64 protein-coding genes, 1 tRNA gene and 1 pseudogene (2 of these 66 cut by a window edge) are annotated in these 53,123 nt (G+C 72.3%); 31 read left to right on the top strand and 35 right to left on the bottom strand.

The window, feature by feature from the left end; all coding sequences use genetic code 11:
* Together ACH54P_RS38440 and ACH54P_RS38435 are read left to right on the top strand one after the other, a co-directional pair.
* Window positions 1-1,671 carry the 3' portion of an LCP family protein gene (locus ACH54P_RS38440; RefSeq protein ID WP_489908188.1) on the top strand. It extends 6 nt beyond the left edge of the window, so the window shows 1,671 of its 1,677 coding nt (coding positions 7-1,677); its start codon lies beyond the left edge, outside the window; it ends in the stop codon at window positions 1,669-1,671.
* 180 nt (window positions 1,672-1,851) lie between these two features.
* On the top strand, window positions 1,852-2,322 hold the full coding sequence (locus ACH54P_RS38435) for a helix-turn-helix domain-containing protein (protein ID WP_489908187.1): 471 nt from the start codon (window positions 1,852-1,854) through the stop codon (window positions 2,320-2,322).
* A 45-nt stretch (window positions 2,323-2,367) separates the two neighbouring features.
* Here the strand turns inward: ACH54P_RS38435 and ACH54P_RS38430 are convergent, their stop codons facing one another.
* Window positions 2,368-3,825 (bottom strand): flavin-containing monooxygenase, encoded by a 1,458-nt coding sequence (locus ACH54P_RS38430; protein ID WP_489908186.1) that lies wholly within the window; start codon window positions 3,823-3,825, stop codon window positions 2,368-2,370.
* A gap of 114 nt (window positions 3,826-3,939) precedes the next feature.
* Between ACH54P_RS38430 and ACH54P_RS38425 the strand changes: the two genes are divergently transcribed.
* Both ACH54P_RS38425 and ACH54P_RS38420 read left to right on the top strand, forming a co-directional pair.
* Window positions 3,940-4,497 (top strand): TetR/AcrR family transcriptional regulator, encoded by a 558-nt coding sequence (locus ACH54P_RS38425; protein ID WP_489916883.1) that lies wholly within the window; start codon window positions 3,940-3,942, stop codon window positions 4,495-4,497.
* 217 nt (window positions 4,498-4,714) lie between these two features.
* Window positions 4,715-5,143 (top strand): hypothetical protein, encoded by a 429-nt coding sequence (locus ACH54P_RS38420; RefSeq protein ID WP_489916881.1) that lies wholly within the window; start codon window positions 4,715-4,717, stop codon window positions 5,141-5,143.
* Between the two features lie 3 nt (window positions 5,144-5,146).
* On the opposite strand, the gene ACH54P_RS38415 is transcribed toward ACH54P_RS38420, so the two are convergent.
* Window positions 5,147-5,368, bottom strand: a complete 222-nt coding sequence (locus tag ACH54P_RS38415; protein WP_004559246.1) for a DUF3618 domain-containing protein — start codon at window positions 5,366-5,368, stop codon at window positions 5,147-5,149.
* A gap of 120 nt (window positions 5,369-5,488) precedes the next feature.
* On the opposite strand from ACH54P_RS38415, the gene ACH54P_RS38410 reads away from it, so the two are divergent.
* Window positions 5,489-5,562 (top strand) — tRNA-Leu (locus tag ACH54P_RS38410).
* A 177-nt stretch (window positions 5,563-5,739) separates the two neighbouring features.
* Here the strand turns inward: ACH54P_RS38410 and ACH54P_RS38405 are convergent.
* Window positions 5,740-6,351 carry a TetR/AcrR family transcriptional regulator gene (locus ACH54P_RS38405; RefSeq protein WP_489908185.1) on the bottom strand — a complete coding sequence of 204 codons (612 nt, stop codon included), beginning with the start codon at window positions 6,349-6,351 and terminating at the stop codon, window positions 5,740-5,742.
* A 113-nt stretch (window positions 6,352-6,464) separates the two neighbouring features.
* Here ACH54P_RS38405 and ACH54P_RS38400 point away from each other — a divergent pair, with 113 nt between their 5' ends.
* Window positions 6,465-7,454, top strand: coding sequence for a zinc-binding dehydrogenase (locus tag ACH54P_RS38400; protein WP_489916879.1), 990 nt, complete (start codon window positions 6,465-6,467; stop codon window positions 7,452-7,454).
* Here ACH54P_RS38400 and ACH54P_RS38395 read toward each other — a convergent pair.
* On the bottom strand, window positions 7,451-8,290 hold the full coding sequence (locus ACH54P_RS38395) for an NAD(P)H-binding protein (RefSeq protein ID WP_489908184.1): 840 nt from the start codon (window positions 8,288-8,290) through the stop codon (window positions 7,451-7,453). The two genes, ACH54P_RS38400 and ACH54P_RS38395, sit on opposite strands and share 4 nt — an antisense overlap.
* Window positions 8,291-8,388: 98 nt before the next feature.
* On the opposite strand from ACH54P_RS38395, the gene ACH54P_RS38390 reads away from it, so the two are divergent.
* Window positions 8,389-9,327: an AraC family transcriptional regulator gene (locus ACH54P_RS38390; RefSeq protein ID WP_489908183.1), complete on the top strand. Its 939-nt coding sequence runs from the start codon at window positions 8,389-8,391 to the stop codon at window positions 9,325-9,327.
* On the opposite strand, the gene ACH54P_RS38385 is transcribed toward ACH54P_RS38390, so the two are convergent.
* Entirely contained in the window at window positions 9,314-10,264 is a 951-nt protein-coding gene (locus ACH54P_RS38385; protein ID WP_489916877.1) for a saccharopine dehydrogenase NADP-binding domain-containing protein, read from the bottom strand. The genes ACH54P_RS38390 and ACH54P_RS38385 overlap by 14 nt on opposite strands.
* Window positions 10,265-10,334: 70 nt before the next feature.
* Here ACH54P_RS38385 and ACH54P_RS38380 point away from each other — a divergent pair, with 70 nt between their 5' ends.
* Both ACH54P_RS38380 and ACH54P_RS38375 read left to right on the top strand, forming a co-directional pair.
* The gene (locus tag ACH54P_RS38380) at window positions 10,335-11,252 is read left to right on the top strand and encodes a helix-turn-helix domain-containing protein (RefSeq protein WP_489908182.1); all 918 of its coding nucleotides are present in this window, start codon (window positions 10,335-10,337) and stop codon (window positions 11,250-11,252) included.
* Between the two features lie 8 nt (window positions 11,253-11,260).
* Window positions 11,261-12,031, top strand: coding sequence for an NAD(P)-binding domain-containing protein (locus ACH54P_RS38375; protein WP_489908181.1), 771 nt, complete (start codon window positions 11,261-11,263; stop codon window positions 12,029-12,031).
* On the opposite strand, the gene ACH54P_RS38370 is transcribed toward ACH54P_RS38375, so the two are convergent.
* Window positions 12,025-13,107 (bottom strand): aldo/keto reductase, encoded by a 1,083-nt coding sequence (locus tag ACH54P_RS38370; RefSeq protein WP_489908180.1) that lies wholly within the window; start codon window positions 13,105-13,107, stop codon window positions 12,025-12,027. The two genes, ACH54P_RS38375 and ACH54P_RS38370, sit on opposite strands and share 7 nt — an antisense overlap.
* A gap of 130 nt (window positions 13,108-13,237) precedes the next feature.
* On the opposite strand from ACH54P_RS38370, the gene ACH54P_RS38365 reads away from it, so the two are divergent.
* The 5 genes from ACH54P_RS38365 (at window position 13,238) to bcp (ending at window position 16,630) form a co-directional block, all read left to right on the top strand.
* Window positions 13,238-14,137, top strand: coding sequence for an AraC family transcriptional regulator (locus tag ACH54P_RS38365; RefSeq protein WP_489908179.1), 900 nt, complete (start codon window positions 13,238-13,240; stop codon window positions 14,135-14,137).
* 49 nt (window positions 14,138-14,186) lie between these two features.
* A complete protein-coding gene (locus ACH54P_RS38360) occupies window positions 14,187-15,074 on the top strand; it encodes a hypothetical protein (protein ID WP_489908178.1) in 888 nt (295 codons plus the stop codon).
* Between the two features lie 134 nt (window positions 15,075-15,208).
* Complete coding sequence (locus ACH54P_RS38355) at window positions 15,209-15,391, top strand: hypothetical protein (RefSeq protein ID WP_489908177.1); 183 nt, start codon at window positions 15,209-15,211, stop codon at window positions 15,389-15,391.
* 194 nt (window positions 15,392-15,585) lie between these two features.
* A complete protein-coding gene (locus tag ACH54P_RS38350; protein WP_489908176.1) occupies window positions 15,586-16,131 on the top strand; it encodes a hypothetical protein in 546 nt (181 codons plus the stop codon).
* Between the two features lie 25 nt (window positions 16,132-16,156).
* Window positions 16,157-16,630 (top strand): thioredoxin-dependent thiol peroxidase, encoded by a 474-nt coding sequence (bcp, locus tag ACH54P_RS38345; protein WP_489908175.1) that lies wholly within the window; start codon window positions 16,157-16,159, stop codon window positions 16,628-16,630.
* Between the two features lie 8 nt (window positions 16,631-16,638).
* On the opposite strand, the gene rdgB is transcribed toward bcp, so the two are convergent.
* Complete coding sequence (rdgB, locus tag ACH54P_RS38340; RefSeq protein ID WP_489908174.1) at window positions 16,639-17,247, bottom strand: RdgB/HAM1 family non-canonical purine NTP pyrophosphatase; 609 nt, start codon at window positions 17,245-17,247, stop codon at window positions 16,639-16,641.
* Window positions 17,244-18,020 carry a ribonuclease PH gene (gene rph / locus ACH54P_RS38335; RefSeq protein ID WP_093948149.1) on the bottom strand — a complete coding sequence of 259 codons (777 nt, stop codon included), beginning with the start codon at window positions 18,018-18,020 and terminating at the stop codon, window positions 17,244-17,246. Before rph ends, rdgB begins: the two co-directional genes overlap by 4 nt.
* Before the next feature lie 109 nt (window positions 18,021-18,129).
* On the opposite strand from rph, the pseudogene ACH54P_RS38330 reads away from it, so the two are divergent.
* Window positions 18,130-19,005: pseudogene (locus tag ACH54P_RS38330) on the top strand (lysylphosphatidylglycerol synthase transmembrane domain-containing protein); the annotation flags it as partial.
* Window positions 19,006-19,044: 39 nt separating this feature from the next.
* Here ACH54P_RS38330 and ACH54P_RS38325 read toward each other — a convergent pair.
* From ACH54P_RS38325 to ACH54P_RS38315, 3 genes are read right to left on the bottom strand one after another with little or no spacing between them, the layout of a single operon-like run.
* Window positions 19,045-19,812, bottom strand: coding sequence for an MBL fold metallo-hydrolase (locus ACH54P_RS38325; RefSeq protein ID WP_489916875.1), 768 nt, complete (start codon window positions 19,810-19,812; stop codon window positions 19,045-19,047).
* A 29-nt stretch (window positions 19,813-19,841) separates the two neighbouring features.
* Window positions 19,842-20,648: a glutamate racemase gene (murI, locus tag ACH54P_RS38320; RefSeq protein ID WP_489908173.1), complete on the bottom strand. Its 807-nt coding sequence runs from the start codon at window positions 20,646-20,648 to the stop codon at window positions 19,842-19,844.
* The gene (locus ACH54P_RS38315; protein WP_489908172.1) at window positions 20,645-21,307 is read right to left on the bottom strand and encodes a rhomboid family intramembrane serine protease; all 663 of its coding nucleotides are present in this window, start codon (window positions 21,305-21,307) and stop codon (window positions 20,645-20,647) included. The genes murI and ACH54P_RS38315 overlap by 4 nt, the downstream gene beginning before the upstream one ends.
* A 93-nt stretch (window positions 21,308-21,400) precedes the next feature.
* On the opposite strand from ACH54P_RS38315, the gene ACH54P_RS38310 reads away from it, so the two are divergent.
* Complete coding sequence (locus ACH54P_RS38310; RefSeq protein WP_489908171.1) at window positions 21,401-22,276, top strand: arylamine N-acetyltransferase family protein; 876 nt, start codon at window positions 21,401-21,403, stop codon at window positions 22,274-22,276.
* Here the strand turns inward: ACH54P_RS38310 and ACH54P_RS38305 are convergent.
* The gene (locus ACH54P_RS38305; protein ID WP_489908170.1) at window positions 22,234-22,950 is read right to left on the bottom strand and encodes an aspartate/glutamate racemase family protein; all 717 of its coding nucleotides are present in this window, start codon (window positions 22,948-22,950) and stop codon (window positions 22,234-22,236) included. The two genes, ACH54P_RS38310 and ACH54P_RS38305, sit on opposite strands and share 43 nt — an antisense overlap.
* Here ACH54P_RS38305 and ACH54P_RS38300 point away from each other — a divergent pair.
* On the top strand, window positions 22,940-23,788 hold the full coding sequence (locus ACH54P_RS38300; protein ID WP_489908169.1) for an MBL fold metallo-hydrolase: 849 nt from the start codon (window positions 22,940-22,942) through the stop codon (window positions 23,786-23,788). The two genes, ACH54P_RS38305 and ACH54P_RS38300, sit on opposite strands and share 11 nt — an antisense overlap.
* A gap of 1 nt (window position 23,789) precedes the next feature.
* Here ACH54P_RS38300 and ACH54P_RS38295 read toward each other — a convergent pair whose 3' ends face one another.
* From ACH54P_RS38295 to ACH54P_RS38285, 3 genes are all read right to left on the bottom strand, one after another.
* Complete coding sequence (locus tag ACH54P_RS38295; RefSeq protein WP_489908168.1) at window positions 23,790-24,740, bottom strand: PLP-dependent cysteine synthase family protein; 951 nt, start codon at window positions 24,738-24,740, stop codon at window positions 23,790-23,792.
* 3 nt (window positions 24,741-24,743) lie between these two features.
* Window positions 24,744-25,016: a MoaD/ThiS family protein gene (locus tag ACH54P_RS38290; protein ID WP_086679767.1), complete on the bottom strand. Its 273-nt coding sequence runs from the start codon at window positions 25,014-25,016 to the stop codon at window positions 24,744-24,746.
* Between the two features lie 67 nt (window positions 25,017-25,083).
* Window positions 25,084-25,491 carry a M67 family metallopeptidase gene (locus ACH54P_RS38285; RefSeq protein ID WP_489908167.1) on the bottom strand — a complete coding sequence of 136 codons (408 nt, stop codon included), beginning with the start codon at window positions 25,489-25,491 and terminating at the stop codon, window positions 25,084-25,086.
* A gap of 71 nt (window positions 25,492-25,562) precedes the next feature.
* Between ACH54P_RS38285 and ACH54P_RS38280 the strand changes: the two genes are divergently transcribed.
* A complete protein-coding gene (locus ACH54P_RS38280) occupies window positions 25,563-25,940 on the top strand; it encodes a hypothetical protein (RefSeq protein ID WP_489908166.1) in 378 nt (125 codons plus the stop codon).
* A gap of 1 nt (window position 25,941) precedes the next feature.
* On the opposite strand, the gene ACH54P_RS38275 is transcribed toward ACH54P_RS38280, so the two are convergent.
* Genes ACH54P_RS38275 through clpS form a run of 3 tightly spaced genes read right to left on the bottom strand, consistent with a single transcriptional unit; the run spans window position 25,942 to window position 27,775 of the window.
* Window positions 25,942-26,925 (bottom strand): P1 family peptidase, encoded by a 984-nt coding sequence (locus ACH54P_RS38275; protein ID WP_489908165.1) that lies wholly within the window; start codon window positions 26,923-26,925, stop codon window positions 25,942-25,944.
* Window positions 26,922-27,479: a DUF2017 domain-containing protein gene (locus ACH54P_RS38270; protein WP_489908164.1), complete on the bottom strand. Its 558-nt coding sequence runs from the start codon at window positions 27,477-27,479 to the stop codon at window positions 26,922-26,924. Before ACH54P_RS38270 ends, ACH54P_RS38275 begins: the two co-directional genes overlap by 4 nt.
* Complete coding sequence (clpS, locus tag ACH54P_RS38265; protein ID WP_043776748.1) at window positions 27,476-27,775, bottom strand: ATP-dependent Clp protease adapter ClpS; 300 nt, start codon at window positions 27,773-27,775, stop codon at window positions 27,476-27,478. Before clpS ends, ACH54P_RS38270 begins: the two co-directional genes overlap by 4 nt.
* 74 nt (window positions 27,776-27,849) lie before the next feature.
* Between clpS and ACH54P_RS38260 the strand changes: the two genes are divergently transcribed.
* From ACH54P_RS38260 to ACH54P_RS38250, 3 genes are read left to right on the top strand one after another with little or no spacing between them, the layout of a single operon-like run.
* Window positions 27,850-29,151: a nicotinate phosphoribosyltransferase gene (locus ACH54P_RS38260; RefSeq protein ID WP_489908163.1), complete on the top strand. Its 1,302-nt coding sequence runs from the start codon at window positions 27,850-27,852 to the stop codon at window positions 29,149-29,151.
* Window positions 29,152-29,164: 13 nt separating this feature from the next.
* Window positions 29,165-29,743, top strand: a complete 579-nt coding sequence (locus tag ACH54P_RS38255) for an isochorismatase family protein (RefSeq protein ID WP_489908162.1) — start codon at window positions 29,165-29,167, stop codon at window positions 29,741-29,743.
* Window positions 29,740-30,384, top strand: a complete 645-nt coding sequence (locus ACH54P_RS38250; protein WP_489908161.1) for a bifunctional 4-hydroxy-2-oxoglutarate aldolase/2-dehydro-3-deoxy-phosphogluconate aldolase — start codon at window positions 29,740-29,742, stop codon at window positions 30,382-30,384. Before ACH54P_RS38255 ends, ACH54P_RS38250 begins: the two co-directional genes overlap by 4 nt.
* Here the strand turns inward: ACH54P_RS38250 and ACH54P_RS38245 are convergent, their stop codons facing one another.
* The gene (locus ACH54P_RS38245; protein ID WP_489916873.1) at window positions 30,385-31,002 is read right to left on the bottom strand and encodes a choice-of-anchor P family protein; all 618 of its coding nucleotides are present in this window, start codon (window positions 31,000-31,002) and stop codon (window positions 30,385-30,387) included.
* Between the two features lie 212 nt (window positions 31,003-31,214).
* Here ACH54P_RS38245 and ACH54P_RS38240 point away from each other — a divergent pair, with 212 nt between their 5' ends.
* From ACH54P_RS38240 to ACH54P_RS38230, 3 genes are all read left to right on the top strand, one after another.
* Window positions 31,215-31,805 carry a biotin transporter BioY gene (locus tag ACH54P_RS38240; protein WP_489908160.1) on the top strand — a complete coding sequence of 197 codons (591 nt, stop codon included), beginning with the start codon at window positions 31,215-31,217 and terminating at the stop codon, window positions 31,803-31,805.
* 142 nt (window positions 31,806-31,947) lie between these two features.
* Complete coding sequence (locus ACH54P_RS38235) at window positions 31,948-33,999, top strand: ATP-dependent DNA helicase (protein WP_489908159.1); 2,052 nt, start codon at window positions 31,948-31,950, stop codon at window positions 33,997-33,999.
* Between the two features lie 58 nt (window positions 34,000-34,057).
* Complete coding sequence (locus ACH54P_RS38230; protein ID WP_489908158.1) at window positions 34,058-34,399, top strand: hypothetical protein; 342 nt, start codon at window positions 34,058-34,060, stop codon at window positions 34,397-34,399.
* On the opposite strand, the gene ACH54P_RS38225 is transcribed toward ACH54P_RS38230, so the two are convergent.
* The 4 genes from ACH54P_RS38225 to ctaD all read right to left on the bottom strand — a co-directional run bounded on the left by ACH54P_RS38225 (window position 34,396) and on the right by ctaD (window position 38,750).
* Window positions 34,396-34,800, bottom strand: a complete 405-nt coding sequence (locus ACH54P_RS38225; RefSeq protein WP_489908157.1) for an OsmC family protein — start codon at window positions 34,798-34,800, stop codon at window positions 34,396-34,398. The genes ACH54P_RS38230 and ACH54P_RS38225 overlap by 4 nt on opposite strands.
* 15 nt (window positions 34,801-34,815) lie before the next feature.
* Window positions 34,816-35,610 (bottom strand): peptidyl-tRNA hydrolase, encoded by a 795-nt coding sequence (locus ACH54P_RS38220; RefSeq protein WP_489908156.1) that lies wholly within the window; start codon window positions 35,608-35,610, stop codon window positions 34,816-34,818.
* Window positions 35,607-36,836, bottom strand: a complete 1,230-nt coding sequence (gene serB / locus ACH54P_RS38215; RefSeq protein ID WP_489908155.1) for a phosphoserine phosphatase SerB — start codon at window positions 36,834-36,836, stop codon at window positions 35,607-35,609. The genes ACH54P_RS38220 and serB overlap by 4 nt, the downstream gene beginning before the upstream one ends.
* A 126-nt stretch (window positions 36,837-36,962) precedes the next feature.
* Window positions 36,963-38,750: an aa3-type cytochrome oxidase subunit I gene (gene ctaD, locus ACH54P_RS38210; RefSeq protein ID WP_489908154.1), complete on the bottom strand. Its 1,788-nt coding sequence runs from the start codon at window positions 38,748-38,750 to the stop codon at window positions 36,963-36,965.
* A 136-nt stretch (window positions 38,751-38,886) separates the two neighbouring features.
* On the opposite strand from ctaD, the gene ACH54P_RS38205 reads away from it, so the two are divergent.
* Window positions 38,887-39,711 carry a phosphotransferase gene (locus ACH54P_RS38205; RefSeq protein WP_489908153.1) on the top strand — a complete coding sequence of 275 codons (825 nt, stop codon included), beginning with the start codon at window positions 38,887-38,889 and terminating at the stop codon, window positions 39,709-39,711.
* Here the strand turns inward: ACH54P_RS38205 and ACH54P_RS38200 are convergent.
* Window positions 39,699-40,460 carry an alpha/beta fold hydrolase gene (locus ACH54P_RS38200; protein WP_489908152.1) on the bottom strand — a complete coding sequence of 254 codons (762 nt, stop codon included), beginning with the start codon at window positions 40,458-40,460 and terminating at the stop codon, window positions 39,699-39,701. The two genes, ACH54P_RS38205 and ACH54P_RS38200, sit on opposite strands and share 13 nt — an antisense overlap.
* A 51-nt stretch (window positions 40,461-40,511) precedes the next feature.
* Here ACH54P_RS38200 and ACH54P_RS38195 point away from each other — a divergent pair, with 51 nt between their 5' ends.
* Entirely contained in the window at window positions 40,512-41,009 is a 498-nt protein-coding gene (locus ACH54P_RS38195; protein ID WP_489908151.1) for a GNAT family N-acetyltransferase, read from the top strand.
* A 31-nt stretch (window positions 41,010-41,040) separates the two neighbouring features.
* On the opposite strand, the gene ACH54P_RS38190 is transcribed toward ACH54P_RS38195, so the two are convergent.
* The 3 genes from ACH54P_RS38190 to ACH54P_RS38180 form a co-directional block, all read right to left on the bottom strand.
* Window positions 41,041-41,346, bottom strand: coding sequence for an Rv1322 family protein (locus ACH54P_RS38190; protein WP_489908150.1), 306 nt, complete (start codon window positions 41,344-41,346; stop codon window positions 41,041-41,043).
* Window positions 41,347-41,553: 207 nt separating this feature from the next.
* Window positions 41,554-42,651: an NAD/NADP octopine/nopaline dehydrogenase family protein gene (locus ACH54P_RS38185; RefSeq protein WP_489908149.1), complete on the bottom strand. Its 1,098-nt coding sequence runs from the start codon at window positions 42,649-42,651 to the stop codon at window positions 41,554-41,556.
* A 188-nt stretch (window positions 42,652-42,839) separates the two neighbouring features.
* Window positions 42,840-43,964 carry an alkaline phosphatase family protein gene (locus ACH54P_RS38180; RefSeq protein ID WP_489908148.1) on the bottom strand — a complete coding sequence of 375 codons (1,125 nt, stop codon included), beginning with the start codon at window positions 43,962-43,964 and terminating at the stop codon, window positions 42,840-42,842.
* Window positions 43,965-44,170: 206 nt separating this feature from the next.
* On the opposite strand from ACH54P_RS38180, the gene ACH54P_RS38175 reads away from it, so the two are divergent.
* The gene (locus tag ACH54P_RS38175; RefSeq protein WP_489908147.1) at window positions 44,171-44,380 is read left to right on the top strand and encodes an FmdB family zinc ribbon protein; all 210 of its coding nucleotides are present in this window, start codon (window positions 44,171-44,173) and stop codon (window positions 44,378-44,380) included.
* On the opposite strand, the gene ACH54P_RS38170 is transcribed toward ACH54P_RS38175, so the two are convergent.
* On the bottom strand, window positions 44,377-45,495 hold the full coding sequence (locus tag ACH54P_RS38170) for a trans-sulfuration enzyme family protein (RefSeq protein WP_489908146.1): 1,119 nt from the start codon (window positions 45,493-45,495) through the stop codon (window positions 44,377-44,379). The two genes, ACH54P_RS38175 and ACH54P_RS38170, sit on opposite strands and share 4 nt — an antisense overlap.
* A gap of 58 nt (window positions 45,496-45,553) precedes the next feature.
* Between ACH54P_RS38170 and ACH54P_RS38165 the strand changes: the two genes are divergently transcribed.
* Window positions 45,554-46,030: an Lrp/AsnC family transcriptional regulator gene (locus tag ACH54P_RS38165; protein ID WP_489908145.1), complete on the top strand. Its 477-nt coding sequence runs from the start codon at window positions 45,554-45,556 to the stop codon at window positions 46,028-46,030.
* 10 nt (window positions 46,031-46,040) lie between these two features.
* On the opposite strand, the gene ACH54P_RS38160 is transcribed toward ACH54P_RS38165, so the two are convergent.
* On the bottom strand, window positions 46,041-46,565 hold the full coding sequence (locus ACH54P_RS38160) for a P-loop NTPase family protein (protein WP_489908144.1): 525 nt from the start codon (window positions 46,563-46,565) through the stop codon (window positions 46,041-46,043).
* Window positions 46,549-47,013, bottom strand: a complete 465-nt coding sequence (locus tag ACH54P_RS38155; protein ID WP_489908143.1) for an Lrp/AsnC family transcriptional regulator — start codon at window positions 47,011-47,013, stop codon at window positions 46,549-46,551. The genes ACH54P_RS38160 and ACH54P_RS38155 overlap by 17 nt, the downstream gene beginning before the upstream one ends.
* 93 nt (window positions 47,014-47,106) lie before the next feature.
* Here ACH54P_RS38155 and ACH54P_RS38150 point away from each other — a divergent pair, with 93 nt between their 5' ends.
* From ACH54P_RS38150 to tsaA, 3 genes are read left to right on the top strand one after another with little or no spacing between them, the layout of a single operon-like run.
* A complete protein-coding gene (locus tag ACH54P_RS38150; protein WP_489908142.1) occupies window positions 47,107-47,946 on the top strand; it encodes an LLM class flavin-dependent oxidoreductase in 840 nt (279 codons plus the stop codon).
* Window positions 47,943-48,371: a nucleoside deaminase gene (locus tag ACH54P_RS38145; protein WP_489908141.1), complete on the top strand. Its 429-nt coding sequence runs from the start codon at window positions 47,943-47,945 to the stop codon at window positions 48,369-48,371. Before ACH54P_RS38150 ends, ACH54P_RS38145 begins: the two co-directional genes overlap by 4 nt.
* Entirely contained in the window at window positions 48,368-48,778 is a 411-nt protein-coding gene (gene tsaA / locus ACH54P_RS38140; RefSeq protein WP_489908140.1) for a tRNA (N6-threonylcarbamoyladenosine(37)-N6)-methyltransferase TrmO, read from the top strand. The genes ACH54P_RS38145 and tsaA overlap by 4 nt, the downstream gene beginning before the upstream one ends.
* A gap of 25 nt (window positions 48,779-48,803) precedes the next feature.
* On the opposite strand, the gene ACH54P_RS38135 is transcribed toward tsaA, so the two are convergent.
* The 5 genes from ACH54P_RS38135 to ACH54P_RS38115 form a co-directional block, all read right to left on the bottom strand.
* On the bottom strand, window positions 48,804-50,570 hold the full coding sequence (locus ACH54P_RS38135) for a 3-hydroxyacyl-CoA dehydrogenase family protein (protein WP_489908139.1): 1,767 nt from the start codon (window positions 50,568-50,570) through the stop codon (window positions 48,804-48,806).
* Between the two features lie 118 nt (window positions 50,571-50,688).
* Entirely contained in the window at window positions 50,689-51,360 is a 672-nt protein-coding gene (gene dhaM / locus ACH54P_RS38130; protein WP_489908138.1) for a dihydroxyacetone kinase phosphoryl donor subunit DhaM, read from the bottom strand.
* On the bottom strand, window positions 51,357-51,986 hold the full coding sequence (gene dhaL, locus ACH54P_RS38125; protein ID WP_489908137.1) for a dihydroxyacetone kinase subunit DhaL: 630 nt from the start codon (window positions 51,984-51,986) through the stop codon (window positions 51,357-51,359). The genes dhaM and dhaL overlap by 4 nt, the downstream gene beginning before the upstream one ends.
* Window positions 51,986-52,987 carry a dihydroxyacetone kinase subunit DhaK gene (dhaK, locus tag ACH54P_RS38120; protein WP_489908136.1) on the bottom strand — a complete coding sequence of 334 codons (1,002 nt, stop codon included), beginning with the start codon at window positions 52,985-52,987 and terminating at the stop codon, window positions 51,986-51,988. The genes dhaL and dhaK overlap by 1 nt, the downstream gene beginning before the upstream one ends.
* 77 nt (window positions 52,988-53,064) lie before the next feature.
* Window positions 53,065-53,123, bottom strand: the end of a protein-coding gene (locus ACH54P_RS38115; RefSeq protein WP_489908135.1) for a DUF3558 domain-containing protein. It continues 946 nt past the right edge of the window; 59 of the gene's 1,005 nt are visible here — the last part of the coding sequence; its start codon lies beyond the right edge, outside the window; the stop codon is at window positions 53,065-53,067.

The following is a 53,123-nucleotide window of genomic DNA, read 5'->3' as shown; positions in this document are numbered from 1 at the left end:
CACCCGCCTCGGAACGGGCAAGGCGACCGCCGCCCCGCCCGGCCCTGGCAGGACGAGCCAGGCCGGGGCGACGCCCGGCGCGGCACCCCGCCGCCGCGGCGCCCCGCACCCCGCCGCGAGCCGGCGGACGCGCGCCGTGGCGACCCGGCGCCCCGCCGTCCCCAGCCGCGCCCGGCCCCGCGGGGCGGCCGCAACTCCTTCCGAGGCGCGAAGATCGCGCTGGCCGTCGTTTCGCTGCTGGTGATGGGCCTGACCGGGTACGCGTGGGCGGCCATGCAGGGCCTGGTCAACGGGCTGAACTACGCGAACGTGCTCAGCGACGGCGGCGGTGGCGACAAGCCCGCCGACGGCGCCCGCGACATCCTGCTGGTCGGCCTCGACAGCCGCACCGACGCCCAGGGCAACCCGCTGTCCCGCGAGGTGCTCGACGAGCTGCGCGCCGGCGAGGCCGACGGCGAGCTCAACACCGACTCGCTGATCTTCGTGCACATCCCGAACGACGGCAGCAAGGCCGTCGCGATCTCGCTGCCCCGCGACACCTACGTCGACATCCCCGGCGGCTACGGCAAGCACAAGATCAACTCGGCGTACGCGCGGGCGATGCTGTCGGCCCGCAAGGACCTGCAGAAACAGGGCGTCACGGACCCGAAGGAGCTCGACGTCAAGGCCAACCAGGCCGGGGCGAAGGAGCTCATCGAGACCGTGGAGAAGCTCACCGGGTCGACCATCGACAACTACGCCGCGGTCAACCTGCTCGGCTTCAGCGAGATCACCAAGGCCATCGGCGGCGTCGACGTCTGCCTGAACAACAACGTCAAGGACCAGTACTCCGGCGCGAACTTCACCAAAGGCCAGCACACGATCTCCGGTGTCGAGGCCCTCGAGTTCGTCCGGCAGCGCCACGGCCTGCCGAACGGCGACCTCGACCGGGTCGTCCGCCAGCAGGTGTTCATGGCCGGCATGGCGCGCAAGGTGCTGTCGGCGGGCACGCTGACCAGCCCGACCAAGCTCAACGACCTGATCGAGGCGATCAAGAAGTCGGTCGTGCTCAACCAGAACTGGGACATCTTCGGGTTCGCCCAGCAGATGAAGGGCCTGACCGGCGGCCAGCTGGAGTTCCGCACCATCCCGGTGAAGAACATCGAGTACAAGACCCCCGAGGACGGCGTCGCCATCCAGGTCGACCCCACCGAGGTGAAGCAGTTCGTGCAGGGCCTCGCCGGGCCGCAGCCGGGCCAGTCGGCGCCGCCGGCGGAGCAGGCCGACCCCGCGAACAAGGCGACCACGGTCGACGTCCGCAACGCCTCCGGCCGCACCGGCCTGGCCGCGAGCGTCGCCAAGACCCTCGAAGGCAAGGGCTTCACCTCCGGCGACACGGCGAACGCGACCGCGCGCAAGACCACGGTGATCTGGGTGCCGAAGGGCGGCAAGGACACCGGCCAGGCCGTCGCCGACGCGCTCGGCGGCTCGCCGACGATCCAGGAGGACAAGAGCGTCCAGGCGGGGCACGTGATGGTGTTCCTCGGCGCCGACTACCAGGCCGCCAGCTCGAACGCCAGCTCCAGCAGCGGCGCCGGAGCGGCCGCCGCCCCGACGTCGCAGGCCGCCGCGCCGCCGGCCTCCGACGAGGAGAAGCCGATCACCGCCGAGGGTGTTCCCTGCGTCAACTGAGCCGGTCGGCGAGCTGCCGTTAACCCGTTCGGCCTAACTCAAGCAATCGGTATCAAAGACATGCCCGAATTCGCGTAAGGGCCGGGCTCCTGCGCACTTACATACACGTGAGGGTGCACCTGCACGGGAATTGTCACCGTCGTTCGGGTGCCGCGGGAGAGCACGGCAGGGGACATTGATGTGCTGATCGACGCTGAGGACTATCAGCGGATTCTCGGAGACGAGCTCCGCAAGCTCCGGCGCAGCCGAGGGTGGACGCGCAAGGAGCTGAACCAGCACCTGCAGAGCGAAATTTCGCTGCAGACGCTGGCCACCTACGAACTGGGTACCCGGCAGTGTTCCGTGGTGCGCCTGGTGGAGCTGTGCGTCGCGATGGACGAGCTGCCCCAGGACCTGCTGGCCAAGGTGCACCGCCGGGTGTTCGTCGACGAGCCCGGCCGGGTCCGCGTCGACCTGCGCAAGGTCGTCGCCGACGCCTCGGCCGAGCTCCTCCCCCTGCGCCGCTGGGCCGAGGACCGCCTGCGGCAGGGCGGCGAGCACGGTGCCGCCGAGGTCGCGCTCGACCTGCCGGCGCTGGAGCGGATGGCCGAGCTGTGCGAGCTGCCGACCGTGGACCTGATCGCCCGCCTCCGCCGTTACGTCTCCCGCTGACCGGTCCCCTCACCGGCGCCGGGTGCCGGTGAGGGGCGATGCCGGTCAGCCGACCAGGAAGTCCTCGCGCCGCACCTTCCGCGTGTCCAGCCAGTAGCGCCAGGTGAAGCCCGGCCAGATCGTCCGGTTGACGCCCTTCGCGTCCAGGTACCAGCTCTTGCAGCCCCCGCGCGTCCAGATGCCCTTCGCCAGTTTGCGCTGGATGTCGGCGTTGAACCGCTCCTGCACCTCGGGCTTCGGCTCGATGGCCTTCCCGGCGGCCAGGCGCAGCGCTTCGGCGACGTAGGAGATCTGGGCCTCGATCATGAACACGACCGAGTTGTGCCCGAGGCCGGTGTTCGGGCCGAGCAGGAAGAACAGGTTCGGGAAGCCGGCGACGGTGATCCCGAGGTGCGTCCGCATCCCCTCGGTCGCCCACTCCTTGCCGAGGTTGCGCCCGTCGCGGCCGACGATCTCCAGGTCGTCGAAGGCGTCGGTGACGTGGAAGCCGGTGCCGTAGACGATGACGTCGGCCTCGTGCTCGACACCCGCGGCGTCGACGACGCTGTGCTCGCGGACCTCACGCACGCCCTCGGTCACGACCTCGACGTTGTCCCGGGCCAGCGCCGGGTAGTAGTCGTTGGAGATCAGCACGCGCTTGCAGCCCATGGTGTAGTCCGGGGTGACCTTGCGCCGCAGCGCCGGGTCCTGGATCGCCCGGTCGATGTTGCGCTTCGCGAGCCGCTGCCCGACCTTCATCACCCACGACTGGCCGTTGAAGCCGATCGCGCGGGCTTCGAGCATCCAGTACAGCAGGTTGCGGTAGGCGCGCTGGGCCGGCGGGAACGCCTTGAACAGCGCCCGGGTCCGCCCGGACATCTCGTGGTCGGCCTTCGGCATGATCCACGGCGGCGTGCGCTGGAAGAGCGTCAGCTCCTCCACCTCCGGCGCGATCTTCGGGACGAACTGGACCGCGCTGGCGCCGGTGCCGATCACCGCGACCTTCTTGCCGGCGAGGTCGACGTCGTGCCGCCACCGCGCGGAGTGGAACGCCGGGCCCTCGAACTTCTCGATCCCGGGCAGCTCCGGGATCTGCGGCAGGTGCAGGGCACCGACCCCGGCGACCAGCGCGGACCCGACGAACTCGTCGCCGCCCCTCGTGGCGACGTGCCACCGGTTTTCCTCGGCGTCCCAGCGGGCGCCGGTCATCTCCTGGCCGAACCGGACGAAGCGGCGCAGGTCGTGCTTGTCGGCGACCTCGCGCATGTACCGCCAGATCTCCGGCTGCGGTGAATAGGCCCGCGACCAGCCGGGGTTCTGCTCGAAGGAGAACGAGTACATGTGCGACGGGATGTCGCAGGCGCACCCCGGGTAGCTGTTGTCCCGCCAGGTGCCGCCGACGTCGTCCGCCTTCTCGAGGATGACGAAGTCGTCGCGCCCCTCCTTGCGCAGCTGGATCGCCATGCCGAGACCGGAGAACCCGGTCCCGACGATGACGACCCCGGTCTCCGTGCGGTTGCCCATCGCGCCTCCCGGTTGCCTGTTACTCGTCGTCCATCTTACTTGGAGTAGGTTACTAGCGGTAGAGTGTTGCTCGTGACCACCGCCAAGCGCAAGCGCATGCCCCGGGCCGAGCGGATGCGGCAGATGATCGAGGTCGCCGAGCAGGTCTTTTCGGAGCGCGGCTACGCGGCGGCGTCGATGGACGAGATCGCCGAACTGGTGGGCGTCTCGAAGCCGATGCTCTACGAGTACTTCAACTCGAAAGAGGGTCTGCTGCTCGCGTGCATCCGGCAGTCGCGGGCGGTGCTGCGCGAGGTCACCGAGCAGGCGACCGTCGGCGCGGCCGGCGCCGAGGACGCACTGCGCCGCGGCCTGCTGGCGTTCTTCGTCTTCATCCGGGAGCGGCGCGAAGCGTGGTCGCTGCTGCGGCACGAGATGGCGCTGATCGGCACGCCCGCCGCCGACGAGGTCGAGGAGACCCGCCGCCAGCAGACCGACCTGATCGCCGCCCTGATGAGCGGCTACTTCGACAGCGGGGACGAGCTCAGGGCCGAGGCGGCCGCGGAATTCGTGGTCGGAGCCTGCGAACGGCTCGCGATCTGGTGCGAGCGGCACGAGGAAGTGAGCCCCGAGATGGCCACCGAATACGCCATGGACGTGCTCTGGACCGGCCTCCGGCACCGTGCACGGTAGCCTGCAAGTGCATTAGGCCATTCGGTCGTTACTCAGCGCTGTCGTGTCCTGTGACACAGAGTTGCTCTACGGTATCGAGGACGCGGTAGAAAGTGTGCTGGACTTTCGCGACCCGAGGCGGCACCGGCCACATCTCCCGAAAGCTGCGTCATGGGAATGCGGTGGCCGCGTCACGGTTGTGTAAAGCATGCTGGTGGAGGAGAGGGGCGTGAGGCAGATGGTGGAAGCGATCACGGCGACGTACGTCCAGGAGGACGCGGACTGGGCGATCACAGTCAGCGGCCACGGCAAGGAGCTGACCGCCCGGGCGCCCGGGATCATCGCCGCGCGCGACCGAGCGGACCAGCTGGTCGAGCAGCTCGGCGGTGACGGCAAGGCCACGGTGGTGCACCTGCTCAACGGCAGCGCGCTGGAGTTCACCAGCGCCTACATGACCGCCCGGCTGACGCTCCCGAAGCTCCCGCCGCTCGAGGTCCCGCCGCCCGGCAGCGTGCCGAAGCAGCAGACCACCGAGCCGGCCACGGAGAAGAAGCCGGGGCTGCCGCCGAGCAAGCAGCTCCCGAAGGCCGTCGAGGACCGCAAGGCCCCCGCCGACGCGGCGCCTGCCGCCGAGAGCAAAACCCCGGCGAAGCAGGCCCGCGCCTGAGCGCTACTTGAGGAGCTTGCGCACCAGCAGGACGAGCACGAGGACACCCGCACCGATCAGCGGGAACTTGACCTTGGGGTTGTCCAGCTTGGCGCGCACGCCGTCCTTCGCCGCGTCCGCGAGCTTCTTCGGGTCGGCCTTGACGGTCAGCTGGTCGAGCGTCGCCGCCAAAGCGGTCCTAGCCTGCTCGATCTCACGCTCGATCGTCTCGGGATCGCGGGCCACGTGTCCTCCTCGCCGCAAGGGACTCCAGGCGGCCCACGTTAGCTGGCCCGCCCCCGGCCACCCGCACCGGCCACGCCCGGCGTGGCGAACCCCGCAGCACGCTACGCTTCCGAAGGCTGAGGGCCCGTAGCCCAATTGGCAGAGGCACACGGTTTAGGTCCGTGCCAGTGAGAGTTCGAGTCTCTCCGGGCCCACTCGCTACGCCTTCCTTGCTCGGCGCTTCGCTCCTGCGCCGGGGCTGGCTCGTCATTGCTTCCGGGGGTGCAACCCCCAGACCCCGCCCGGCGGGCTCCGCCTCGGACCCCCGTCGTGGTCACCCGTCGATCGGACGTTCCGGTGGGTGAGGCGCGCCCGGCGTAGCGCTGCCGACGTTACGACTCGGCCGCGAGTGCGTCCCAGCCGGCCATTGCGCACGTGATCACCGTCTCCAGCTCTGCGCGGGTCGCGCCGTCGCGGGCTTGGATCGACAGGCCCTGCACCACCGTCGCGTAGTAGCGGGCCATCGCGCCCAGACTGGCCGGGGGGAGCGGGAGGTCGCCGTCCGCGGCGCCTCGGACCAGGCGGGCCTCGATCGTCGCCAGCTGGTCGCGTCTGAGGTCGGTCAGGAACTCGCGGATCGCGTGGTTCTCCACCGCGCCCGTCGGCGCGGCCAGGACGAGCATGCAGTAGTGCGGTGCGTCCGGGCGCGTGACCTCGTCGGCGGTGGCGCGCAGCATCGCGTGGACCGCGGCGCGGGCCGTCGGCTCGTCGCGCAGCGCACGCCGGGGCGGCTCTCCCGACGTCTTGCCGTAGAGCGCCATCACCTGGCGGAACAGCTCTTCCTTGCTGCCGAAGCAGGCGTAGATGCTGGCCGAGGCGATCCCCATGACCCCGGCCAGGTCGTTGAGCGACGTTCCCTCGTAACCGCGCTCCCAGAACACCTCGAGCGCCTGTCGCAGCGCCGTGTCCGGGTCGAAGGTGCGCGGTCTGCCGCGTGCAGCCACCGGTCAACTCCTTGTTTGTCGTTCGATCAAGTTTACCTTGACCGCCGCCGAACAGCCGTGACACTGTTTGTTGGTCGTTCGATAAACAAAGGAAGCGATCGCCATGAGCCGTCCTGCCACCATGCGCGCCCTCCAGCAGACGTCACTGGACGGCCCGCGAGACCCTCCGCCTGATCACCGACGCGCCGGTCCCGAGCCCGGGGCCGGGCGAAGTCCTGATCAAGGTCACCGCCGCGGGCGTCAACTTCGTCGACGTCTCGCAGGCCCGTGGCACGTTCGCCGGCGGCCCCCGGCCGCCGTACCTGGCGGGCATCGAGGGCGCCGGCGAGGTCACCGCCGTCGGCGAGGGCGTGACCGGCCTCGCGCCCGGCACCCACGTCGTCGGCACCGCCATCACGGGCGGCGCCTTCGCCGAGTACCTCGTGCTCCCGGCGGCCGCCGCGCTGCCGGTGCCGGCGGGCTGGGCCGACGAACAAGCGCTGGGCCTGGTCGTGAACTGGCCCACCGCGCTCGCCGCGCTCGGACCACTGGGCGGCCTCACCGCCGGGCAGACCGTGCTCGTCCACGCCGCGGCCGGCGGAACCGGCCAGGCCGCCGTGAAGGTGGCCAAGCACCACGGCGCGACGGTGATCGCCACGGCCTCGCCCGGCAAGCACGACGTCGTCCGGGCACTGGGCGCCGACCACGTCCTCGACTCCCGCGGCGGCGACCTCGCCGCCGACGTCCGGCGGCTGACCGGCGGCGCGGGCGCCGACCTGGTGCTGGAGTCGGCGGGCGGTGCCACCTTCGAAGCCAGCCTGGGCGCGGCCAAGCGCGTCACCGGCCGGGTCGTCGTCTACGGCGTCGCCGGCGGGGAAGCCGGGCTCACCAACCGGGACCTGGTCTACCGGCACCAGGTCCACGTCATCGGCCTGAACATCGGCGTCCTGGCCCAAGCCGCGCCCCGGATCTTCGGCGAGGTCATGGGCGAGCTGTCCGGCCTCCTCGCGGACGGCGTCCTCGGCCCCGGCCGGCCCACCACCTACGACCTGGCCGAGGGACCGAAGGCACTCGCGGACCTGGAAGGGCGCGCCACCGTGGGCAAGCTGGCCCTGGTGCCCTAGCTCAGCCACCGCTCCTCGGCGTACGCCGCCAGCGTGCGTGGCGCCTTCCCGGTCAGCCGCTGGAAGTCGTCGGTGACCGGCGCGGACACCCCGGCCCGGACCAGCTTGAACAGGTCCAGCATGTGCTCGACCCAGGCGTCGGGCCTGCCGGACCGGGCGAAGTGCTCCCGGTGCTCCTCGACGGTCGCGGCCACGTGCCGGATCGGGCGGCCGGACACCTTGGCCAGCAACTCCGCCACCTCGCCGAAGGTGATCGACTCCGGTCCGGTGAGGGTGTAGGCGCGGCCCTCGTGCCCGGTTTCGGTCAGGACCGTGACGGCGGCGTCGGCGAGGTCGCGGGTGTCGGTGAAGCTGACGCGGTGGTCGCCGCTGCCCGCGTACAGCTCGTTGCGCTCCCGGAGCGCCCTGGCGAACACCCACTCGTCTTCGTCGAAGTTCTGCATGAACCAGTTGGGCCGCAGGATGGTCCACGGCTTGCCGGAGTTCTGCACCGCCAGCTCCACCGCCCGGCGCGGGGCGTGGTCCGGCGCCGAGCCGACCCCCGCGGCGGACATGAACACCACGTGCCGCACCGCCGGGGCGGAGCCGATGAACCGGCGGATGACCTCGCCGGCGGCGTCGTCGCTGTCCAGCCCCTTGACGAACAGCGCGTCCGCGTCGCCGACCGACGGCGCCCACGTCGTCTCGTCGTACCAGTCGAACCGCACCGGCGTCACGAGACCGTCCGGCCGGCCGGGGTGCCGGCTCGCGGCGCGCACCGGCACCCCGGCGGCCGCCAAAGCCGCCACCACGCGCCGTCCGGCCTTGCCCGTCGCTCCTTCGATCCAAATCGTCATAACGCCACGGTAGGCACCAGCGGTGAGACGGTGAATGGCTCAAAAGCGCGTTCCATTGTCCATCCGTCTCGTTCGGCAAGACGGCTATCGTGAAGCCGATGGACGTACTCGCGGACGTGCTGGCGGCCATGCGCGCCGGGACGCCGGTCGCGGCCCACACGGAGGCCCACGCGCCGTGGGGCCTGCGCTTCGACCACACCACCGGGGCCGCGTTCCACGTGGTGCTGCAGGGTTCCTGCTGGCTGACGCCGCTGCCCGGCGGCCCCGGCTTCGAACCGGTCGAGCTCGGGCCCGGCGACGTCGCCCTGCTCGGCCGCGGCGCACCGCACGCCATGACATCCACGCCGGGGACGCCCCTCACGGACTTCCGGCCGGAACGCCCGTCGGCGGCCACGCCCTTCGGCCGCGTCTGCCTCCCCGGCGCCGGCGCCCGCGCGACGATCGTGTGCGGCGCGTACCGGCTGCGCCGCCAGCGGCCCCACCCGCTCCTGCGGGACCTGCCCGAGGTGGTGCACCTGCCGGCCGTCCCGGGGCGGCACCCCGGCCTGCGCGCGATGGTCGGGCTCCTCGGCGACGAGCTGGAAACCCGGCCGCCCGGCGCGGCCGTCGTGGCGCCGGCGCTGGTGGACGCGCTGCTGGTGTACATGCTCCGCGCGTGGCTGGGCGAGACGAGCCGAGGCTGGTCGGCCGCGCTCGCCGACCCGGTGACGGCCCGGGCGCTGGCCGCCATCCACGGCGAGCCGGCCCGCGCGTGGACCGTCGAGCAGCTCGGCGCCGCGGCGGGGTTGTCGCGGGCCGCGTTCGCCCGCCGGTTCACCGCCCTGGTCGGCGAACCCCCGCTGACCTACCTGACCCGCTGGCGGATGACGGCGGCGACGCAGCTGCTGCGCGACACCGACAAACCGCTGGCGCAGGTGGCCTCCGCGGTCGGCTACGGGTCGGCGTTCGCCTTCGCCAAAGCCTTCCGGCGCGAACACGCCATGACGCCGGGCGACTACCGCGACGCGGCCCGCGTCCTGGCGGCTACTCGACCGTGATGTGCGGTGCCAGCGCCCGCAGGAAGTCCGGCGCGTCGAAGATCTCCCCCGCCGACGCGACGCCCTTCACGCGCGTCCGTCCGCTCAGGATGCGCTCCACCGCCTCCACCGCGAGCGGCGCGGTGACCGCGTAGATGTCCTGGCCGCGCGCGACGATCCGCCGCTCCTCGCCGCCGGAACGCACCTTGACGTCGACCACGAACGTCTCGGCCGAGCGGTCGCGCTCGTGGCCCGCCGACAGGTCCCCGGCCGCGTCGACGGTCATGTACGTGGTCACGGCGGGGACGTCGAGGTGACGCGGGATCGTGACGACGTCGGCCATCGTGAACTCGCCCAGGACCGGCCGGGTGCCCATCGGGGCGGGGAAGGACCAGTCGAGCGTCGGCATGGCGTCGTCGTGGTACTCCAGCCGCCCGCCCGAAAACCGGACGCGCCTGCCGTCCCGGCGTTCCCCGGACACCCGGCCCGCGGCGCGCGTCCCCGGCGTCGGGTGCCAGCTGCTCAGCCCGTACGCGACGTGCACCTCGTCGGCCGCCGTCCAGTCGCCCATCGCCGCCGTGGCCAGCAGGTCACCGAGGCCGCCGAAGAACGCCATCGCGGGCACCACCACGGTGTCCGCGTCCGCGAAGTGCGTGAACGTGTCGACGTTGGCCTCGATCTCGGCCGCGACGTCCACGTACGGGACGCCGGCGCGCACGGCCGCCTCGATCAGCGGGCCGGCCGTCTCGGCGAACGGTCCCGCGCAGTTGATCACCGCCGCCACGCCGTCGAGCGCGCGGTCGAGGGCCGCCGGGTCGTCGACGGAGGCCGGCCGCCCGGCCGGCAGCCGCGCCGCGTCCCGGCCGGAAAGGACCACGTCGAGCCCGCGTTCGCGCAGCTCGGCCACCACGAAGCGGCCAGTGTGCCCATATGCGCCGTAAACCAGTACCGAAGTCATGAAGCCATCCTCACGACGGCCGAGCGCCGGCACCAGTGTCCGGAACGCCGCGATGCGTACACTTTCGGACATGACCTCAGTCGCGCTGGCCGCCACCGACGGGATGCTCTCCTTCGAGCTGACCATCGCGTCCGAGGTCTTCGGCGAGAATCCCCGGTACGACTTCTCCGTCTGCGGCTCCGGCGCGGTCCAGGTCGGCCGGTTCCGGCTGGAGCCGGACCACGGGCTCGACCGGCTGGCGCGCGCCGGCACGGTGATCGTGCCCGGCTGGGCCGACGTCGACGCGGCCCCGCCCGCGGACCTGGTCGACGCCGTGCGCGCGGCCCACGAGGCCGGCGCGCGGGTGGCCTCCCTCTGCACGGGCGCGTTCGTGCTGGCCGCCGCCGGCCTGCTGGACGGGCGGCGGGCGACCACGCACTGGGCCCACACCGACGTCCTGGCCGCCCGCTACCCCCGCGTCACGGTGGACCCGGACGTGCTCTACGTCGACAACGGCACCGTGCTGACCTCCGCCGGCAAGGCCGCCGCGATGGACCTCTGCCTGCACCTGGTCCGCACCGACCACGGCTCGGCGGTCGCCAACGCCGTCGCCCGCCGCCTGGTCGTCCCGCCGCACCGGGCCGGCGGGCAGGCCCAGTTCGTCACGACACCGGTGCCCACCCGCGACGACCACCCGCTGGCCTCGCTGCTGCCGTGGATCACCGCGCGGCTCGACCAGCCGCTGACGGTGGAAGACCTGGCCAGGCAAGCGAACCTGAGCTCCCGCCACCTGGGCCGCCACTTCCGGTCGGTGACCGGCACGACGCCCCTGCAGTGGCTGCTGACCCAGCGGATCCGCCGCGCCCAGGAACTGCTCGAGAACACCGATTCCGGGATCGAGACCATCGCGGAGGCGGTCGGCATGGGCACCGCGACGACGTTGCGGCGGCACTTCAGCCGCACGGTCGGCGTGCCCCCGGACACCTACCGCCGCACGTTCCGCAGTTAGGGTTCGCCATGCAGTCGTACGGATTCGTGGGGACGGGCGAGATCGCGGCCGCCATCGTCGAAGGCCTCGGCACGGCCGCCGCCGATCCCCCGCCGGTCTTCCTTTCCCCGCGCAACCACGAGATCGCGCACGACCTGGCCGCCCGGTTCCCGAACGCGCGCGTGTGCGGCAGCAACCAGGAGGTGCTCGACAGCGCGGAGGCGATCGTCATCGCCGTGCGCCCGCAGGTCGCCCGCGAAGTGCTCGCCGACCTCAAGTTCCGCACCGGCCAGGTCGTGGTGAGCGTGCTCGCCGGCGTCTCGCTGGCCGAGCTGCGCGAGTGGACCGCGCCGGCCGGACGGGTCGTCCGGTCCATCCCGCTCCCGACGGCGAGCCGCGCCGGGAGCCGCACGGCGCTGTACCCGGACGACGCCGTCGCCCGCGCCCTCTTCGGCAGCGTCGGCGAAGTCGTCGTCCCCGCGGACGAACCGGCCCTCGACGCGTTCAGCGCGGCGACGGCCACCTTCGCCGCGCACCTCGACCAGCTGGCCACCATCGCGGGCTGGATGACCGACCGCGGCGTCGCGCCCGAGGATGCGAACGCCTACATCACCCACGTCTACGGCGAACTGGGACGCACCCTCGCGCGGCACACCGGCACGCTCGACGAGCTGGCCCGCAAGCACATGACGCCCGGCGGCATCAACGAGCAGTTCCTCGCCGGTCTGCGGCGCGACGGCGTTCCCAGCCTGGTGCGGCACGGCCTCGACGACGTCCTGACCCGCCTGCGCGGTCAGTAGCGGACGTCGCTCTGCAGCAGCGGCGGGTACACAGTGGACGGTTCACCGTCGACCGTCGCGCCCGCGAACTGCAGCATCGCGCGCTGGGCGCCGTGCATCGGCGCCGGATAGTCCAGTGACGGCGCCGAAACCGAGTCCAGCCGGGCGAGGTGGGCGGGGGTGAGCGTGACGTCCAGGCCGGCGAGGTTGCCGGTCAGGTGCTCCAGCCGGCGCGCGCCGACGATCGGCACGACCGTTCCGCGGCGGGCCAGCAACCACGCCAGCGACACCGCGGCGGACGTCGTCCCGAGTTCGTCGGCGATCTCGGCGACGGCGTCGATCACGGCGAACTCTTCTTCCCCCGGGCCACCGACGTAGGCGGCCCGGGCCGAGTCGGTGACGTCGGTACCGCGCCGGTACTTGCCGGACAGGAAGCCGTTCTTCAGCGGGCTCCACGGCACCAGCGCCAGGCCCTGGTCGAGCGCGAACGGCGCGAGTTCGCCCTCGACCGTGCGCGCGAGCAGCGAGTACTCGACCTGCAGGGCGATCAACGGCGTCCAGCCCCGCAGCACCGCCGTCGTCTGGGCCTGCGCCGTGACCCAGGCCGGGGTGTTGGAGAAGCCGACGTACCGGATCTTGCCCGCGCGCACGAGGTCGTCGAGGGTCCGCAAGGTCTCCTCGATCGGCGTGGCGCGGTCCCAGTTGTGCAGCCAGTAGAGGTCGAGGTGGTCGGTGCCGAGGCGGCGGAGGGTCTGCTCGAGCTGCGCGATGATCGACGCCCGGCCGGCGCCGCCGCCGTTCGGGTCGCCGGGGAACATGTTGCCGAAGAACTTCGACGCCAGCACGACGTGGTCGCGACGGCCGGGGTGCGCAGCGAAGAAGTCGCCGAGGATCTTCTCCGAATGGCCGTTGGTGTAGAAGTTGGCCGTGTCGACGAAGTTCCCGCCGAGGTCGAGGTAGGTCGCGAGGATCTTCTCGGACTCCTCGACACCGCAGCCGGCGCCACCGGGGTCCTCCCCGAAGGTCATCGCGCCGAGGGCGAACGGGCTGACGCGCAGGCCGGACCGGCCGAGGGTGACGTAGTGGTCGAGTGGCATGAAACGCTCCTTGGGTGTCGGATCGGCCAACCCAGGAAACCGCGAAACCCCTTTCGCGCGGTAGATCGATCGCCGCGGCCTCTTGCACGATCCTCTCGACTTCGGCCGGCGGCCGTGCTTCCCTGGACGGGTGCAGCCCCTCACCGAGCTCTGCGACCTCGTCGCCGCCAACGCCGGCGCGGACCTGCGGACGCCGATCCCGGGCCTGCTGCTGTCCAAAGTGGAGACTTCCGAGCCGCACCACTCGCTGGCCGAGCCACTGCTGGTCGTCATGGCGCAGGGCGGCAAGCGCCTGCTGCTCGGCGAGCAGGTCCACGAGTACCGGGCCGGGCAGTACCTGCTGGTCAGCACCGATCTGCCGGTCAGCGGCCACTTCACCGGCGCCACGCCGCGCACGCCGGCGCTGGGCCTGGGACTGGCCCTGCGGCCCGCGGCGATCGCCCCGCTGCTGCTGGAGGCACCACCCGGCCGCTGGTCCCGCACCCCACCCGCGTCGCCGATCGCGACGGGCGACGCCGGACCCGAGCTGCTCGACGCGCTGGTCCGGCTGCTGCGGCTGCTCGACCACCCGGCGGACGTGCCCGTGCTGGCCCCGCTGATCGAACGGGAGATCCTCTGGCGGCTGCTGACCGGCCCGCACGGCGGCCTGGTCCGCCAGATCGGGCTGGCCGACAGCGGACTGGCCCTGGTCAACCGGGCGATCCGGTGGATCCGCGAGAACTACGCCGAGCCGATGCGGGTCGAGGAGCTCGCGAGGCTGACCGGGCTGAGCGCGTCGGCGTTCCACCGGCACTTCCGCGCGGTCACGGCGATGAGCCCGCTGCAGTTCCAGAAACGCCTCCGCCTGCAGGAGGCCCGTTCGCTGCTGCTGGCCGACGCGGGCGACGTCGCGGGCGTCGGGCACCTCGTCGGCTACGACAGCCCGTCGCAGTTCAACCGCGAGTACCGCCGCCTCTTCGGCGCGCCGCCCGGCCAGGACGCGGCACGCCTGCGTGAGGCGGCCGCACCCGCCGGGCAGCAGCTGCCCTGAGGGCCGATCCGTTCAAGATGTCCGCCCCGGCCGGTGCCACGCTGGCCGCATGACTGTGAACCTGTCCGCGGCGGCGTCGTTCATGGCGACGCACGCCCGCCTCCTCGACCGGCGCCGCTTCGAACTGCTCCGCGGCGAAACGAACGCCGAAGCCGTGCTGGCCGCCGTCGACGGCTACCGCAACCCCGACGGCGGCTACGGCTGGGGCCTCGAACCGGACCTGCGGGCACCCGAGAGCCAGCCCGGCGGCGGCCTCCACGCCTTCGAGGTGTTCGAGGAGCTCGCCCCGGACACGACACCGCACGCGGCTCGGCTGTGCGATTGGCTCGCTTCGGTCTCCACCCCGGACGGCGGCCTGCCCTTCGCCCGGCCCGTGGCGGATCCGGCGGGCTGCGCGCCTTTCTGGGTGCAGGCCGATCCGGCGGCGGCCACGCTGCACAGCACGGCGTTCGCCGCCGGCGTCGCCCTGCGCGTCGCCCGCCACGACCGGGAGGTGCGCGAGCACCCGTGGCTGGCCGCGGCGACGCGGTACTGCTTCCGCGAGATCCGCGAGCTTTCGGCGGCGCCCCACGCGATCGCGCTGTCGTTCGCGGTGCAGTTCGTGGACGCGGCGCACGACCTCCACCCGGAGGCGGCGGCCCTGCTGGACCACCTCGCCCCCTTCGTCCCGGACGACGGTCTCGCCCCGGTGGCCGGTGGCTCGGACGGCGAAATCCTGCGTGCCCTGGACTTCGCGCCGCTGCCGGACCGCCCGGCGCGCGCGTTGTTCACCGGTGACGTCGTCGACGCCGAACTGCGGCGGCTCGCGGGCGAGCAGCAGGACGACGGTGGCTGGCGGGTCGACTTCGCGAGCTACTCGCCCGCCGCGGCGCTCGAATGGCGCGGCTACGCGACCGTCCGCGCGGTCTCGATCCTGCAGCGCAACGGCGTCGCGTAACGAGCTACACGAACAACGTCGAGGTTCACTCGGGCGTGGCATTTCTCGTCATAGGCGGTGAGCGGCCCCATCCCTTCCGGTGTTCGCCGCCGACCCCGTACTGTGACGGGCAACGCCGTTCCCGGAGGTGGAGCATGCCGTCGCGCAACCCGTTGAGCTGGTTCGCCCGCTGGGCCGACTGGTTCGAGGAACGCGGCGTGTACGTGCCCGGCGAGGAGAGCCGCGCGGTCGATCCGGTCCGTGATTTCGGCTGGTTGATGGCCGCGTGGGTGGTCGGCGTGGCGATCTTCATCCTGTTGTTCGCGCTCGCCGTTTAAGTGGCATGTGGGCAGTGATTGTCACCACCCGTGCCACTCCGGTCACGGATTGGCCACGGGGCGGCACCAGGTGCGCGACAACCCCCCGTCGCGCCTCGTAACCCCGCGCGATCACGGCCAGAGTGGAGCGGGTTCGCCCGGCACGCCCCCGTTGCCGAACGGCCACCCCCGACCCGCCGACTGGAGTACCCGCGATGGCGCTCGCGCGCACGTGCAAGATCATGTTCACCTCAGGACTGCTTTGCCTGGCGGTGGCGTGCGGGGTCCCTTCGGCGAAGGACGGCACCGCCGCGCTCGGCGCGGCCGGCTCCCCCGCCGGCGCCGGGGCGTCGGCTTCGCAGGCGGGCAACGACCTCAAGTTCGGCGCCGACCACCGGTTCGCCGGCGGCGTCACCATCTCCGTGGGTTCCCCGAAGTCCTTCCGCCCCAGCCCGTCGGCGTACCCGCAGAGCCCCCGCGGCGCGGCCTTCGACGTCCAGCTGACCAACGACGGCCCGACGACGTACCGGCTTTCGGGCCTCACGGTCACGGCCACCTCGGCGGGCGTCGCCGTGAAGCAGGTCGTGGACACGACCCAGGGCTTCACCGGCATCGCCGACGCCGGCAAGGACGTGCTGCCGGGCCGCTCGGTGCACGTCACGCTGGCCTTCGCGGTGCCCCAGGAACAGACCGAACTGCGGCTGCAGATCCGCCAGAGTGCTGCAGATGCCGCCGTGGCCACCTATTGCGGACCGGCCTGACCCGGCGCCCGTTACGCTCGGGAGCATGACCGAGCGACTTTCCCCCGGCGACGAAGCCCCCGACTTCACCCTGCCCGACAGCGAGGGCAAGGAGGTGTCGCTGCGTGACTTCCGCGGCAAGTCCGTCGTCGTGTACTTCTACCCGGCGGCGAGCACCCCGGGCTGCACCAAGCAGGCCTGCGACTTCCGCGACAACCTCGCCGACCTGAACGACGCCGGCTACCAGGTGATCGGCATCTCACCGGACAAGCAGGCGAAGCTGGCGAAGTTCGTCGAGAACGAGAAGCTGACGTTCCCCCTGCTGGGCGACCCGGAGAAGACCGTCATCTCCGAGTGGGGCGTGTACGGCGAGAAGAAGAACTACGGCAAGACGTACATGGGCGTCATCCGCTCGACGTTCGTCGTGGACGCGGACGGCAAGATCGCCCACGCCTTCTACAACGTCCGGGCGAGCGGCCACGTGGCGAAGCTGTTCCGGGACCTCGGCCTGGCTTCCTGACCCGGGCTTCAGCTCCCGGCGAGTTCGCGCAGCGCCGGGAGCAACGCCCGGAGCGCGCGGCCCCGGTGCGAAACCGCGTCCTTCTCCGCCGGTGCCATCTCCGCCGACGTCCGGCTCTCGCCGTCCGGCTGGAAGATCGGGTCGTACCCGAAGCCGTTGGTACCACGGCGTGCGCGGACCAGGGTCCCGCGCCATTCGCCGCGGACCAGCGTCTCCTCGCCGGAGGGCAGCACCAGCGCCGCCGCGCAGACGAACTGGGCTCCGCGGCGCTCGTCCGGGACGTCGCCGAGCTGGCCCAGCACCAGGTCCAGGTTCGCCTCGTCGTCGCCGTGGCGGCCGGACCAGCGGGCCGAGAGCACGCCCGGCATGCCGTTCAACGCGTCGACCGCGATGCCCGAGTCGTCGGCGATCGACGGCAGCCCGGTCGCGGCGACCGCGTCACGGGCCTTCGCCACGGCGTTGCCCTCGAAGTCGGGCGCGATCTCCGGGGCCTCGGGGAACTCCGGGACGTCCGCGAGGCCGAGCACCTCGATGCCGGAAATCCCTTCCGCCTCGAGGATCCGCCGCAGCTCGCCCAGCTTCTTCGCGTTGCGAGTGGCCAGAAGCAGCTTCGTCACTTCGAGCCCTTCTTCTTGTCCGGACGCGGTTCCGGCAGCTCGCCGGGGTACGGCAGCGCCAGGGCTTCGTTCTGCAGCCGGGTCAGCTCGGCGCAGCCGGCCAGCGCCATGTCCAGCATGGTGTCCAAAGTGGACCGGGCGAAGGTCGCGCCCTCGCCGGTGCCCTGGACCTCGATCAGCGTGCCCGCGTCGGTGGCGACCACGTTCATGTCGACCTCGGCGCGCGAGTCCTCCTCGTACGGCAGGTCCAGCCGCACCCGGCCGTCGACCACGCCGACGCTCACCGCGGCCACCGAGGACGACAGCGGCTGCGGGTCGTTGAGCCGGTTCGCCGCGCCCAGCCACGTGATCGCGTCGGCCAGCGCCACGTAACCGCCGGTCACCGCGGCCGTGCGGGTGCCGCCGTCGGCCTGGATGACGTCGCAGTCGATGACGATCGTGTTCTCGCCCAGCGCCGCCAGGTCGATGCAGGCCCGCAGCGACCGGCCGATCAGCCGGGAGATTTCGTGTGTGCGGCCGCCGATCCGGCCCTTGACCGACTCGCGGTCACCCCGCGTGTTGGTCGCGGACGGCAGCATCGCGTACTCGGCCGTCACCCAGCCGAGGCCGGAGCCGGCCCGCCAGCGCGGGACCCCTTCGGTGACGCTCGCCGCGCACAGCACCCGCGTGTTGCCGAATTCGATCAGCACCGAGCCCGCCGGCCACTGCTGGAACCCCCGGGTGATCTTGATGTCACGGAGCTGGTCGTCGTTCCTGCCATCTTTTCGAGCCACGGGGAGCACTCTAGGACCGGCCGCGCGGGCCGCCGCCACCGCGTCACGCCCACCGTAATTCAGCACACGTTGACTTCCGCGTGATCGCGGGCGCAGAATTCATCGCAAGATGAATTGGGGTGGGACGATGGCCAAGCGCGTGCTGAAGGTCCTGGGTACCGCCGCCGTGGGCGCGGTCGCGATCCTGACCCTGCGCGACAAGCTGCCCGCGCCGTCGGACGTCTTCACCGCGCTGCGCGGCGCCGACACCGGCTGGCTGCTGGCCGGCGCACTCGCCGAGTTCGCCTCGATGGCGATGTTCGCCCGCCAGCAACGCCGCCTGCTCATCGCCTTCGGCGTCCGGCTGCCCCGGCACCGCGCGCTCGCGCTGTCCTACAGCCGTTCCGCCATCTCGATCAGCCTCCCCGCCGGCTCGGCGGTGTCGGCCGCCTACGCCTTCCGCCAGTTCCGCGCGGGCGGCGCCGACCGCGCGGCCGCGACGTCGGTCATGGTGCTCTCCGGCCTGCTGTCCTTCGCCGGGCTCGCCCTGCTGTACGTCACCGGCGGGCTGCTGCACCTCGGCGCGGGACCCGCGGCCGCCGCACTGGTCGCCGTCGCGCTGGCGACCTGGTTCCTGGCCGGCCGTCCGCCGCGGCCGCGGAAGGTCCACAAGGGACGCCTGGCGCCGCTGTTCGACGCACTCGCCACCGCCCGCGACGTCGCCCCGCGGCACTGGACGCTCGCCCTCGCCGCGGCCGCCGCGAACTGGCTCACCGACCTGCTCTGCCTCTGCGCCGCGGCGCGGGCGTTCGACCTGCCGCTGAGCGTCACGCAGCTCGCCGGGGTCTACCTCACCGTCCAGGTGGTCCGGCAGATCCCGCTGACCCCCGGCGGCATCGGCGTGATCGAAGCGAGCCTGCTGGCGGGCCTGGTCTCGACGGGCGCCGCGCACCCGGCCGCGGCCGCCGCCGTGCTCGCCTACCGGCTGCTGTCCTGCTGGCTGATCCTGCCGCTCGGCCTGGTGAGCTGGCTGGTGCTGCGCCGCTCAGACGTCGTAGACGGCGCCCTGCTTGACGACCTCGGCCCCGGGGAACTCGGCGGAGGCCTCGGCGAGGACGGCACCGGCGTCGGTCCACGGCGCGATGTGCGTGAGCAGCAGCCGGCCCACCCCGGCGTCGCGCGCCAGCTCACCCGCCTGCTTCCCGGACAGGTGCACGCCCGCCGGCCGCTCGGCCGAGTCCGTCCAGGACGCCTCGGCCAGCAGCAGGTCGACGCCGTCGGCGAGCTCGTTCAGCGCCGTGCACGGCCCGGTGTCCCCGGTGAACGCGAGGATCCGGCCCCCGTAGGAGATCCGCAGGCCGTACGCCGGGGTCGGGTGGTCGACCTCGACCGCGACAACCTCGAACGGCCCGATCCGGAACGGCTCGGGCCGCAGCGGGTGGAAGGCGTAGACGTCGGAGAGGTCGGTGACGGCCCGCTCGGTCTCGTTGGGCGCGTAGGCGTTGGCCAAGCGGGTCGGTGCGTCCGGCGGCGCGTACAGCGGCAGCAGGCGCGGGCGCGCCGGGTACGGCGGCGCGGGGTGGTAGCGCCGCAGGACGGTGAGTGCGCTGACGTCGGCGCAGTGGTCGGGATGGAGGTGCGTGAGCACGAGCGCGTCGAGGTCGAACGGATCGGCCACGGCCTGGAGCTGGGCCAGCGTGCCGTTGCCGAGTTCGAGACCGAGCAGGTAGCCCTCGGCCTCGACCAGGTAACCCGACGCGGCGGCGTTCGGCCCGGGGATGCTGCCGGAGCACCCGAGGATGGTCAGTCGCACGACGACACCCTAAGCGCCCGAAGCGCCGATTACGCGGTGGTGGGAGCGAGGACACCCGGGGCGAAGCCCATGAACCGCTGAGCGAGCCGGGTGAACGGCTCGGCCGAGCCGGTGGCGAGGAACTCGTGCCGCGGCGGCGTCTCCCTGGTCGTCAGCAGGTCCCGTTCGGTGAGCACGCGCACGAGGTCCTTCGCGGTCTCGTCCGCACTGCTGACCAGGGTGACCTCCTGGCCCATGACGATCTGCAGCACGCCCTGCAGCAGCGGGTAGTGCGTGCAGCCGAGCACGAGCGTGTCGACCTCGGCGTCGAGCAGCGGCTGCAGGTAGCCCTGCGCGAGCCCGAGCACCTGCCGCCCGGACGTGATGCCGCGCTCGACGAAGTCCACGAACCGCGGGCAGGCGACGCTGGTGAGGGTGATGCCGGGGGCGGCGGCGAACGCGTCGTCGTAGGCACGGGACCGCACGGTGCCCTCGGTGCCGATCACCCCGACCCGGCCGGTGTGCGTGGCGACGACGGCGCGGCGCGCGGCGGGCAGGACGACCTCGATCACCGGCACGTCGTAGCGCTCGCGCGCGTCGCGCAGGCAGGCCGCGGACGCCGTGTTGCAGGCGATGACCAGTGCCTTCACCCCGCTCTCGACGATCTCGTCGAGCGCCGCGAGCGCGTAGCTGCGGGCGGTGGCGATCGGGAGCGGGCCGTACGGGTTGTGCGCCGTGTCGCCGACGTAGCGGAGCTGCTCGGCCGGCAGCTGCTCGAGGATCGCCCGCGCGACCGTCAGCCCGCCGACGCCGGAATCGAACACACCGATCGGGGCATCAGCGAGCGGTGGGATCACACCCCGAGGTTACCCGGGGCCGCGGGTGCGGCTTCGCGGGACTTGCCCGTGCGGCTCGTCAGCCAGGCCGCGAGGACGCCGGCCAGCGCCCCGAAGACGTGACCCTGCCAGGAGACGCCGGGGTTGCCCGGCAGCAGCCCGGCGAGCATGCCGCTCCACACGCCGAGGAGGACGACGGCGATCAGGATCTGCCCGGTCGCGCGGTTGAAGAGCCCGCGGACCAGCAGGTAGGCGAGCCAGCCGAAGGCCAGCCCGGACGCGCCGACGGTGACCGCGTCCGACGGCCCGACCAGCCACACGCCGAGGCCGGAGACCACCCAGATGATGCCCGTGACCAGCGCGAACCGGCCGATCCCCGCGGCCATCGCGAGGAAGGAGAAGACCAGCACCGGCACCGTGTTCGCGAAGAGGTGCGACCAGCCGGCGTGCAGCACCGGCGCGAACAGCACGCCGTCCAGACCGGACAGCGCCCGCGAGTGGATGCCGCCCTGGTCCAGGTCGCCGGGCAGGATCACGTCCACCAGCTCCACCAGGTACAGCAGCAGGGTGAACGACAGCGCGACGAGCGCGGCCGCCTTCGGCCTCGGCGGCAGCACGCGCTTGGCGGTGTCGGTCGCGGTGGTGGTTTCCGGGGCCGGGTTCACGGGCAGAGTGCTCACGTCTTCGAGGCTACGTCGCGCTCCGGCGGCCCCGCCTCGGGTGAAATCCCTGATCCGGGGTTTTTGTCGGTGCCCGCCGCTAGCGTTTCCGGCATGGCGAACATCGACGTCACCGGATACCTGGCGCGGCTCGGCCTCGGCGCGGAACCGCCGAGCGAAGCCGCGCTGCGGCGGCTGCACGCGGCGCAGGTCGAGCGCGTGCCATACGAGGCCTTGGAGATCCAGCTCGGGCGGCCGACCCCGCTGGAGCCGTCGGCGTCGGTGGCGCGGATCGTGCGGGGCCGCGGCGGGTACTGCTACCACCTGAACGGCGCTTTTTCGGCGTTGCTGCGCGCGCTCGGCTACCGGGTCACGCGGCACATCGGCGGGGTGCAGGGCCACGCGGGGGACGTGCCGAACCTGAGCCGGAACCACCTGGTGCTGACCGTCACCGGGCTGCCGGACGCCCCGTCGACGACGTGGCTGGTCGACGCCGGGATGGGCGACGGCCTGCACGAGCCGCTGCCCCTACGGGAAGGCACCTACGTCCAGGGCCCGCACACCTACCGGCTGCGGCCGTCGGAGGTGGCGCCGGGTGGCTGGCGGTTCGAGCACGACCCCTCGGGCAGCTTCACGGGCATGGACTTCGCGCCCGGCCCCGCGGAGATGGCCGACTTCGCGGAGAAGCACGCGGACCTGTCGACCTCGCCGGACTCCGGGTTCGTGCGGGTCTGCGTGCTCCAGCGCCGGGACGCCACCGGCGTCGACACGCTGCGGGCGCTCACCTTGAGCCGCGGCGAAGGCGAAGGCGTTGTCAAACGGCAGCTGATCGAGTCACCCGGCGACTGGTGGACGGCCGTTTCGGACGTCTTCGGCATCTCCCCGGAGCTCTTCACGGCCGAGGAGCGCGAGCGGCTGTGGCGGCAGGTCGTCGAGCAGCACGAGGCTCACGTGGGCGGCAGCGGCAGCGAGGTGGTGCCCAGCGCGTAGTCCACCGCCGCTTCGGCGTGCAGGCGGGTCGTGGGGAAGGTCGGCACCGGGGAGTCCTCCGGCCCGACCAGCAGCTCGATCTCCGTGCAGCCGTAGATGACGCCCTCGGCGCCCGCGTCGACCAGCCGCGCGATCACCCCGCGGTAGGCCTCGCGGGACGCGGGTTCGACGACGCCGAGCACCAGCTCGTCGTAGATCACCCGGTGGACGAGGTCACGGTCTTCGGCGCTCGGGACGAGCACGTCGAGACCGTGCGCGGCCAGCCGGTCGCGGTAGAACGGCTGGCCCATGGTGAACCCGGTGCCCAGCAGGCCGACCCGGCGGATCCCGGCGGCCGTGACGGCCGCGGCGGTGGCGTCGCCGAGGTGCAGCAGCGGGATGCCGAGGCCGGCTTCGAGCTGGCCGGCCACCTTGTGCATGGTGTTCGTGCAGAGCACGACGAAGTCGGCACCGGCGGCTTCGAGTGCCTTGGCGGCCCGGTTCAGCTCGGCCCCGGCGTCGTCCCAGCGGCCGTCGGCCTGCATGGCTTCGATCGCGGCGAAGTCGACCGAGTAGAGCACCGTCCGCGCGGAGTGGAACCCGCCGAGGACGGCCTTCACCCGCTCGTTCACGAGCCGGTAGTACTCCGCGGACGACTCCCAGCTCATCCCGCCGAGCAGCCCGATGACCATCATGGGAGCCATGATGCCCGAACTGCGCACGGCGTTCGCCGGGGTGTCGAACGTCCTGGTCACCGACGGGAGTTCGGCCGTCCTGGTCGACGGCTTCTTCTCCCGGCCGTCCCTGCTGAAGCTGGCGACGCGCGTGGCGCCGGACCGCCGCCGGATCGAGGACGCCCTGCACCGCCTCGGCGTCACGGAACTCGACGCCGTGCTGGTGGCGCACTCCCACGTCGACCACGCCCTCGACGCGCCGGTCGTCGCCGAGCTGACCGGCGCCACGCTGGCCGGCTCACCGTCGACCCGGAAGGTCCAGGAGGGCTACGGCCTGGCCGGCGAGCCGTTCGAAGAACTGGTGCCGGGCCGGCCCGTCGAGTTCGGCGCCTTCACCGTGACGCCGGTCGACGCCGAGCACAGCGCCGGCGACCGGGTGCCGGGCGCGATCACCGAGCCGGTCCGGTTGCCGGCCAGGGCGAAGGCCTTCAAGACCGGGCGGTGCTACTCGTTCCACATCGCGCACGCGGCGGGGAACGTGCTGGTCCACGCGTCGGCGAACTTCGTGCCCGGCGCGCTGGCCGGCTACGGCGCGGACGTCGTCTACCTCGGCGTCGGAGCAGCGGGAAAGCAGACCGAGCGGTGGCGGGAGCAGTACTGGCGGGAGACCGTCGGCGCGCTCACCGCGCGCGTCGTCCGCCCGATCCACTGGGACGCCTTCTGGCGCCCGCTGTCCAAGCCGCTCAAGCTGCTGCCGAAGCCGTTCGACGACCTGGGGACGACCATGGCCACCTTCGAGCGGCTGGCGCGGGCCGACGGCGTCGACCTCGCCTTGCCCGAACTCTGGAAGGCCGAGTGACTCAGGCCCAGAGCTGCCCGTCGAGCCGCTCGGCGGCCTCGTCCAGCGACCCCGCGTAGGCCCCGGTGGAGAGGTACTTCCACCCGGCGTCCGCGACGACGAAGGCGACGTCGGCCGGCTCGCCCCGAGCCGCGGCCTTCTCGGCCACCGCCAACGCGGCGTGCAGCACCGCGCCCGTCGAGATGCCCGCGAAGATGCCTTCGTGCTCCAGCAGCTCGCGCGTCCGGCGGAGCGCGTCATACGCCCCGACGGAGAACCGGCCGTTGAGCACGCTGGGGTCGTACAGCTCCGGCACGAACCCCTCGTCGAGGTTGCGCAGGCCGTACACCAGCTCGCCGTAGCGCGGCTCGGCCGCGATGATCTGGACTTCCGGCTTCGCCTCGTGCAGGTACCGCCCGACGCCGACGAGCGTGCCGGTCGTGCCGAGGCCGCCGACGAAGTGCGTCAGCGTCGGCAGGTCCTTGAGCAGCTCCGGCCCGGTGCCGCGGTAGTGCGCTTCGGCGTTGGCCGGGTTGCCGTACTGGTAGAGCATCACCCAGTCCGGGTTCGCCTCGGCCAGCTCCTTCGCCCGCCGGACGGCCTCGTTCGAGCCGCCCGCGGCCAGCGAGAACACGATCCGCGCGCCGTAGGCCTGCAGCAGTTGCTTGCGCTCGGTCGAGGTGTTCTCCGGCATGACGCAGACCAGCCCGTAGCCCTTGAGCTTGGCGGCCATGGCCAGCGAGATGCCGGTGTTGCCCGACGTCGGCTCCAGGATCGTGGAGCCGCGCCGCAGCTTGCCCTCACGCTCGGCGGCTTCGATCATGGCCAGCGCGGGGCGGTCCTTGATCGAGCCGGTCGGGTTGCGGTCCTCCAGCTTCGCCCACAGGCGCACGTCGTGCGTCGGCGAAAGCCGGGGCAGCCCGACCAGCGGGGTGCCGCCGAGCGCGTCGAGCAGGGACTCGAAGCGAGCCATCGATCAGCCACCGGCCACGGCGGGGAGGATGGTCAGGGTGTCGCCGTCCTTGACCTCGGCCTCGAGCCCGCCGGCGAAGCGCACGTCCTCGTCGTTGACGTAGACGTTGATGAAGCGGTGCAGCTTCTCCTCCTTCACCAGGCGGCCCTTGATGCCGGCGTGGCGGGACTCGACGTCGTCGATGACCTCGAGGACGGTCGCGCCCTTCGCCTCGACGGACTTCTCGCCGCCGGTGTGGGTGCGCAGGATCGTCGGGATGGAGACGGTCACGGCCATGGGTTCTTACCTCCGGTGGGTTCTTACACGCAGACGCCGGTGGCGCGGCGGTTTATTCCGAGCGGGCTCAGCCGATGACCTCGACCGGCTCCTCGGTGATCTCGGCGTCCACGATCCGGTACGACCGGAACTCGTGCACTTCGGGGTCGCGGGTGGAGACGAGCACGTAGTGCGCGTCCGGCTCGGCCGCGATGTTCGCGTCGGTCCGCGACGGGTACGCCTCGGTGGCGGTGTGCGAGTGGTAGATGACCACCGGCACCTCGTCGTTCGCGGCCATCTCGCGGTAGAGCTTCAGCAGGTCGCCGGAGTCGAACTCGTAGAACGTCGGCGACCGGGCCGCGTTCAGCATGGGGATGAACCGTTCGGGGGTGTCCGAGCCTTCCGGCCCGGCGATCACCCCACAGGCCTCGTCGGGGTGGTCACGACGGGCATGGGCGACGATCTCGTCGACGAGTTCACGGCGGATCCGGAGCACATGGACATCTTAGGTGGTGGACAAAGCGCGTCCAGATGATGAGATATTGCGCTCACCAGGACAATCGGCTCATGCCTGTACCCGCGATCGCCCGCGAACGCTGCCGGAAGTTCCTCGAGGACGGCGAGCAGATCCAGTACCTGATCCCCGGCATCTCGCTGTACGTCGCCGGCATCCGCACCCGGGCGGCGTTCTTCGTCGTGGTCACCGACCGCGGCATCACGCTGCTCTACGGCGGCCGCTTCCGCCGGTACTCGCCGAAGGCGGTCTACGACCGGCTGCCCCGGCGCACCGAAATCGGCCCGCTCGAGGTCCAGCCGTCCCTCGGGCCGGTCCTCACGGTCGCCGGGCTGCACCTCGAGATCGACGAGGAGTACGTGAGCGCCGTCCGCGCGGCGAACCTCGAAGGGGCCCGCGACCTGCCGCCGGACCCGCTGCCGGACCTCTGACTCAGCCGAACGCCTCCGGCCAGACATCCCGGTACGCCGGCACCCCACCGGCCGCGGTCGCCGCCAGCAGACCCCGCACCATCGCCCGCGCGAAAACCCGCGCCGCCGCCGAGCACAACGCGTCCAGGGCCGCCGGGCGCGCCGCCGGGCCGAACGGGCCGCTCGCGTCCGGCAGCTCGTGGGCGCCCGTGGCCAGCGCGAACACCGTGTCGCCGTCGAACATCGTGTGCGCCGGGCGGACCGCCCGCGCCAGCCCGTCCTGGGCCGCGACCGCGATCCGCCGCGCCTCGGCCTTCGACAGCGCCGCGTCGACCGCGACGACCCCGATGGTCGTGTTGAGGTCGGTCCGGCGAGACGGCAGGTCGGCGGGCCGCGAAGGCCACGTCACGCCGAAGTCGCCGTGGTCGGCCGCGTACGCGCGGCCGGTCGAGAGGTCCACGGCCTCACCCGCGGCGTTCACCGCCGCCAGCGCACCGACCGTGAACTCGCCGACGATCTCGCTCGCCGAGCCGATCCCGCCCTTCAGCGACCCCACGGCCGCCCCCGCGCCCGCGCCGACCGTTCCCTGCGCCACCGGACCGGCAGAAGCCGCTTCGCAGGCTGCGTAGCCGAAGGACGCGTCGGGCCGGTTGCCCCACTCACTGCGCGGCAGGTCGAACAGCACGGCCGAGGGCACGATCGGCACGACCTCGTGCGGCCGCGTCCCCACCGGGAAACCCAGGTTCCGCTCCGCCAGCCACCGCATCACGCCGTCGGCCGCGGCCAGTCCGTAGGCCGACCCGCCCGAGAGGCAGACGGCGTTGACCCGCTGGACCAGGTTCTCCGGCTCGAGGAGGTTCGTCTCGCGCGTGCCGGGCGCGCCGCCGCGCTGGTCGACGGCACCGACCGCGCCGTCCGGGACCAGCACCACCGTCGTCCCGGTGGCCCAGCCGTCCCCCACCCGCTCGTGGTGCCCGACCAGGACACCCGCGACGTCGGTGATCATCCCGTCAGCGCCTGGATCAGCGTCTCCTGCACCCAGGTCAGCCAGTGGTAGACGCCCAGGTGCGGCGCCCGCGGATCGTCTTCGGGCAGCTCGTCCGGCATGTCCTCGGTGACGTCGAGCGCGGTCCCCAGCGCCAGCCGGACGTCGTTGAGCGCGCCCAGCCAGGCGTCCGCCTGCTCCTCGGTCAGCCGGACGTGGCCGCCGTCGCGGGGCAGCGTGTCCAGCACGATCTTGGCCACGCCGACCTTGATGTCCAGCAGCTCCGGCTCGTGCAGCGAGCGCATCGCCGAGGCGGAGTCGAGGTCCTCGCGGGTCGGGTTGTCCGGGTCGAGCCGGTGGAAGTCCGGGAGCAGCCGCGACAGCACCGGGTCGTCCGGGGACTCGGTGGGCCCGGTCCGGATGCCCGTCAGCTCGGCGAGCTCGTCCTGCGGCGCTTCCTCGGCACGCGCGGTGAGCATGTCCTCGAGCTGGCTGACCAGGCCCCGCAGCACGGCCGCTTCCTGCTGCTCGAACCCGGCGTGGATCACCGCGCCCTTGCGCCGCCAGCCGTTCACGAGGGCTGCTCCATGGTGGCCCAGAGGCCCGCCGCGTGGAGTTTCGCCACGTCCGTCTCCACCTTTTCCTTGCTGCCGGACGACACGATCGCCTTGCCCTTGTGGTGCACGTCCAGCATCAGCTTGGTGGCGTGGTCACGGCTGTAGCCGAACAGCTTCTGGAAGACGTACGTCACGTACGACATGAGGTTGACCGGGTCGTTCCACACCACGGTCCGCCACGGTGTGTCCGACTCGGCGACTTCGGCACCGACCGGTTCGACCTGCGTCTGTTCGGATGCGACAGGCGTGGACATGCACCCCATGGTGTCACGGGGGTCACCGGGTACGCCGCGCCAGGTCCGGCCATGTGGGTGAATAGGCTTACCCCATGGGTTCACCGGAGCCGGTCACGGCCAGCACTGCGCTGCTCACCGACCACTACGAGCTGACCATGCTGGGCAGCGCGCTCGCCGACGGGACGGCGGAGCGGCCCTGCGTCTTCGAGGTCTTCGCCCGGCGACTGCCGGACGGGCGGCGCTACGGCGTCGTCGCGGGCACCGCCCGCGTGCTCGACGCGATCGCGGACTTCCGCTTCACCGACGCCGAACTGGCGCAGCTGGAAGCGACCGCGGTCGTCGACGACGCGACGCTGGCCTGGCTCGCGGACTACGAGTTCTCGGGTGACGTCGACGGCTACCCCGAGGGCGAGCTGTACTTCCCCGGCTCGCCGATCCTCACCGTCACCGGCTCGTTCGGCGAGTGCGTGCTGCTGGAGACGCTGGTCCTGTCGATCCTGAACCACGACAGCGCCATCGCCTCGGCGGCGGCCCGGATGTCCGGCGCCGCGCACGGCCGCCCGATCATCGAGATGGGCGGGCGCCGCACGCACGAGTACGCCGCGGTCGCCGCGGCGCGGGCCGCCTACCTGGCCGGCTTCGCGACGACGTCCAACCTCGAAGCCGGCCGCCGCTACGGCATCCCGACCCGCGGCACCGTCGCGCACGCCTTCATGCTGCTGCACGACAGCGAGGAGGCGGCCTTCCGCGCCCAGGTCGAGAAGATGGGCGCGGACACGACGCTGCTGGTCGACACCTACGACATCACCGCGGGCATCGAGACCGCCGTCCGCGTCGCGGGGCCGGAGCTCGGCGCGATCCGGATCGACTCCGGCGACGTCGGCCCGCTCGCCCGCCGCGCCCGCGAGCAGCTGGACTCCCTCGGTGCGAAGGACACCCGGATCGTGGTCTCCGGCGACCTCGACGAACACGCCATCGCGGCGCTGCGCGCGGAGCCGGTGGACGCGTACGGCGTCGGGACGTCGGTGGTCACCGGGTCCGGCGCGCCGACCGCCGGGATGGTCTACAAGCTGGTCGAAGTGGACGGCAAGCCGGTCGCCAAGCGCAGCGCGCACAAGGAGTCCCGCGGCGGGCGGAAGTCCGCGCTGCGGCGTCACCGCGGCACCGGCACGGCGGTCGAAGAGGTCGTCTGGACGACCGCGAACGCCGCGCCCGAGCCGGAGGCGAACGACCGGCCGCTGCAGATCCCGCTGATCCGCGCTGGCCGCGCGGAGCCGGACCTGCCTACGCTCGACGACGCGAGGCAGCGGCTGCGCCGCGGCCTGGTCAGCCTGCCGTGGGAGGGCCTCAAGCTCTCGCACGGCGAGCCCGCTATCCCGACGCTGTTCCTCTGAGAGGAGTTCGACCATGGGAACCGCGCTGATCGTGGTGGACGTACAGAACGACTTCTGCGAAGGGGGTTCGCTCGGCCTGCCGGGCGGGGCCGCCGCGGCCGCCGCCATCTCCAAGCAGGCCGTCGAAGGCGGGTACAGCCACGTCGTGGCCACCCGGGACAACCACATCGACCCCGGCGCCCACTTCAGCGAGACGCCCGACTTCAAGGACAGCTGGCCGGTGCACTGCGTCGCCGGCACGCCGGGCGCGTCGTTCCACCCCGCGCTCGACGTCGTCCCGATCGGCGAGGTGTTCTCCAAGGGCGAATACAGCGCCGCGTACTCGGGCTTCGAAGGCGCGGCCCGCGACGGCAAGTCCCTCGAAGCCTGGCTGCGCGAACACGACGTCACCGACGTCGACGTCGTCGGCATCGCGACGGACTTCTGCGTCCGCGCGACGGCCCTCGACGCCGCGAAGGCCGGCTTCGGCGTGCGGGTGCTGCTGGACCTGACCGTCGGCGGCTCGCAGCCGACCGTGGACGCGACGGTGAAGGACTTCGACGAGGCGGGTGTCGCCCACACCGGCACCGCGTTCGTCGGGACGCCCGGGTGAAGGACCTGCGGGCCGCGCTGGCGGAACACCGGCTGGTCGCGATCCTGCGCGCGGCCGACGCGGCGCGCTTCGCCGACGCGGCGATGGTGCTGCACGCGGCGGGCGTCCGCCTGCTCGAAGCGACGCTGACGACCCCGGGCGCGCCCGCGGCGATCACCGCGCTGCGCCTGGCCCTCGGCGAGGACGCGCTGGTCGGGGCGGGCAGCGTCCGCGAACCGTCCGATGTGGACATCGCGGTCGACGCGGGCGCCGCCTACCTGATCACGCCGACGGTGAACCCGGCGGTCCTCGAACGTGCCGCCGAGCTGGACACGCCGGTCGTCTGCGGCGCGCTGACGCCGACGGAGATCGACCAGGCCTGGCGGCTCGGCGCGGCCGCGGTCAAGGTGTTCCCGGTCGCGGCCGTGGGCGGGATCGCCTACCTGCGCGCGGTGCGGGCGCCGCTGCCGGACGTCCCGCTGGTCCCGACCGGCGGCGTCCACCTGGCCGACGTCGAGGGCTACCTGCGGTCGGGCGCGATCGCGGTCGCGGCGGCGACCCCGCTGCTGGGCGACGCGCTGTCGGCCGGCGGCAGCCTGCCGGACCTCGCCACCCGGGCGGGCGAGTTCGTCGCGGCGGCGAGCCGCTTCACGACGGTCTGATCACTCCTTGCCGAAGGGGTCGCAGGCGGCCGTGCCCAGGTAGATGTCCCCGCTCGCCGGGCCGCCCTGCGGGAACAGCTTGATGTGCAGCGCGTGCGTCACCAGGCTGCCGTCCGGCGGCTGCGGCGTCACGGTCTCGTTGAGGATCACGGTCGCCAGCGCCGTGCCCGCGGGGCCGCCGGGGATGACGATCCGGTGGTTCGGCGGGATCTGCGCGGGCACGGCGACGCCGTCGACCTCGCCGATCGACACCTCGCCGAGGCTGCCGGTCGCGGTCGTCGCGCACTTCGCGGCGTACGTGCGCACAGTGAGCACCGGGCCGCCGTAGCGCCGGAGCACGGTGGCTTGGAACCGGTGCCCGGCCGCCTGCGCGACCGACACCTCGCCCGAGCGCCCGCAGCCGGTGTCGCCGGTGCCGAACACGGCGACGTCGCCGGTCGCGCCGCCCGCCGTCCGGCCGGTGTAGGGGCCGTCGACGGTGCATTTCGCCAGCTCACCGGTGACGACGTGCTCGTTGTCGACGGTCACGTCCACCGAGCCGGAAGACGCCCATCCGGTGGACGTCACGGGCGCCGCGGCGGCCAGGAGCGGCACGGCCAGCGTGGTCACGGCCAGCAACCGGGATGTCCTCTTCCTGGCGTTTCGCATGTACCGGCCTCCTCGGTTTCGTGACAGTTCGTAGTTACCCACTTCGTCATCGGCAGGTCCGGCGCCTTCCCTGATCGGGTCCACCCGGACGAGTGGCCGGTGAGGAAGGCAACTCGGCGGGTCCGCGGGACGGTAACGAGCGTTAACCTCGATCGTCGCTCGTCTCCACCCTGGGAGGTTTCGTGTCTTCGCTGTCCTTCGCCGGCAAGCGGCCCGTGCTGGCCGATCTCGTGCCCGGCTCGCTCGTCCGGGACATCGCGCTGGTCGCCGGCGGTGCCGTGCTCACCGGCGCCGCCGCGCAGCTGACGATCCCGGTGCCGGGCAGCCCGGTGCCGATGACCGGACAGACGTTCGCCGCGCTGCTCGTCGGCGCGTCGCTCGGCATGTCGCGCGGTGCCGCGTCGATGCTGGTGTACCTGCTGGTCGGCGCCGTGGGTGTGCCGTGGTTCCAGCACGGCACCGCGGGCCTGTCCGGCGCGAGCGCCGGCTACATCGTCGGGTTCGTCTTCGCCGGTGCCCTGGTCGGCGCGCTCGCCGGCCGCGGCGGCGACCGGACGCCGGTGCGCACCGCGGGCACCATGGTGCTCGGCAACCTCGTGATCTACGCGTTCGGCGTGCCGTGGCTGATGGCGTCGACCGGGTTCGACCTGTCCACCGCGTTCGCCAAGGGCGTCACGCCGTTCCTGACCGGGGACGCGATCAAGATCGTTGTCGCCGCCGGGTTGCTCCCGCTGACCTGGAAGCTGGTCTCGGGCCGCCGTTCCGAGGACTGACGCGGGCCGAAGGGGACTTTCCTTGCGTGCGAGGCGAGGACGGTCCCCTTCTCCGCGTCTGGGCCGCCTTCGGCACACGGCGCGAGTGGGCCGTTCGCGCCGGATCACGGATCCTGTCGGCGGTGGCGGCTAATGTGTCGCTGTGCCCGCCCGAACTGATTTCCCCGGCGTCCTCGAGCTCCTCACCCACGCGGTGGAGTCCGTCGGGGGTGCCGAGCGCCCAGGGCAGGTCGAGATGGCCGACGCCGTCGGCCGCGCCATCCGCACCGGTGAGCACCTGGCCGTCCAGGCCGGCACCGGCACCGGCAAGTCACTGGCCTACCTCGTGCCCGCGATCCGCCACGCCGTCCAGAAGGAGGCCACGGTCGTGGTCTCCACGGCGACGATCGCGCTGCAGCGCCAGCTCGTCGACCGCGACCTCCCCCGGCTCGCGAAGGCGTTGAAGAAGCCGCTCGGCCGCGAACCGACCTTCGCGATCCTCAAGGGCCGCCGCAACTACATGTGCCTGCACCGGCTGGATTCCGGCGCGCCGGACGAGCCGGAGGACGCCCAGCTCTTCGACCCCTTCGCCGTGTCGCGGCTGGGCAAGGAGGTCACGCGGCTGCGGGAATGGGCGTCGGACACCGAAACCGGTGACCGCGACGAGCTCGTCCCCGGCGTCACCGACCAGGCGTGGCGCCAGGTTTCGGTGACGGCGAAGGAATGTCTCGGCGCTTCGCGCTGCCCGATCGGCACGGACTGCTTCGCCGAGCGCGCCCGCGCCGAGGCCGGCCGCGCCGACGTCATCGTGACCAACCACGCGCTGCTGGCCATCGACGCGTTGCAGGGCTACCAGGTGCTGCCGGACCACGACGTGGTGATCATCGACGAGGCCCACGACCTCGTCGACCGGGTCACCTCGGTCGCCACGGGTGAGCTGACCAGCGCGATGTGCGCGGCGGCCGCGCGCCGCTGCGGCAAGCTCATCGACGCCGACGTGGCGGACGGCCTGCTGGAGGCCGGTGACGGCCTGGCGCTGATCGTCGACGACCTGCCCGCCGGCCGGATGGACGCGCTGCCGCAGCCGCTGAAGGGCGCCATCCCGGCGATCCGCGACGCCGCGCACCGGTGCATCACGGCGCTGGGTTCGGACCGCAAGGAGGACGTCGAGGGAGCCACCGCCCGCAAACTGGCGCGGTCCCTGCTCGACGAGGTGCACGACACCGCGGTCCGGCTGCTGGAGGCGTTCGAAGAGGACCAGGCGCACCAGCGCGACGTCGTCTGGCTCTCCGGCGACAAGTACGCGTCGAACCCGCGGCCGCCGGCGCTGAAGGTGGCTCCGCTCGGCGTCGCCGGGCTGCTGCGCGAGCGCGTGTTCAACCAGCACACGACGATCCTGACGTCGGCGACCCTGACCCTGGGCGGCACGTTCGACACGATGGCGCGCCAGTGGGGCCTCCCGCCGTCCCCTCTGAAGGTGGAAAAGGCGCCCGGCGCGGCGACGGACAAGGAGGCGCCGTCCGACGCCGAAACCGGCCCGAAGTGGACCGGGCTGGACGTCGGCTCGCCGTTCGACCACCGGCGCAACGGCATCCTGTACCTGGCCAAGCACCTGCCGCCACCGGGCCGTGACGGCCTTGTTCCGTCCACAATGGACGAGCTGGCCGAGCTGATCGAGGCCGCGGGCGGTCGCACGCTGGGGCTGTTCTCCTCGATGCGGGCGGCCAAGCAGGCCGCCGAGGAGATGCGCGAACGGCTCGACTTCCCGATCCTCTGCCAGGGCGAGGACGCGACGTCGCTGCTGGTCCAGAAGTTCGCCGAAGACGTGCGCACGTGCCTGTTCGGCACGCTCAGCCTGTGGCAGGGCGTGGACGTCCCCGGCCCGTCGCTGCAGCTGGTGGTCGTCGACCGGATCCCGTTCCCGCGCCCGGACGACCCGGTGTCCTCGGCGCGGCAGCGCGCGGTGGAAGCCCGCGGCGGCAACGGGTTCCTCACCGTGGCGGCCACGCACGCGGCGCTGCTGCTGGCGCAGGGCACCGGGCGGCTGCACCGCGCGGTCACCGACCGCGGGGTGGTGGCCGTGCTGGACTCCCGGCTGGCGAACGCCCGCTACGGCGGCTTCCTGCGTGCGTCGCTGCCGCCGTTCTGGCCGACGATGGACCCGAAGGTGGTGCGGGACGCCCTGCGCCGGCTGGACGCAGCCGCGCCCGCGTGACGCGGTCCACAGCCTCGCCCGGTACGGTGAACCCACCGAAGCAACAAGGGAGCACCGGTTGACCCAGGATTCGTCCAGCGCCCAGTCCCGGACCGTCAGCGTCGACGACACCGGAGTGCGGCGGCGGCTCGCGGACGGCAGCGAAGAGGCCGTCACGTGGTCCGACCTGTCGTCGGTGATGGTCAGAGTCATCCCTGACGGCCCGTGGAACGAAGACGTCTTCTTCATGCTGGTGGGAACCGACGGCAAGGGCACCGCGGTCCCCAGCGGCGACCCGGCGGCCGACGCGCTGATCGAGCGCCTGCAGGCCCTGCCGGGCTTCGACAACGAGAAGTTCATCGAAGCCATGACGACCGACGCCGACCAGGCCTACGTGGTCTGGGAATCCACCCAGAACTAGGCCCGGGGGAACGTCTCCGTCACGGGGATGCCCTTCTTGAGCGTGCGGCTCACCGTGCAGAGCCGGTCGATCGCCCGGTCCACGGCGGCGGCCAGCGCCTCCCGCTGATCCGCCGGCAATGTCGACACGTCGACGTCGAAAGCGGCGTGCACGCCGTCCAGTTCCGGAGCACCGTCGCGCCGGTCGGCGCTGACGGTGACGCGGAACTTCGAGTCTTCGCCGATCCGCCGCGTGATCAGCTCCTCGGCGGTCACCGCGTTGCAGCCCGCGGCCGCGATCTGCAGGAGTTCGGCGGGCGAGAACGCCCCTTCGGCGCCCGCCCGGCCCAGCCGGACCTCGGCGCCCCGGTCGTTGCGCCCCACGAACGTGTGCTGCCCGTCGCGCTGCACTTCAAGTCCCATGCCCGTTCCAACCGCTCAGGCGGACGCTTGTTCCGGCGCCCACTGCGTGGGCGGGAACTGGGCGAGCACCGTGATGGTGCCCGGATCGACTTCGGTGAACCCGGCGTCCCGGACGGCGATCACCCGGTCGCGCCGCCACGCGCCTTCGGGATCGTCACCCGGGTGCAGCTCTTTCCACTGCGCGACGCCCGGCGTGCGCACGGCGGTACGGTACGCCCGCGCGGCCCAGGCCGCCAGGTCCGCATCCCCCAGCAGGGCGGCCAGGATCATCGTGGCGTGGCCGACCTGCGCGGCGGCCTTGCCGACGGTCATCGGCACGTGCGGGTTGAGCAGGAGCAGCGGCACGCCGTCCGGGATCGGGCCCGGCTCGTCGGCCGGGAGCTCGCTGCCCGAGATCTGCAGGCGCGCGACCTCTTTGGGCGTCTCCGCCACCAGGCCCGGGACCAGGGCCCGCGCCTCGGCGCCGTCGACCTCGACGGTGATGCCCGGCAGGTCCTGGACGGCCGCCCAGTGCGCGCCCCGCGCCCGCCGCGCGACCTTCCGGATCCGGTTGTCGAGCCACGCGTGCATCGGCTCGGCCCACTCGCCGCCGGGCTCGGCCCGCTCGTCCAGGCACACGGCCAGCGCAGCCGCTGCCGCGGCCTCCAGCAGCGGGGTGCGGCCCGGTGGCTCGGCCCGTTCGATGCGCAGGATCACCGGCATCGCCCGGACCTCCTCCGGGAGCTCGTCGGAAGTGTCCGAAGTGTCTTCGGCCGGGAGCCCGAGCCAGTAGGCGTAGCGGGCGCCCAGGGGGTCGAGAACGCTGCTCACGGACGCATCAGCTCGAGCCCGTCGGCGGCGTCGGCCGCTTCGACCTCGCCGCGGGTGAGGCCGAGCACGAACAGCACGGCGTCCAGGTAGGGGTGCGACAGCGCGGTGTCGGCCACCTCGCGCAGCGCGGGCTTGGCGTTGAACGCGACCCCCATGCCCGCCGCCGAAAGCATGTCGATGTCGTTGGCGCCGTCCCCGACCGCGACGCACTGCTCGAGCGGGATGTCGTACTCGCCGGCGAAGCGGCGAAGCACCTTCGCCTTGCCCGCGCGGTCGACGACCTCGCCGACGACCTTCCCGGTGAGCTTGCCGTCCACGATCTCGAGCTCGTTCGCCGCCGCGAAGTCGAGGCCGAGCTCCTCCACCAGGCCGCCGATGACCTGCGTGAACCCGCCGGACACCACCCCGGTCTTGAACCCCATCCGCTTGAGCGTGCGGATCGTCGTGCGGGCACCCGGGGTCAGCTCGATGGACGCGGCGACCTCGTCGATCGCCGTGGCCGGGAGGCCGGCCAGCAGCGCGACCCGCCGTTCCAGCGACTCGGTGAAGTTCAGCTCGCCGCGCATGGCCGCCTCGGTGATCTCGCGGATCTCCGGCTCCACCCCGGCGTGCGCGCCCAGCATCTCGATGACCTCGCCCTGGATCAGGGTCGAGTCGACGTCGAAGACGACCAGCCGCTTCGCCCGGCGCGTGATGCCCGCCCGCTCGACGGCGATGTCGACGCCCGCCTCGACCGCGGCGTCGGCGAGTTCCGACCGCAGCGCGGCGTCGGCCGACGGGGTGTCCTCGTCGACCGAGACGTACAGCTCCAGCCCGGTCACGGGGTAGTCGGCGACGCTGCGGATCGCGTCGATGTTGGCCCCGAGCGACGCCAGCCGGCGCGCGACCTCCGAGAAGCCGCGCGCGGTCACCGGGCGCCCGAGCACGACCAGCACGTGGGAGGAGTCGCGGCGGCCGAGCGCGAACGGGTCGTCCCCGATCGCCGAGCCGATCTTGACGTCGACCTGCATGCCGACGGACGCCAGCGCCTGTTCGACCGACTCCTGCAGGCCCTCCGGGTCGCGGTAGACCCCGGCGAGCACGCCGAGCACCAGCTGCCCGCGGATGACGACCTGCTCGACGTCGAGCACGTCGACGTCGTGCCGGGTCAGCACGGCGAACAGCACGGACGAGACGCCCGGCTTGTCGGGGCCGGTGGTCGTGATCAGGACGGGGGTCTGGGTCACTGGTCATCCCTCGTTCGGCAACGCTGCACGCTCAGTCTGCCGGTCCGGGCTCGAACATAAGTAGAGCGCGTGCCCGGCTTCACAAAAGCCGGGCACGCGCTCACTCGTTCAGGTTATTACTCGTTCTTACTTGTCGCCCTGCTCGCTGGCGTTGTCCTGGGAGTGGTCTCCCGGGATCACCGCTTCGGTGAGCACCTGCGACGGGGCCGCGTGGCTGTTGACCCGCTGCTTCCCGAAGAAGCCGATCTCACCCTCGTTGTGGATGCGCTCGAGCATGTGCGGGTAGTGCAGCTCGAACGCGGGGCGCTCGGAGCGGATCCGGGGCAGCTCGGTGAAGTTGTGCCGCGGCGGCGGGCAGGACGTCGCCCACTCGAGCGAGTTGCCGTAGCCCCACGGGTCGTCCACCGTGACGATCTCGCCGTAGCGGTAGCTCTTGAAGACGTTCCAGATGAACGGCAGCGTCGAGGCACCGAGGATGTACGCACCGATCGTGGAGATCGTGTTCAGCGTGGTGAAGCCGTCACTGGTCAGGTAGTCCGCGTACCGGCGCGGCATGCCCTCCGCGCCCAGCCAGTGCTGGACGAGGAACGTCATGTGGAAGCCGATGAACGTGGTCCAGAAGTGCCACTTGCCGAGCTTCTCGTCCATCATCCGGCCGGTGATCTTCGGGAACCAGAAGTAGATACCGGCGAAGGTGGCGAACACGATCGTGCCGTAGAGCACGTAGTGGAAGTGCGCGACGACGAAGTAGCTGTCCGACACGTGGAAGTCGATCGCCGGCGCGGCCAGCATGATGCCGGTCAGGCCGCCGAAGAGGAACGTGACGATGAAGCCCATCGAGAAGATCATCGGCGTCTCGAAGGACAGCTGGCCCTTCCACATCGTGCCGATCCAGTTGAAGAACTTGATGCCGGTCGGGACGGCGATCAGGAACGTCATGAAGGAGAAGAACGGCAGCAGCACGGCGCCCGTGGCGTACATGTGGTGCGCCCACACCGCGACCGACAGCGCCGCGATGGCCAGCGTCGCCCAGACCAGGCTCTTGTAGCCGAACAGCGGCTTGCGGCTGAACACCGGGAAGATCTCCGACACGATGCCGAAGAACGGCAGCGCGACGATGTACACCTCGGGATGGCCGAAGAACCAGAACAGGTGCTGCCAGAGGATCACACCGCCGTTTTCGGGGTCGAACACGTGCGCCCCGAGGTGCCGGTCCGCCAGCAGGCCCATCAAGGCCGCGGTCAGGATCGGGAAGGCGAGCAGGATCAGGATCGACGTCACCAGGATGTTCCAGGTGAAGATCGGCATCCGGTACATCGTCATGCCCGGCGCGCGCAGGCAGACCACGGTGGTGATCATGTTGACCGCGCCGAGGATGGTGCCGAGACCGGAGACCACCAGGCCGGAGATCCACAGGTCCGCGCCGACGCCCGGCGAGTGGATCGCGTCCGACAGCGGGGTGTAGGCGAACCAGCCGAAGTCGGCGGCGCCACCCGGGGTCAGGAAGCCGGACAGCACGATCAGGCCGCCGAAGAGGTACAGCCAGTACGAGAACGCGTTCAGCCGCGGGAACGCGACGTCCGGCGAACCGATCTGCAGCGGCAGGATGAAGTTCGCGAAGCCGAAGAGGATCGGGGTCGCGTACAGCAGCAGCATCACCGTGCCGTGCATGGTGAACAGCTGGTTGTACTGCTCCTGGGACAGGAACTGCTGCCCGGGCCGCGCCAGCTCGGTGCGGATCAGCATCGCCATCGCGCCGCCCGCCATGAAGAAGGCGAACGACGTGACCAGGTACATGATCCCGATCTGCTTGTGGTCCGTCGTGCGGAACAACCGCAGCAGGTACGAACCCTTAACCGACTCGCGCGCGGGGTACGGGCGCGTGGCGATCGGCTTGGGGGCTACGGCCGTCACTCCTGCCTCCAACACTGAAACCTTGTGGTGGTCATCGTCCGGCCGCCGGGCGCGGGCGAGGCCCGGTTCCGGCGGTCAAGGGGGATCGTAGCCCTCGCTACCGACAGTCGCGCGCACCGGCTGGCAAGATCGGTCCGTGGCCGACGGATACACGCGCGCGGCGGTGGGCGCGGCACTGGCCGTGACCGCCCGGCTGGGCCTGCCGGAGCACGACCCCGAGGTGCTCCACGAACGCTCGAACGTGCTGGTGAGACTGGGTCCGCTGGTCGCCAGGGTGCCGGCGACCACGCGGCTGCTCCGGCCGGACGCGGCGCCCTGGCTCGCCCGCGACGTCGCCCTCTCGAGGTACCTCACGGACCGTGGTGTGCTCGTCGTCTCACCCTCCACGGATCCCCCGGCCGGACCGCATTTCGCCGCCGGTCTGCCGGTCACGCTCTGGCACCACACCCCGCACGATCCGGACCACCGGCACGCACCGGACGTCGTCGCGCGCTCGCTCGCCGGGCTGCACTCGGCGCTGCGGGCGTATCCGGGCGAACTGCCCCGCCGCGGACCGCTCGACGACCTGGAACGGATCCTCGCGCGGCACGACCTGGACGGCGCCGCACCCCGGCTGGCGGCCGAGGCCGCGCGGCTCGAAGACGCGCTGCCGGACGTCGCCGTGCAGCCGCTGCACGGCGACGCCCACCCCGGCAACCTGATCGCGACGGAGGCCGGGCCCTGCTGGCTGGACTTCGAAGACACGTGGTCCGGGCCGCTCGCCTGGGACCTCGGTGTCCTGGCCCGCCAAGGCGGTCCGGAGTACCTCGCCGCGTACCCGGGCGACGTGGACGAAGACGCGCTTCGCGTGTGTACGCGGTTGCGAGAACTCTTCGCCGTCGCGTGGCGCTTCGTCGTCGCTCGGCGGTTTCCGCACCGGCTGCCCGAAGCGCGCTCCGCGCTCGCTGCCTACTTCTCGTGAGTCGCCGGGTACCAGGAGAGGATCGCCTCGACCACGTCCGCCGGGGCCTCCAGCGGCGTCAGGTGCCCGGCCTCCGGCACCACCACGAGCGTCGCGCCGTCCATCACCTCGGCCATCGCGCTCGCGGCCGCCACCGGCGTGATCGGGTCTTCTTCACCGACGATGACGAGAGCCGGGACCCCGCAGTCCCGCAGCAGGTCGACGGAGTCGGGCCGGGTCCGCAGGGCCAGCGCGGTCCACGAGATCCCGCCCGGCGGCTGGGATTCGATGATCTCCCGGACGGTTTCGACGATCTCGGGCCGTCCCTCCAGCGTCGCTGCGGCCAGCAGGTTCGGCAGGTTGGCCTCGGCCAGCCAGCCCGTGATGCCCTCGGCGTCGACGCGGGCCGCGACGTCGAGCCTCGTCTGCGCGGCCTCGGGCGTGTCGGGGGTGGCCTTGGTGTCGATGAGCACCAGGCCGCCGACCCGCTCCGGCGCCAGCCTCAGCACCGCCATCGCGAGGTAGCCGCCCATCGAACAGCCGCCGAGCACGACCCGGTCCAGCTCCAGCCGGTCGAGCAGCGCGACGACGTCGCGCGCGGCGTCTTCGAGGCTCGGCTCGCGGTCGGACTCCGGCAGCGGCGAGCGGCCGAGCCCGCGCTGGTCCGGGGTGATCACCCGAAGGTGTGACGCGAGGGGCTCGCGCACCGCGTCCCACATGCGGGCGTCCAGGGGAAAGGCGTGGAGGAGGACCAGCGGCAGTTCGGTCATGCGCGTCATTTTGGCGGAGAACTGTCGGACCCCCGCGCTAGCTTCGCCGACGTGTTCACCGACATCGAAACCGACCGGCTGCTGCTGCGTCCGCTCCACGAGGCGGACCGGCAGGCGATAGTCGACATCCACACCGACCCGCGCACCAACCGCTTCAACCCCGACCCACCCGACGTCCCGGCCGCGTCGGCGATGTTCTCGGGGTGGCTGGCGCACTGGGCCGAGCACGGCTTCGGCTACCCCGCGGTGCTCGAACGCGGCGGCACCGAGGTGCTCGGCGTGTGCGGCGTGCGGCTGCGGGACTTCCACGGCGAGAAGGTGCTGAACCTCGGCTACCGGTTCCGGCCGTCCGCGTGGGGCAAGGGCTACGCGGCCGAGGCCGGGCAGGCGGTGCTGGAGTGGTGTGCCCGCGAGCTGCCGTCCCTGCCGGTGCTGGCGAGCGTGAGCACCGCGAACAAGCCGTCGCTGCGGGTGGCCGAGCGGCTCGGCTTCACCGAGTACACGGAGGAGATGTACGAGGGCGCGATGTCGCGCCACTACCGGCGCTGAGCCGGGCGGTGTTTGACAACTCCAGAGCGAATCACCGGCGGCGCTGCGGGCGGCGTCGCGCGCGGGCGTCCCAGCAGGGACGGTGCCAGTGGCGCCGGTCGGCGACCGAACCGGTCTCGTCGGCGGGCCAGACGACGAGGTGCGGCGTCCCCGGCCGGATCTCGTGGTCGCAGCCGGGGCAGCGGTAGAACTTGGTGGCCTGGGCCCCGGGCACGGTCCGGACCAGCCAGTCGCCGTCCACCCCGGACTCGGCGCGCGCCCACCCGGTGGCGGCACCGAGGTCCCGCTCGGGCGGCCCACCGTCCGACCGGCGGCCGGGACGGTTGCGTCGAGGCACACCCCCACGTTATCCGCCCCTCCCGAACCGACCCTCCCGGCACACAACCCGACCCCCAGGCACGCGAACCAACCGTCCAGGTACGCGAGTCGTCCACCTGGGTACGCGTGTCGTCCACCTGAGTACGCGTGTCGTCCACTTGAGTACGCGTGTCGACCCCCCAAGCACGCGTGATGCCCCTCCAATCACGCGCGATGCCCGCTGGGCTCAGGCCGCCCGGTCCGCCAACCGGCCGTCCTGCAGCCGGCGGAGGATGCCCTCGTGGCCGAGGCCGTCCCAGCCGAGCCGGCCCAGCGTCCGGCCGGTCCGGCGGAAGTCCTCGCCGCCGAGCACGGACATGATCGTGATCGCGGCGTCGACCATCGGCGTGGCGACGCCGGCGCACCGCGCGAGTGCTTGCAGCGGCACGAGTGTGGAGCGGATGTCCTCGGTGAGGAAGCGGTGGTCGAGGCTGGTCGGCGCGGCGATCGTCCGGTAGGGCTCCACGGTCCGCAGCGCGTCGAGCAGAGTCGTGGCCGGGCAGCCGTAGTAGCGGTCGAGGACCTCGGTCATGGGCAGCAGCCGCGCACCGTAGGCCCGCGCGACGGCGGCGAACTCGGCCTCGGTGCGCTCCAGCAAGGCGATCGTGCGCGGCGAAACGCCTTCGACGTAGAAGAGCAGCTCCTCGGCGCGGTCGATGGTGCCGAGGTTGGCGAGCGCGATCGGCACGTGCGCGACCGCGCCGAAGTCGTGCAGGCCGCGCTCCACCGGGTTGCGGGCGAGCTCCAGCATCGGGAACCACTCGCGCAGCAGGCCGGCGTGCCGTCCGACGGCGGCCGCGGTGCTGCCGGAGATCAGGTTCCAGCGCTTCACGCCGAGCACGGTGACGCCATCGGTTCCGGACGGCCGCGCGGCGAACAGCGCGTCGGTCTCGACGACGTCGACCGCCGGCGCCCCGGCGGCAGCGAGCGCGTGGGCGAACTCGACGCTCCCGCACAGCTTGCCGGAGAACAGGACCACGACCTGCCCGGGTTCGAGGTACGGCGCGATGCGCGCGGCGACCTCCGGGTAGGCGGTGGTCACGGTGGCGACCAGCACGACCGCGCGCCCGGCCAGGGCAGCCGGGTCCGCGGTCACTTCCCGCAGCGGAAACCGCCCGTCGAGCACGCCCCGCGCGACGATCTCCCGTCGGCGCGCGATCTCCTCCACGGCCCGGAGATCCCGCGTGCAGAGGTGCACGGGCAGCTCCCGCGCCGCGAGGTACGCGGCCACGGCCCGCCCCTCACCACCGGCCCCGACGACCCCGATCCCGTCCAGCACGCTCATGCCCGCCCACTCCCGTCAGTCCGGTACGCAGTGGACAGGTCGGCACAAGCAGTCGGAAAGTTCCCGCCGGCGCCGGTTCCCGAAAACGGGACCCCGGACTCGCGAGCCGACGCTCCAAGCACGCGAGCCGACCGCCCGGCCACGCGAGCCGACCCTCCAGGGACGCAAGTTCGCCGTTCCGGCCCAGGTCACCCCTGGGCGAGGGCCAGCGGAACCAGCTGCTCGGCGGTGGTGAGCGAGCCGTGCTGCCCGATCAGCGACGTCTCCACGGCTTCCGCGAGCCCTCGCACCATCCCGAACCGGTCGCGGGCCGCGGCGACGACGTCGCCGATGCGCGGCAGCACCCGGTCGCTGACCGTGTGGCCGAACCAGCCCTCGGCGACGGCCTCCTCCCGCGACCGCACCCAGGCCCGCTCGCCCAGCACCTCCCGCCAGGCCGCGAGGACGTCGCCGGCCGCGCCCGGTTCGGTGTAGACGTGCCGGGCGCGGACCTCACCGCCGAACGTCCGGACGCCCTCCAGCAGCTCCGGGGCGTCTTCGAGGTCGAGCTTGTCCTCGACAGTCACCATCCCGTGGTCGGCCACCACCGCGAGCAGGGCCCCGGAGGGCAGACCGTCCACAAGGGACTCGACGAGCCGGTCGACCTGCCGCAGCTGCATCCGCCACGCGGCCGATCCAGGGCCGTACACGTGCCCGAGCAGGTCGAGTTCGCTGTGGTAGGCGTAGCAGAACGCACGGCCGTCGAGCACGGACAGCGTCCGCGCGGCGAGGTCGCCCAGCGCGTGCACCCCGGCGTAGCGCGCCCCGCTCTGGGTGGCTCGGGTCAGCGCCGTGTCGGCGAACTTGGCCGAGGACACCACCGCGGCGTCGATCCCCGCCGCGGCGGCCCGCTCGAAGGTCGTCTGCAGTGGCTGCACCTCGCGGGGCGGGAGGGCACCGCGAAGGTCGCCGCCGTCCTCGTGGCTGCACCAGCGCAACGCGTTGAGCACGCCCGTGCCCGGCATCTCGAAGGTGTAGCCGACCATGCCGTGCTCGCCCGACGCGAGCCCGGTACCGATGGCGGCCACCCCGGCGGCCGTCGTCGACGGGAAGCCCACGCGCAACGACTCCCGCGCGAGCTCGGCCAGCACCGGGGCATCCGCGGCGTGCTCGGCGAGGAGCTCCCAGCCGAGCCCGTCGATGAGCAGCACCCCGGCGCTGCGCGCTTCCGGCAGCACCAGCGAGTTCCCGCAGCCGGGCACCCCGAGCGCGGCGAGCAGGGACGGGACGACCTGGCCGAGGTGCGGAACATCGGCAAGCAAAGGCGGCTGCACGCGCTCAGCTTCCCACTGATCCACCTTCACGGGGGTCCGGGTGCAGACCGGGGCGGAGACCGGGCGAGGCAGAGGCCCGGCCGGGCGGCGGAAGGTCGGGCGGGGAAGGCCCAGCCGGACCCGACAGCATCCGAGCGGCCGAGCCCCCACACCCCCACCGAGGCCCAGGGGGTGTCATCGCGGGCCGTTCCAGCGATAATTGCCCTATGCCGACCTACGCTTACCGTTGCCGCGAGTGCACCGAGACCTTTGAGCTCCTGCGCCCGATGAGCGAATCGAGTGCGCCGGCGGCCTGCCCGGAGGGGCACCGCGACACCGTCAAGCTGCTCACCACCGTCGCCCTCACCGGGGCCGCGGGTGGTCCCGCGGCTCCGGCCGGTGGGGGCGGGTGCTGTGGGGGCGGCTGCTGCGGCTAGAGCGCCTTCAGCGCCTGCTCCAAGTCAGCCCACAGGTCCTCGACGTCCTCCAGCCCGGCCGACAGCCGGAGCAGCTGGTCGGACACTCCGGCGTCGTGACGGTCGCCGGCGTCGACGATGCGGTGGCTGATCGAACCCGGGTGCTGGATCAGCGTGTCGACGCTGCCCAGGCTGACCGCCGGCGTGATCAGGCGGACCGCGCCGATGAGGGCGTGGGGGTCGCCGTCGACCTCGAAAGCCACCAGGGGGCCGCCGATCCGGGGGTAATGAACGGCCGTCACCGCTGGGTGGTCGCCGAGACGTGAAGCGAGCGTTGCCGCGGTTGCGGACGCCGCGTTGACGCGCAGCGGCAGCGTGGAAAGCCCGCGCAGCAACAGGTATCCGGCCAGCGGGTGCAGCACGCCGCCGGTGGCGAAGCGGATCTGGCGCAGCCGGGCGGCTTCCGCGGCGTCGCACGCGACGATCCCGCCCATCACGTCGCCGTGGCCGCCGAGGAACTTCGTCGCGCTGTGCAGCACGATCCGCGCTCCGTCGTTGCCCGGGCGCTGGAGCACCGGGGTGGCGAACGTGTTGTCCACCACCAGGGGCACGTCTCCACACGCACGAGCCAGCGCGGCGATGTCGACCTCGGCCAGCGTCGGGTTCGCGGGCGTCTCGACGAACACCAGCCCGGTGTCGGGCCGCAGGGCGGCGGCGACCGCGCCGGGGGCGGCCCAGGTGACCTCGGTGCCGAGCAGCCCGGACTCGAGCAGGTGGTCGCTGCAGCCGTACAGCGGGCGGACGGCGACGACGTGCCGTTTCCCTTGCGCCACCGCGGAAAGCAGGCAGGCCGAGACGGCGGCCATGCCACTGGCGAACGCGACGCCGTGGTCGAAGCCTTCGAGTTCGGCGAGGGCCCGTTCGAACCGCTCCACCGTCGGGTTGCCCACCCGGCCGTAGATCGGCGGGCCGTCGAGTTCGGCCCCGGCGGCGAAGGCGTCGATCCGGGCGGCTTCGGCGGCGCTGTCGCGGGACGGGTACGTCGTGGACAGGTCGAGCGGAGCGGCGTGGACGCCGAGGTCCGTGAGATCGTCACGGCCAGCGTGAACGGCTCGGGTACGCAGCGCGGAAGTCATGCGAGCATGGTCGATGTTTTCCCGGATCGGGAGCAAGACTCTCGGATATCATTCGCCGATGTCCGCTTTCGTCGAACTGAGTCCGGCTGACCTCGAGATTCTGCGCCTGCTGCAGAACGATGCCCGGATCACCAACAAGGACCTGGCGGCCGCGGTCGGCATCGCGCCGTCGACGTGCCTGGACCGTGTGGCCCGGCTGCGGGACACCGGCGTGATCACCGGCCAGCACGCCTCGGTCGACGCGGCCAAGCTGGGGCGGCCGCTGGAGGCGTTCCTGTTCGTCCAGGTCCGCCCGCACCGGCGGCCGCTGGTGGACGCGTTCGTCGAGCACCTGCTGTCCCTGCCGGAGGTGCGCGCGGTCTACCACCTGACCGGCCCGGACGACTTCCTCGCGCACGTGGCGACCGGCTCGGCCGGCGAGCTGCAACGCCTGGTCCTCGACGAGCTGACCGCCCGCGACGAGGTCGCCCGCGTCCACACGAACCTGGTGTTCCAGCACTGGAGCGGCGGCCCGCTGCTGCCGCCGGGCGCATAAGACCCCTGAGTCAGAGCGTCTCGAGCCACCGGCGCGTCTCGCGCGGCGACGTCAGGCGGACGACCTCGGGGCTGGGCGATGCGGCGGCCCACGCCCGGATGCGCGCCCGCTTGGTCGCGAACGACGTGAAGTGCCAGCGGATGATCGAATCGGCGGAGAACACCTGCCGGACGGACTCGACGTTGCCGTTGCAGATCCGGGCTCGCGTCACCGAACGCACCAGCGTCCGGCGCAGCAGGCGGCCCAGCGACAGCCAGCGCGGATAATCCAGCGCCACGATCAGGTCCGCACGCTCCAGCGCGATCTCCCGCCACTTCGAGTAAGCGGAATCGATGACCCAGCGCTCGCCCGCGCAGACTTCGCCGATGCGGCGGCGCTGCTCGTCGTCGGGGACCGCGACCCAGCCGGGTTCCCACGTCAGGTCGTCGACCGAGTGGTAGGGCAGGCCGGTCCGCGAGGCGATCGCCGCCGCCAGGGTCGACTTGCCCGAGCCGGTCACGCCGTAGACGACGATGCGCTCAGGACTCGAGGTCACGGGCGGGCTCCCGCGGCCCGCGGTAGGGCAGCGTCTGGCTGTAGACGACGTTCGTGGTCGTGCCGCCGAACTGGGCCAGCTCGTCCATCGTGTGCTCGAGGTGGGCCATGGAGGCCGCGGCGATCTTGAGCGTGTAGCAGTCGTCTCCGGTGGTGCGCAGGCATTCGAGGATCTCGAGGCGCTCCGCGAGCAGCTTGTGCAGCGGCTCGTGGCGGCTGCCCGGGTACTTGAGCCGGACGACGGCGAGCACCGGGTAGCCGACCTTGCCGAGGTCGACCTCCGCGCGGTACCCGGTGATCACCCCGGCGGCCTCGAGCCGCCGGAGGCGTTCGGTCGCGGCCGAGGCACTCAGGTTCACCCGGCGGCCCAGCTCGGTGAGCGGCAACCGGGCGTCACGCTGGAGCTCGACCAGGATGGCCCAGTCCGTCGCGTCGAGACTCTCGGTCATCCGGCGAATATACCGCCGGATCCACGGCGCAAACGGCAGAACGCCGTGATCGTTCCCTTCCGATCACGGCTGGGGCATCGATAGCCTTTCCGGGTGAAGATCGGCGTGAACGTCCCCAACTTCGGCCCCGGCACGGACCCCGACGTGCTGCGCGCCTGGGCGCAAACGATCGAAGGCCTCGGCTACGACCTGCTGATGGTGTCCGACCACGTCGCGATCACGCCCGACGTCGCCGGGCAGTACCCGGCGCCGTTCTACGAGCCGTTCACGACGCTGTCCTGGCTGGCCGGCGTCACCCACCGGGTGCGGCTGGGCACCACCGTCCTGGTGGTGCCGTACCGGCACCCGCTGCTGGTGGCGCGGATGGCGGCGAACCTCGACGCGCTCAGCGGCGGGCGGCTGGTGCTCGGCGCCGGCATCGGCTGGGCCAAGCAGGAATTCGACGCGCTCGGCGTGCCGTTCGAGCGGCGCGGCAAGCTCACCAGCGAGTACCTCCGGGCGATCCGCGCGGCCTGGGCCGACCACGACGACTACCGCGCGGGCCCGATCCCGCTGTGGCTCGGCGGCCACAGCGACGCGGGGTTGCGCCGCGCGGTGGAACTCGGCGACGCCTGGCACCCGCTGCGGCTGACGATGGCCGGGTTCCGGGAAGGGCTGGCGCGCCTGGAAAACCTGGCGGGCGACCGGCCGGTCCCCGCCTTCGCGCCCCGGATCCTGCTGCGGGTGACCGCGGCACCGGTCACCGGGCCCGAGCGACGCGCCGGCGAGGGCACGCTCGACCAGATCGCCGACGACCTGGCGCAGCTGCGGGCACTGGGGGCGGACACCGTCGTGCTCGACCCGTTCGACGCGGACCCGGCCGAAACGCTGCGCCCGGAATTGGCGTGGCGTGACCTCGCGGCGGTCGCCGCATCCTGGAGGGAGAACCTGTGAAGGACACCGAAGAAGCCCTGCTCCGGCGGGCGATCGAGCTCGCCCGCGAGGCCCGCGAGGAACACGGCAACCCGCCGTTCGGCTCGCTGCTGGCCGACGCCGACGGCAAGGTGCTGGCCGAGGACCGCAACACGTCGTTGACGGACAACGACATCACCGCGCACCCGGAGCTGAAGCTCGCCCGCTGGGCGGCGCAGAACCTGGATCCGGCGGCCGCGGCGGCGACCACGATGTTCACCAGCACGCAGCCGTGCGGAATGTGCACCGGCGCGATCGAACGGTCCGGGCTGGGCCGGGTCGTCTACGCGCTCTCGACCGAGCAGTTCCTCACCCTGCGCCCGCCGGTCACCTGGGGCGGGTACCAGCTCGAAGGTCCCGCCCTGTTCGACGAGGCGCGCGTGCCCGTCGAGGGGTACTACCGGTGACGAGCTACCAGGTGCGGCCGGTGGCGCGCATCGAGTCGTCCCTGACGGACCGCGGGACGGCTCCGAAGCAGGGCGACGAGGGCGCGCCGCCGTCCCGGGTGGTGTTCGCGCCGGAGTTCCGCGCGGCGGCGGCCGACCTCCGCCCCGGCGACCGGCTGGTGCTGCTGACCTGGCTGCACGAGGCGGACCGCGACGTCCAGGCGGTCCACCCGCGCGGCGACCGGGACCGCCCGAGCACCGGGGTGTTCTCCACCCGGTCCCCGGACCGCCCGAACCCGATCGGCCTCCACACGGTGACGGTGACGGCGGTCGAGGACGGCGCGCTCACGGTCACGGGGTCGGAAGCCATCGACGGCACCCCGGTGCTGGACGTGAAGCCGGTCCTCGGCGAGGTGGCCGAGCGCTGAGCCCGGCCGGAGCCCGGGAAGCCGGTCAGTAGTCCTTGAAACCCTTCCCGGTCTTCCGGCCGAGCCGGCCGGCCGTCACCAGGTGCTCCAGCAGCGGCGCCGGCGCGAAGCCCTCTTCGCGGAACTCGTTGTACAACGTCCGCTGGATCGCCAGCGAGACGTCGAGGCCGACGACGTCCAGCAGCTCGAACGGGCCCATCGGCAGGCCGCAGCCCACCTTCATGGCCGTGTCGATGTCGTTCGCCCCCGCGTAGTGGGCTTCCAGCATCTTCACCGCGTCGTTGAGGTACGGGAACAGCAGCGCGTTGACGATGAAGCCCGCGCGGTCGCCGCAGTGGACGGCGTGCTTGCCGACCGCGGCGCAGACCGCGCTCGCCGTCGCCACCACGTCCGGCGCGGTCGCGATCGTCGACACCACCTCGACCAGCTTCATCACCGGGGCCGGGTTGAAGAAGTGGAGACCGACCACATCGGACGGCCGGGACGTCGCCGCCGCGCACTCGATCACCGGGAGGGACGACGTCGTCGTCGCCAGGACCGCGCCGGGGCGGACGACCTCGTCCAGCGCCGCGAACACCGCCTGCTTCACCGAAAGCTCCTCGGCCACCGCTTCGACGACCAGGTCCACGTCGGCCAGCGCTTCGAAGTCGGTGACCGGGGTGATCCGGGCCAGCGCGGCCGAAGCGTCCTCTTCGGACAGCTTGCCCTTGACCACGGCCTTGTCGAGTGACTTCTTGACGCGAGCCACCGACGCCTGCGCCTTCTCCAGGCTCCGGGCGCGCAGCACGACGTCGAGGCCGCGCTTGGCGAACACCTCGGCGATACCGGTGGCCATCGTCCCCGTCCCGACCACGCCCACGCGAGCGACCGGCCGCGGCGGCACCGAGTCCACAGTGGACGCAACCTCGGCGGCGACCACGTTGGGCGAATCCGGTGCGTCGTAGGTGTAGAAGCCGCGGCCGGTCTTGCGGCCGAGCAGGCCCGCCGTGATCATCTGCTTGAGCAGCGGCGCCGGCGCGTGCAGCCGGTTGCGGGACTGGTGGTACATCGTGTCGAGGATTTCGTTCGCGGTGTCCAGCCCGATCAGGTCGAGCAGCGCGAGCGGGCCCATCGGGTAGCCGCAGCCGAAGCGCATCGCGGCGTCGAGGTCCTCGCGCGTGGCGTACCGCTGCTCGTACATCCGCACCGCGTGGTTGAGGTACCCGAACAGCAGCGCGTTGGCGATGAACCCGGCGCGGTCGCCGATCACCACCGGCACCTTGCCGAGCCGCTCGGCGAAGGCGACCACCTCGGTGACCACCTCCGGCTCGGTCACCACGGTCTTCACGATCTCGACGAGCTTCTGCACCGGCGCCGGGTTGAAGAAGTGCATGCCGACAACCTTGCCCGGCCGCGTGGTGTGCACCCCGATCTCGGTGATCGAGAGCGACGACGTGTTGGACGCGAACACGACCTCGGGCCGGGTGATCTTGTCCAGCTCGGTGAAGACGTCGGCCTTGAGTTCCAGGCTCTCCGGGATCGCCTCGATCACCAGGTCCACATCGGACAGATCCGACAGCGAAGTGCTGTACCGGATCCGGCCCAGGAGCGCCTCACGCGCGGGAGCATCCAGCTTTCCCCCGGAAAGGGCCCGTTCCGTGGAGTGCCGCAGGTGCCCGCGGCCCCGCGCGACCCCCGCCTCGTCGAGCTCGACCGTGACGACGTCGAGCCCGCTGCGCGCGAGCACTTCGGCGATCCCGGCCCCCATCGTGCCCAGGCCGATCACTCCGACCGTCGAGATGTCCCGCGCCATCGAGGCCTCCAGAGATGTTACTCGCTGGTAATTGCCCCGATACTGCCACGCGCCACCGCCGAAAGCCCAGACGGAATCGAGTCAGTAGCGCGCACGTCACCCGGTCGGCAAGCAGGGCTCACTCGCCGAAATCGCCGTTCACCAGGTCTTTTGCCTTGTCCAGCGCGGCGGAAGCCTGCGGGCCGCGCGCCTGCACGCGGATCCGGTCACCCTGGCGGGCGCCGAGCGACATCAGCGCCAGCACGCTGTGGCCGTCGGCTTCCTGGTCACCGAGCCGCACGGTGACTTCGGCGTCGAACTCGCTCAGCGCGCGCACCAGCAACGCGGCCGGCCGCGCGTGCAGCCCGACCTCGTTGCGCAGCTCCAGCTCGATCTCGTCCCCGCCGGCCGTGACCTCGGCCGGCGCGAGGTCCTCGGGCAGCCCGGCCGCCGCGGCGGCCCCCGCCACGGCCTTGCGGTCCCGGCCGGCCTGCGCCGCGACCGCCGCCGCGATCGCGCCCTCGACCAGCGGGCCGTCCGCGACGACGGCGGCCGACGGGTCGGCCAGCGATTCGACGGCGAGCTCGGCGGTCATCTGCGCGCTGCCGAGGTCGTAGAGCAGCACGACGCCGTCCCCGGAGTCGGCGCGCTGGGTGGCCGCGACAACCTCGTCGTAGTCCGTGCCGATCGACCCGTCCGTGAGGCCGCCGGCCGCCACGATGGTGACGTCCGGCGCCATCTGGGCGGCCAGCTCGGCCAGGCCTTCCGCGAGCTTCGCACTGTGCGACACGAGCACGATTCCGACGCTCACCGGGCGGCCTCCGCGAACGCGCGCAGCAGCAGCGCCGAGGAGCGTGCGCCCGGGTCCAGGTGCCCCACGGCGCGTTCGCCGAGGTAGGACGCACGCCCCTTGCGCGGCACCAGGTCCACTGTGGACTCCGCGCCGCGGTCGGCAGCGTCGGCCGCCGCGGTCAGCACCGCGGCGACGTCCCCGCCGTCCTCGGCCGCCTTCTCCGCGGCCGACACCGCGGGGATCAGGGCGTCGACCATCGTCGCGTCGCCGCCCACGGCCTTCCCGCGCGCCTGGACGCCTTCGAGGCCGGCGCGCAGCGCGTCCAGCAGGGCCGGGACGTCGAGGTCGGCGGCCGGGCCGAGCTTGGCCGAGGCCCGCAGGAAAGCCGTGCCGTACAACGGTCCCGCGGCGCCGCCGACCTTGGAGATCAACGTCGTCGCGACGAGCTTCAGCACCCCGCCGGGTGTGTCCGGCGTCGCCGCGTCGAGCGCCGCGACGACGGCCGTGAACCCGCGGTTCAGGTTCTCGCCGTGGTCGCCGTCGCCGATCGCGCGGTCGAGGTCGATCAGCTCCACGCGGTGCTCGGCGACCACCGCCGCCGCGGCGCGGACGGCCGCCGCGACCCCCTCGGCCTTGCAGGCCATCAGAGCCCCCACCGCAGCGCCGCGGTGTTGACCGGCGCGTCCCAGAGCCCGGTCAGCTCGTCGTCCAGTTTGAGCAACGTCAGACTCATCCCCTGCATCTCGAGGCTGGTGATGTACGGGCCGACCAGCCGGCGTTCGACCACGATCCCACGGTCGGCCAGCAGCCGCTCGGCGATGCCGTGCGCCAGGTAGAGCTCGACGAGCGGGGTGCCACCCATCGAGTTGGTGAACAGCAGCACGCGGTCACCGGAAGCGAACGGCAGATCCTCGACGACCGCCTCGACCATCCGCGCCACCAGCGCGTCGGCCGGCTCCAGGGGGATCCGCTCGCGGCCGGGCTCGCCGTGGATGCCGATGCCGAACTCGACCTCGCCGTCGCCGAGGTCGAAGCTCGGGGTGCCGGCGTGCGGCACGGTCGGCGCCGTCAGCGCGACGCCGATCGACCGCACCTGCCCGATCACCTTCTCCGCGAGCGCCGTGACGGCGTCGAGCGAGTCGCCGCGCTCGGCGGCGGCACCGGTGATCTTTTCCAGCAGCACCGTGGCGCCGACCCCGCGCCGGCCCGCGGTGTAGGTCGAGTCCTTGACCGCGACGTCGTCGTCGATCACGACACTGCGCACCTCGAGCCCCTCGGCGGCGGCCAGCTCGGCGGCCGTCTCGAAGTTCAGCACGTCACCGGTGTAGTTCTTGACGATGAGCAGCGCGCCCGCGTCGCCGGTGGTCGCGGTGACGGCGGCCTGCACGGCGTCGGGCGTCGGTGAGGTGAACACCGCGCCCGGCACGGCGGCGGCGAGCATGCCGTGGCCGACGAAACCGCCGTGGAGCGGCTCGTGCCCGGACCCGCCGCCGGAGATGACGGCGACCTTGCCCGCCACCGGGGCGTCGGCGCGGATCACGACGTCCGGGTCGTACTGGACGCGGAGAACGTCGGCGTGCGCGGCGGCCAGGCCCCGCAGCGACTCCGCGACCACGTTCGCCGGATCGTTGATGATCTTCTTCACGGCAGCCTCCGGCACATCGGCGGGTGGGGTGTCCCCTTCCTACCGCCCCGCGCGGCCCACCGCCAGGCCAGGGCAGGTCAGGGTTTGGGGAGCTTCGTGACCACGTTCTTCGCGACGGTGACCGCCTTGCCGCACG

This window comes from Amycolatopsis sp. N2S4-7, assembly GCF_058119595.1.
This window is presented reverse-complemented; position numbering and strand designations above follow the sequence as displayed.

Coding starts and splice junctions, on each gene's coding strand:
- dhaL (WP_489908137.1), bottom strand. CDS start 51,986: ATGGCCTGCAAGGCCGAGGGGGTCGCGGCGGCCGTCCGCGCCGCGGCG.
- ACH54P_RS38305 (WP_489908170.1), bottom strand. CDS start 22,950: ATGATGGTCATCGGGCTGCTCGGCGGGATGAGCTGGGAGTCGTCCGCG.
- ACH54P_RS38390 (WP_489908183.1), top strand. CDS start 8,389: ATGGACGTACTCGCGGACGTGCTGGCGGCCATGCGCGCCGGGACGCCG.
- ACH54P_RS38200 (WP_489908152.1), bottom strand. CDS start 40,460: ATGACCGAACTGCCGCTGGTCCTCCTCCACGCCTTTCCCCTGGACGCC.
- ACH54P_RS38225 (WP_489908157.1), bottom strand. CDS start 34,800: ATGGGACTTGAAGTGCAGCGCGACGGGCAGCACACGTTCGTGGGGCGC.
- ACH54P_RS38255 (WP_489908162.1), top strand. CDS start 29,165: ATGGGAACCGCGCTGATCGTGGTGGACGTACAGAACGACTTCTGCGAA.
- ACH54P_RS38310 (WP_489908171.1), top strand. CDS start 21,401: ATGGCGAACATCGACGTCACCGGATACCTGGCGCGGCTCGGCCTCGGC.
- ACH54P_RS38175 (WP_489908147.1), top strand. CDS start 44,171: ATGCCGACCTACGCTTACCGTTGCCGCGAGTGCACCGAGACCTTTGAG.
- ACH54P_RS38420 (WP_489916881.1), top strand. CDS start 4,715: ATGGTGGAAGCGATCACGGCGACGTACGTCCAGGAGGACGCGGACTGG.
- ACH54P_RS38395 (WP_489908184.1), bottom strand. CDS start 8,290: ATGACGATTTGGATCGAAGGAGCGACGGGCAAGGCCGGACGGCGCGTG.
- ACH54P_RS38350 (WP_489908176.1), top strand. CDS start 15,586: ATGGCGCTCGCGCGCACGTGCAAGATCATGTTCACCTCAGGACTGCTT.
- ACH54P_RS38170 (WP_489908146.1), bottom strand. CDS start 45,495: ATGACTTCCGCGCTGCGTACCCGAGCCGTTCACGCTGGCCGTGACGAT.
- ACH54P_RS38260 (WP_489908163.1), top strand. CDS start 27,850: ATGGGTTCACCGGAGCCGGTCACGGCCAGCACTGCGCTGCTCACCGAC.
- ACH54P_RS38135 (WP_489908139.1), bottom strand. CDS start 50,570: ATGGCGCGGGACATCTCGACGGTCGGAGTGATCGGCCTGGGCACGATG.
- ACH54P_RS38370 (WP_489908180.1), bottom strand. CDS start 13,107: ATGCCACTCGACCACTACGTCACCCTCGGCCGGTCCGGCCTGCGCGTC.
- ACH54P_RS38300 (WP_489908169.1), top strand. CDS start 22,940: ATGACCATCATGGGAGCCATGATGCCCGAACTGCGCACGGCGTTCGCC.
- ACH54P_RS38380 (WP_489908182.1), top strand. CDS start 10,335: ATGACCTCAGTCGCGCTGGCCGCCACCGACGGGATGCTCTCCTTCGAG.
- ACH54P_RS38375 (WP_489908181.1), top strand. CDS start 11,261: ATGCAGTCGTACGGATTCGTGGGGACGGGCGAGATCGCGGCCGCCATC.
- ACH54P_RS38355 (WP_489908177.1), top strand. CDS start 15,209: ATGCCGTCGCGCAACCCGTTGAGCTGGTTCGCCCGCTGGGCCGACTGG.
- ACH54P_RS38295 (WP_489908168.1), bottom strand. CDS start 24,740: ATGGCTCGCTTCGAGTCCCTGCTCGACGCGCTCGGCGGCACCCCGCTG.
- ACH54P_RS38425 (WP_489916883.1), top strand. CDS start 3,940: ATGCGGCAGATGATCGAGGTCGCCGAGCAGGTCTTTTCGGAGCGCGGC.
- ACH54P_RS38360 (WP_489908178.1), top strand. CDS start 14,187: ATGACTGTGAACCTGTCCGCGGCGGCGTCGTTCATGGCGACGCACGCC.
- ACH54P_RS38275 (WP_489908165.1), bottom strand. CDS start 26,925: ATGATCACCGACGTCGCGGGTGTCCTGGTCGGGCACCACGAGCGGGTG.
- ACH54P_RS38155 (WP_489908143.1), bottom strand. CDS start 47,013: ATGACCGAGAGTCTCGACGCGACGGACTGGGCCATCCTGGTCGAGCTC.
- ACH54P_RS38280 (WP_489908166.1), top strand. CDS start 25,563: ATGCCTGTACCCGCGATCGCCCGCGAACGCTGCCGGAAGTTCCTCGAG.
- ACH54P_RS38185 (WP_489908149.1), bottom strand. CDS start 42,651: ATGAGCGTGCTGGACGGGATCGGGGTCGTCGGGGCCGGTGGTGAGGGG.
- ACH54P_RS38165 (WP_489908145.1), top strand. CDS start 45,554: ATGTCCGCTTTCGTCGAACTGAGTCCGGCTGACCTCGAGATTCTGCGC.
- bcp (WP_489908175.1), top strand. CDS start 16,157: ATGACCGAGCGACTTTCCCCCGGCGACGAAGCCCCCGACTTCACCCTG.
- clpS (WP_043776748.1), bottom strand. CDS start 27,775: ATGTCCACGCCTGTCGCATCCGAACAGACGCAGGTCGAACCGGTCGGT.
- ACH54P_RS38430 (WP_489908186.1), bottom strand. CDS start 3,825: ATGGGCAACCGCACGGAGACCGGGGTCGTCATCGTCGGGACCGGGTTC.
- ACH54P_RS38290 (WP_086679767.1), bottom strand. CDS start 25,016: ATGGCCGTGACCGTCTCCATCCCGACGATCCTGCGCACCCACACCGGC.
- ACH54P_RS38385 (WP_489916877.1), bottom strand. CDS start 10,264: ATGACTTCGGTACTGGTTTACGGCGCATATGGGCACACTGGCCGCTTC.